Source organism: Staphylococcus sp. HMSC062H10 (assembly GCF_001836945.1).
Lineage (GTDB): Bacteria > Bacillota > Bacilli > Staphylococcales > Staphylococcaceae > Staphylococcus > Staphylococcus aureus.
In genome coordinates this window covers 33,143-90,813 of sequence record NZ_KV830977.1, presented here as the reverse complement: position 1 = coordinate 90,813, position 57,671 = coordinate 33,143, and the positions used below count along the sequence as shown (strand labels likewise).

Annotated in this window: 59 protein-coding genes, 1 pseudogene and 1 riboswitch (1 of these 61 cut by a window edge); of the genes and pseudogenes, 9 read left to right on the top strand and 51 right to left on the bottom strand. The window is 33.6% G+C overall.

What is annotated here, in order from left to right:
* A protein-coding gene (kdpA, locus tag HMPREF2658_RS06900) for a potassium-transporting ATPase subunit KdpA (protein ID WP_000402635.1) crosses the window boundary here: on the bottom strand, positions 1 to 794 show its beginning. 883 nt of this gene lie to the left of the window's left edge; 794 of the gene's 1,677 nt are visible here — the first part of the coding sequence; it begins with the start codon at positions 792 to 794; the stop codon falls past the left edge of the window.
* Between the two features lie 23 nt (positions 795 to 817).
* On the bottom strand, positions 818 to 928 hold the full coding sequence (gene kdpF / locus HMPREF2658_RS06895) for a K(+)-transporting ATPase subunit F (RefSeq protein WP_001789641.1): 111 nt from the start codon (positions 926 to 928) through the stop codon (positions 818 to 820).
* 137 nt (positions 929 to 1,065) lie between these two features.
* On the opposite strand from kdpF, the gene HMPREF2658_RS06890 reads away from it, so the two are divergent.
* Both HMPREF2658_RS06890 and HMPREF2658_RS06885 read left to right on the top strand, forming a co-directional pair.
* The gene (locus HMPREF2658_RS06890) at positions 1,066 to 3,723 is read left to right on the top strand and encodes a sensor histidine kinase (RefSeq protein ID WP_000072293.1); all 2,658 of its coding nucleotides are present in this window, start codon (positions 1,066 to 1,068) and stop codon (positions 3,721 to 3,723) included.
* Positions 3,723 to 4,418 carry a response regulator transcription factor gene (locus HMPREF2658_RS06885; RefSeq protein ID WP_001190845.1) on the top strand — a complete coding sequence of 232 codons (696 nt, stop codon included), beginning with the start codon at positions 3,723 to 3,725 and terminating at the stop codon, positions 4,416 to 4,418. The genes HMPREF2658_RS06890 and HMPREF2658_RS06885 overlap by 1 nt, the downstream gene beginning before the upstream one ends.
* A 355-nt stretch (positions 4,419 to 4,773) precedes the next feature.
* Here the strand turns inward: HMPREF2658_RS06885 and HMPREF2658_RS06880 are convergent, their stop codons facing one another.
* The 3 genes from HMPREF2658_RS06880 to HMPREF2658_RS06870 form a co-directional block, all read right to left on the bottom strand.
* Positions 4,774 to 6,294, bottom strand: a complete 1,521-nt coding sequence (locus HMPREF2658_RS06880) for a degradosome RNA helicase CshA (protein WP_001178935.1) — start codon at positions 6,292 to 6,294, stop codon at positions 4,774 to 4,776.
* Positions 6,295 to 6,810: 516 nt separating this feature from the next.
* On the bottom strand, positions 6,811 to 8,169 hold the full coding sequence (gene murF / locus HMPREF2658_RS06875; protein WP_000611479.1) for a UDP-N-acetylmuramoyl-tripeptide--D-alanyl-D-alanine ligase: 1,359 nt from the start codon (positions 8,167 to 8,169) through the stop codon (positions 6,811 to 6,813).
* A gap of 14 nt (positions 8,170 to 8,183) precedes the next feature.
* A complete protein-coding gene (locus HMPREF2658_RS06870) occupies positions 8,184 to 9,254 on the bottom strand; it encodes a D-alanine--D-alanine ligase (protein WP_000159641.1) in 1,071 nt (356 codons plus the stop codon).
* 317 nt (positions 9,255 to 9,571) lie between these two features.
* Between HMPREF2658_RS06870 and HMPREF2658_RS06865 the strand changes: the two genes are divergently transcribed.
* A complete protein-coding gene (locus HMPREF2658_RS06865; RefSeq protein ID WP_001109939.1) occupies positions 9,572 to 10,774 on the top strand; it encodes an FtsW/RodA/SpoVE family cell cycle protein in 1,203 nt (400 codons plus the stop codon).
* 263 nt (positions 10,775 to 11,037) lie between these two features.
* On the opposite strand, the gene HMPREF2658_RS06860 is transcribed toward HMPREF2658_RS06865, so the two are convergent.
* The 3 genes from HMPREF2658_RS06860 to csoR all read right to left on the bottom strand — a co-directional run bounded on the left by HMPREF2658_RS06860 (position 11,038) and on the right by csoR (position 11,817).
* Positions 11,038 to 11,175 carry an Lmo0850 family protein gene (locus HMPREF2658_RS06860; RefSeq protein ID WP_000828354.1) on the bottom strand — a complete coding sequence of 46 codons (138 nt, stop codon included), beginning with the start codon at positions 11,173 to 11,175 and terminating at the stop codon, positions 11,038 to 11,040.
* 127 nt (positions 11,176 to 11,302) lie between these two features.
* A complete protein-coding gene (locus HMPREF2658_RS06855) occupies positions 11,303 to 11,512 on the bottom strand; it encodes a putative copper chaperone CsoZ (protein ID WP_000581795.1) in 210 nt (69 codons plus the stop codon).
* Between the two features lie 11 nt (positions 11,513 to 11,523).
* Positions 11,524 to 11,817 carry a copper-sensing transcriptional repressor CsoR gene (gene csoR / locus HMPREF2658_RS06850; protein ID WP_000138930.1) on the bottom strand — a complete coding sequence of 98 codons (294 nt, stop codon included), beginning with the start codon at positions 11,815 to 11,817 and terminating at the stop codon, positions 11,524 to 11,526.
* A gap of 165 nt (positions 11,818 to 11,982) precedes the next feature.
* Between csoR and cls the strand changes: the two genes are divergently transcribed.
* The gene (gene cls, locus HMPREF2658_RS06845; protein ID WP_000571562.1) at positions 11,983 to 13,467 is read left to right on the top strand and encodes a cardiolipin synthase; all 1,485 of its coding nucleotides are present in this window, start codon (positions 11,983 to 11,985) and stop codon (positions 13,465 to 13,467) included.
* A 27-nt stretch (positions 13,468 to 13,494) separates the two neighbouring features.
* Complete coding sequence (locus HMPREF2658_RS06840; protein ID WP_001187625.1) at positions 13,495 to 14,142, top strand: HD domain-containing protein; 648 nt, start codon at positions 13,495 to 13,497, stop codon at positions 14,140 to 14,142.
* 549 nt (positions 14,143 to 14,691) lie between these two features.
* Here the strand turns inward: HMPREF2658_RS06840 and yidC are convergent.
* From yidC to HMPREF2658_RS06805, 7 genes are all read right to left on the bottom strand, one after another.
* A complete protein-coding gene (yidC, locus tag HMPREF2658_RS06835) occupies positions 14,692 to 15,564 on the bottom strand; it encodes a membrane protein insertase YidC (protein ID WP_000725802.1) in 873 nt (290 codons plus the stop codon).
* Positions 15,565 to 15,649: 85 nt separating this feature from the next.
* Positions 15,650 to 16,291 carry a thiamine phosphate synthase gene (gene thiE / locus HMPREF2658_RS06830; RefSeq protein WP_000483162.1) on the bottom strand — a complete coding sequence of 214 codons (642 nt, stop codon included), beginning with the start codon at positions 16,289 to 16,291 and terminating at the stop codon, positions 15,650 to 15,652.
* A 1-nt stretch (position 16,292) separates the two neighbouring features.
* Complete coding sequence (gene thiM / locus HMPREF2658_RS06825; RefSeq protein ID WP_001108491.1) at positions 16,293 to 17,084, bottom strand: hydroxyethylthiazole kinase; 792 nt, start codon at positions 17,082 to 17,084, stop codon at positions 16,293 to 16,295.
* Positions 17,068 to 17,898, bottom strand: coding sequence for a bifunctional hydroxymethylpyrimidine kinase/phosphomethylpyrimidine kinase (gene thiD / locus HMPREF2658_RS06820; protein ID WP_000594950.1), 831 nt, complete (start codon positions 17,896 to 17,898; stop codon positions 17,068 to 17,070). Before thiD ends, thiM begins: the two co-directional genes overlap by 17 nt.
* Positions 17,891 to 18,580 (bottom strand): thiaminase II, encoded by a 690-nt coding sequence (gene tenA / locus HMPREF2658_RS06815; RefSeq protein WP_000396063.1) that lies wholly within the window; start codon positions 18,578 to 18,580, stop codon positions 17,891 to 17,893. The genes thiD and tenA overlap by 8 nt, the downstream gene beginning before the upstream one ends.
* Before the next feature lie 78 nt (positions 18,581 to 18,658).
* Positions 18,659 to 18,761: riboswitch (TPP riboswitch) on the bottom strand.
* A 206-nt stretch (positions 18,762 to 18,967) separates the two neighbouring features.
* A complete protein-coding gene (gene sceD / locus HMPREF2658_RS06810; RefSeq protein WP_000752011.1) occupies positions 18,968 to 19,663 on the bottom strand; it encodes a lytic transglycosylase SceD in 696 nt (231 codons plus the stop codon).
* A gap of 388 nt (positions 19,664 to 20,051) precedes the next feature.
* Positions 20,052 to 20,447, bottom strand: a complete 396-nt coding sequence (locus HMPREF2658_RS06805) for a single-stranded DNA-binding protein (protein ID WP_070854279.1) — start codon at positions 20,445 to 20,447, stop codon at positions 20,052 to 20,054.
* A gap of 193 nt (positions 20,448 to 20,640) precedes the next feature.
* Between HMPREF2658_RS06805 and HMPREF2658_RS06800 the strand changes: the two genes are divergently transcribed.
* A complete protein-coding gene (locus tag HMPREF2658_RS06800; protein ID WP_000846751.1) occupies positions 20,641 to 21,081 on the top strand; it encodes a YwpF-like family protein in 441 nt (146 codons plus the stop codon).
* 55 nt (positions 21,082 to 21,136) lie between these two features.
* Here HMPREF2658_RS06800 and fabZ read toward each other — a convergent pair whose 3' ends face one another.
* The 27 genes from fabZ to fdaB form a co-directional block, all read right to left on the bottom strand.
* Positions 21,137 to 21,577 carry a 3-hydroxyacyl-ACP dehydratase FabZ gene (gene fabZ / locus HMPREF2658_RS06795; RefSeq protein WP_000447678.1) on the bottom strand — a complete coding sequence of 147 codons (441 nt, stop codon included), beginning with the start codon at positions 21,575 to 21,577 and terminating at the stop codon, positions 21,137 to 21,139.
* Between the two features lie 33 nt (positions 21,578 to 21,610).
* Entirely contained in the window at positions 21,611 to 22,876 is a 1,266-nt protein-coding gene (gene murA / locus HMPREF2658_RS06790) for a UDP-N-acetylglucosamine 1-carboxyvinyltransferase (RefSeq protein WP_000358005.1), read from the bottom strand.
* 110 nt (positions 22,877 to 22,986) lie between these two features.
* Positions 22,987 to 23,220 (bottom strand): DUF1146 family protein, encoded by a 234-nt coding sequence (locus HMPREF2658_RS06785; protein WP_000384523.1) that lies wholly within the window; start codon positions 23,218 to 23,220, stop codon positions 22,987 to 22,989.
* Positions 23,221 to 23,816: 596 nt separating this feature from the next.
* The gene (locus tag HMPREF2658_RS06775; RefSeq protein ID WP_001094394.1) at positions 23,817 to 24,221 is read right to left on the bottom strand and encodes a F0F1 ATP synthase subunit epsilon; all 405 of its coding nucleotides are present in this window, start codon (positions 24,219 to 24,221) and stop codon (positions 23,817 to 23,819) included.
* A gap of 19 nt (positions 24,222 to 24,240) precedes the next feature.
* The gene (gene atpD / locus HMPREF2658_RS06770; RefSeq protein WP_070854276.1) at positions 24,241 to 25,653 is read right to left on the bottom strand and encodes a F0F1 ATP synthase subunit beta; all 1,413 of its coding nucleotides are present in this window, start codon (positions 25,651 to 25,653) and stop codon (positions 24,241 to 24,243) included.
* A 21-nt stretch (positions 25,654 to 25,674) separates the two neighbouring features.
* Positions 25,675 to 26,541 (bottom strand): ATP synthase F1 subunit gamma, encoded by an 867-nt coding sequence (gene atpG, locus HMPREF2658_RS06765; protein WP_000157603.1) that lies wholly within the window; start codon positions 26,539 to 26,541, stop codon positions 25,675 to 25,677.
* 30 nt (positions 26,542 to 26,571) lie between these two features.
* Positions 26,572 to 28,080, bottom strand: coding sequence for a F0F1 ATP synthase subunit alpha (atpA, locus tag HMPREF2658_RS06760; protein WP_070854273.1), 1,509 nt, complete (start codon positions 28,078 to 28,080; stop codon positions 26,572 to 26,574).
* Positions 28,081 to 28,101: 21 nt separating this feature from the next.
* Positions 28,102 to 28,641, bottom strand: coding sequence for a F0F1 ATP synthase subunit delta (locus HMPREF2658_RS06755; protein WP_000241344.1), 540 nt, complete (start codon positions 28,639 to 28,641; stop codon positions 28,102 to 28,104).
* On the bottom strand, positions 28,641 to 29,162 hold the full coding sequence (locus tag HMPREF2658_RS06750; RefSeq protein WP_000140679.1) for a F0F1 ATP synthase subunit B: 522 nt from the start codon (positions 29,160 to 29,162) through the stop codon (positions 28,641 to 28,643). Before HMPREF2658_RS06750 ends, HMPREF2658_RS06755 begins: the two co-directional genes overlap by 1 nt.
* A 197-nt stretch (positions 29,163 to 29,359) precedes the next feature.
* Entirely contained in the window at positions 29,360 to 29,572 is a 213-nt protein-coding gene (gene atpE, locus HMPREF2658_RS06745; protein ID WP_001048816.1) for a F0F1 ATP synthase subunit C, read from the bottom strand.
* Between the two features lie 42 nt (positions 29,573 to 29,614).
* Positions 29,615 to 30,343: a F0F1 ATP synthase subunit A gene (atpB, locus tag HMPREF2658_RS06740; protein ID WP_000349655.1), complete on the bottom strand. Its 729-nt coding sequence runs from the start codon at positions 30,341 to 30,343 to the stop codon at positions 29,615 to 29,617.
* Between the two features lie 20 nt (positions 30,344 to 30,363).
* The gene (locus HMPREF2658_RS06735) at positions 30,364 to 30,816 is read right to left on the bottom strand and encodes an ATP synthase subunit I (RefSeq protein ID WP_001825751.1); all 453 of its coding nucleotides are present in this window, start codon (positions 30,814 to 30,816) and stop codon (positions 30,364 to 30,366) included.
* Between the two features lie 64 nt (positions 30,817 to 30,880).
* Positions 30,881 to 32,011, bottom strand: coding sequence for a non-hydrolyzing UDP-N-acetylglucosamine 2-epimerase (gene wecB / locus HMPREF2658_RS06730; protein WP_000723406.1), 1,131 nt, complete (start codon positions 32,009 to 32,011; stop codon positions 30,881 to 30,883).
* Between the two features lie 23 nt (positions 32,012 to 32,034).
* Complete coding sequence (upp, locus tag HMPREF2658_RS06725) at positions 32,035 to 32,664, bottom strand: uracil phosphoribosyltransferase (protein WP_000048712.1); 630 nt, start codon at positions 32,662 to 32,664, stop codon at positions 32,035 to 32,037.
* Between the two features lie 27 nt (positions 32,665 to 32,691).
* Complete coding sequence (gene glyA, locus HMPREF2658_RS06720; RefSeq protein ID WP_000120494.1) at positions 32,692 to 33,930, bottom strand: serine hydroxymethyltransferase; 1,239 nt, start codon at positions 33,928 to 33,930, stop codon at positions 32,692 to 32,694.
* A gap of 26 nt (positions 33,931 to 33,956) precedes the next feature.
* Positions 33,957 to 34,481: a TIGR01440 family protein gene (locus tag HMPREF2658_RS06715; protein WP_000654179.1), complete on the bottom strand. Its 525-nt coding sequence runs from the start codon at positions 34,479 to 34,481 to the stop codon at positions 33,957 to 33,959.
* A 106-nt stretch (positions 34,482 to 34,587) separates the two neighbouring features.
* Positions 34,588 to 35,007: a low molecular weight protein arginine phosphatase gene (locus tag HMPREF2658_RS06710; RefSeq protein ID WP_000697337.1), complete on the bottom strand. Its 420-nt coding sequence runs from the start codon at positions 35,005 to 35,007 to the stop codon at positions 34,588 to 34,590.
* Positions 35,004 to 36,050 carry an L-threonylcarbamoyladenylate synthase gene (locus tag HMPREF2658_RS06705; protein ID WP_000379884.1) on the bottom strand — a complete coding sequence of 349 codons (1,047 nt, stop codon included), beginning with the start codon at positions 36,048 to 36,050 and terminating at the stop codon, positions 35,004 to 35,006. Before HMPREF2658_RS06705 ends, HMPREF2658_RS06710 begins: the two co-directional genes overlap by 4 nt.
* A gap of 83 nt (positions 36,051 to 36,133) precedes the next feature.
* Positions 36,134 to 36,970 carry a peptide chain release factor N(5)-glutamine methyltransferase gene (gene prmC, locus HMPREF2658_RS06700; RefSeq protein ID WP_000248725.1) on the bottom strand — a complete coding sequence of 279 codons (837 nt, stop codon included), beginning with the start codon at positions 36,968 to 36,970 and terminating at the stop codon, positions 36,134 to 36,136.
* Positions 36,957 to 38,033 (bottom strand): peptide chain release factor 1, encoded by a 1,077-nt coding sequence (prfA, locus tag HMPREF2658_RS06695; protein ID WP_000460243.1) that lies wholly within the window; start codon positions 38,031 to 38,033, stop codon positions 36,957 to 36,959. Before prfA ends, prmC begins: the two co-directional genes overlap by 14 nt.
* On the bottom strand, positions 38,034 to 38,633 hold the full coding sequence (locus HMPREF2658_RS06690; protein ID WP_000273353.1) for a thymidine kinase: 600 nt from the start codon (positions 38,631 to 38,633) through the stop codon (positions 38,034 to 38,036). It lies immediately after the preceding gene.
* A gap of 345 nt (positions 38,634 to 38,978) precedes the next feature.
* Positions 38,979 to 39,233 (bottom strand): type B 50S ribosomal protein L31, encoded by a 255-nt coding sequence (locus HMPREF2658_RS06685; RefSeq protein WP_000808968.1) that lies wholly within the window; start codon positions 39,231 to 39,233, stop codon positions 38,979 to 38,981.
* Positions 39,234 to 39,350: 117 nt separating this feature from the next.
* Positions 39,351 to 40,667, bottom strand: a complete 1,317-nt coding sequence (rho, locus tag HMPREF2658_RS06680) for a transcription termination factor Rho (RefSeq protein ID WP_001115100.1) — start codon at positions 40,665 to 40,667, stop codon at positions 39,351 to 39,353.
* A gap of 246 nt (positions 40,668 to 40,913) precedes the next feature.
* Positions 40,914 to 42,341, bottom strand: a complete 1,428-nt coding sequence (locus HMPREF2658_RS06675) for an aldehyde dehydrogenase family protein (RefSeq protein ID WP_001206113.1) — start codon at positions 42,339 to 42,341, stop codon at positions 40,914 to 40,916.
* Between the two features lie 239 nt (positions 42,342 to 42,580).
* The gene (locus tag HMPREF2658_RS06670) at positions 42,581 to 42,916 is read right to left on the bottom strand and encodes a winged helix-turn-helix transcriptional regulator (RefSeq protein ID WP_000451438.1); all 336 of its coding nucleotides are present in this window, start codon (positions 42,914 to 42,916) and stop codon (positions 42,581 to 42,583) included.
* 88 nt (positions 42,917 to 43,004) lie between these two features.
* Entirely contained in the window at positions 43,005 to 44,264 is a 1,260-nt protein-coding gene (locus HMPREF2658_RS06665; protein WP_000046599.1) for a UDP-N-acetylglucosamine 1-carboxyvinyltransferase, read from the bottom strand.
* Positions 44,265 to 44,729: 465 nt separating this feature from the next.
* Entirely contained in the window at positions 44,730 to 45,590 is an 861-nt protein-coding gene (gene fdaB / locus HMPREF2658_RS06660) for a class IIb fructose-bisphosphate aldolase FdaB (RefSeq protein ID WP_001131841.1), read from the bottom strand.
* 216 nt (positions 45,591 to 45,806) lie between these two features.
* Here fdaB and HMPREF2658_RS06655 point away from each other — a divergent pair, with 216 nt between their 5' ends.
* A complete protein-coding gene (locus HMPREF2658_RS06655) occupies positions 45,807 to 46,328 on the top strand; it encodes a DUF2529 domain-containing protein (RefSeq protein ID WP_000036003.1) in 522 nt (173 codons plus the stop codon).
* Positions 46,329 to 46,436: 108 nt separating this feature from the next.
* Here the strand turns inward: HMPREF2658_RS06655 and HMPREF2658_RS06650 are convergent, their stop codons facing one another.
* The 3 genes from HMPREF2658_RS06650 to HMPREF2658_RS06640 form a co-directional block, all read right to left on the bottom strand.
* Entirely contained in the window at positions 46,437 to 48,047 is a 1,611-nt protein-coding gene (locus tag HMPREF2658_RS06650) for a CTP synthase (protein ID WP_000159966.1), read from the bottom strand.
* A gap of 335 nt (positions 48,048 to 48,382) precedes the next feature.
* The gene (rpoE, locus tag HMPREF2658_RS06645) at positions 48,383 to 48,913 is read right to left on the bottom strand and encodes a DNA-directed RNA polymerase subunit delta (RefSeq protein ID WP_000701488.1); all 531 of its coding nucleotides are present in this window, start codon (positions 48,911 to 48,913) and stop codon (positions 48,383 to 48,385) included.
* Between the two features lie 111 nt (positions 48,914 to 49,024).
* Positions 49,025 to 49,885: a GNAT family N-acetyltransferase gene (locus HMPREF2658_RS06640; RefSeq protein WP_054194627.1), complete on the bottom strand. Its 861-nt coding sequence runs from the start codon at positions 49,883 to 49,885 to the stop codon at positions 49,025 to 49,027.
* A 424-nt stretch (positions 49,886 to 50,309) separates the two neighbouring features.
* On the opposite strand from HMPREF2658_RS06640, the gene coaW reads away from it, so the two are divergent.
* Positions 50,310 to 51,113 (top strand): type II pantothenate kinase, encoded by an 804-nt coding sequence (gene coaW / locus HMPREF2658_RS06630; RefSeq protein ID WP_000862734.1) that lies wholly within the window; start codon positions 50,310 to 50,312, stop codon positions 51,111 to 51,113.
* Between the two features lie 129 nt (positions 51,114 to 51,242).
* On the opposite strand, the gene HMPREF2658_RS06625 is transcribed toward coaW, so the two are convergent.
* The 3 genes from HMPREF2658_RS06625 to HMPREF2658_RS06615 form a co-directional block, all read right to left on the bottom strand.
* On the bottom strand, positions 51,243 to 51,914 hold the full coding sequence (locus tag HMPREF2658_RS06625) for a DUF2750 domain-containing protein (protein ID WP_000120549.1): 672 nt from the start codon (positions 51,912 to 51,914) through the stop codon (positions 51,243 to 51,245).
* 397 nt (positions 51,915 to 52,311) lie between these two features.
* The gene (locus HMPREF2658_RS06620) at positions 52,312 to 53,505 is read right to left on the bottom strand and encodes an L-aspartate--L-methionine ligase LdmS (RefSeq protein WP_000186239.1); all 1,194 of its coding nucleotides are present in this window, start codon (positions 53,503 to 53,505) and stop codon (positions 52,312 to 52,314) included.
* Positions 53,505 to 54,689 carry a M20 family metallopeptidase gene (locus HMPREF2658_RS06615; protein ID WP_001291503.1) on the bottom strand — a complete coding sequence of 395 codons (1,185 nt, stop codon included), beginning with the start codon at positions 54,687 to 54,689 and terminating at the stop codon, positions 53,505 to 53,507. Before HMPREF2658_RS06615 ends, HMPREF2658_RS06620 begins: the two co-directional genes overlap by 1 nt.
* A 310-nt stretch (positions 54,690 to 54,999) precedes the next feature.
* Between HMPREF2658_RS06615 and HMPREF2658_RS06610 the strand changes: the two genes are divergently transcribed.
* Entirely contained in the window at positions 55,000 to 55,470 is a 471-nt protein-coding gene (locus tag HMPREF2658_RS06610; protein WP_000164421.1) for an S-ribosylhomocysteine lyase, read from the top strand.
* A gap of 151 nt (positions 55,471 to 55,621) precedes the next feature.
* Here the strand turns inward: HMPREF2658_RS06610 and HMPREF2658_RS06605 are convergent, their stop codons facing one another.
* From HMPREF2658_RS06605 to HMPREF2658_RS14595, 3 genes and pseudogenes are all read right to left on the bottom strand, one after another.
* Positions 55,622 to 55,972 (bottom strand): DoxX family protein, encoded by a 351-nt coding sequence (locus HMPREF2658_RS06605; protein ID WP_070854271.1) that lies wholly within the window; start codon positions 55,970 to 55,972, stop codon positions 55,622 to 55,624.
* A 13-nt stretch (positions 55,973 to 55,985) separates the two neighbouring features.
* Positions 55,986 to 57,287 (bottom strand): pyrimidine-nucleoside phosphorylase, encoded by a 1,302-nt coding sequence (locus HMPREF2658_RS06600; protein WP_001242295.1) that lies wholly within the window; start codon positions 57,285 to 57,287, stop codon positions 55,986 to 55,988.
* 283 nt (positions 57,288 to 57,570) lie between these two features.
* Positions 57,571 to 57,671 (bottom strand): annotated as a pseudogene (locus tag HMPREF2658_RS14595) (2-deoxyribose-5-phosphate aldolase); the annotation flags it as partial.

The window sequence follows — 57,671 nt, the reverse complement described above, 5'->3', positions numbered from 1 at the left end:
AAGAACAACATTGACATAGGAAGTAACATCATACTGCCCATTTCTATAAAATTGCTCAAAATATTTGGATTTTCAAAAGGTGTTGCAGAATTTCCTGCTAAAAATCCTCCACCATTCGTACCAAGGTGTTTTATTGATTCAAGTGATGCAATAGGTCCAAATGCAATATGTTGAATATGTCCGCTTAAAGTCCGAATCATTAAATTAGCATGCAACGTTTGTGGTACACCTTGAGTCATCAATAAAATACTAATTAAACATGATAATGGTAAAAGCACTCGGACAATAAACCGAACAATATCTTGATAAAAATTACCAATGATATTAGTCAATCCGGTTAAACGTCTCAACATCGCTATACAAACGGCGTAACCTGATGCACTAGATGTAAACATTAAATATGTCATTACAATCATTTGCGTTAAATATGTCACACCTGATTCACCGTTATAGTGTTGTAAATTACTATTTGTTAAAAAAGATATTGCTGTATTAAACGCTAAATCTATCGATTGGTTTAAATTATGATTTGGGTTTAAAAAAAGCCATTGTTGAACTATTAGCAATACAAATGTTATAACCCCTATAAATCCATTGAATGCCAGAAAATGTTTAACATATGTTTTAGCTGACATGTGTTCTAAGTCTGTGCCGATAATTTTAAAACACATATTTTCAAATCTAGTAAATATTAAATCTACTCTTGACGATTGCACCAATGCTACGCGATATAGATATCCACTAAAAACATACGCAATCATAACCATCATTGTTAGAAACAAAATTATTTCCATGATAACCCTCACTTAATATATTTTTAAAATTTTTCACTACGAATTAAGGCATAAAATAAATACAAAACTAATGCAATAACTACTAATAATAAAACGATGAGCATTGCCATAACCTCCTTACAACACAACAACATCGTAACAACTTGTTTATGAGAGAAATATTAATTTTCAAACTCAGTTATTAAGAAATCATTAAGATGTGTATGCAGAAATAAATTTTATAGCATTTAATTGTGAAGAATATTATGATATTGCTATCGAGGTGAAGGTTATGTCAAACACTGAATCGCTAAACATAGGAAAAAAGCGTGGATCTTTAACAATTTACATCGGTTACAGTCCAGGTGTTGGTAAAACATTTGAGATGCTTTCAAATGCCATTGAACTATTTCAAAGTAACGTTGATATTAAAATAGGATATGTTGAACCGCATCAACGTGATGAAACAAATGCATTAGCTGAACAATTACCTAAAATCGCAACCAATTTTACTAAACATGGTAGTCATCATTTTCAATATTTAGATGTCGACCGCATAATCGAAGAATCGCCGACAATAGTACTTATCGATGAGTTAGCACATACGAACATTTCTAGAGATCGTCATGAGAAACGATATATGGATATTGAAGAAATTTTAAATCATGGTATCGATGTTCATACTACTTTGAACATTCAACATATTGAAAGTTTAAGTAGTCAAATTGAACTGATGACCGGTGTACATGTTAAAGAACGTGTACCCGACTATTTCATAATGAGCGCCGATGTATTAGAAGTCGTAGATATCTCACCTGAACAATTAATTAAACGCTTAAAAGCTGGCAAGGTATATAAAAAGGATAGGCTAGATGTAGCATTTAGTAATTTCTTTACGTATGCCCACCTAAGCGAACTGCGTACATTGACGTTAAGAACAGTTGCCGACTTGATGAGTGATAAAGAAAAAATCCGACACAACCATAAAACGTCACTCAAACCTCATATTGCTGTGGCAATTAGTGGGAGCATTTATAATGAAGCAGTAATTAAAGAGGCATTCCATATTGCTCAAAAAGAACATGCAAAATTCACTGCTATTTATATAGATGTATTCGAAAAAAACAGGCAATATAAAGATAGTCAAAAGCAAGTGCATCAACATCTCATGCTTGCAAAATCATTAGGAGCAAAAGTAAAAGTAGTTTATAGCCAAACCGTTGCATTAGGATTAGACGAATGGTGTAAAAATCAAGATGTAACCAAATTAATTATCGGACAACATATTAGAAATAAGTGGCGAGACTTTTTCAATAAACCTTTAATTGACCATTTAATGTCCTTTGAACATAGCTATAAAATCGAAATCGTTCCAATCAAACAAATACCTGTTGAATTGAAAATGAACAAGTCACCCTATCGTCCTAAAGGCAAACGTTTCGCTATAGATATGTTTAAAATGATTTTGATTCAAATAATTTGTGTAATGATGGGACTGTGGATTTATCAACTTGATAAGCATGAGTCTAGCACGATTATTTTAATGATTTTTCTCATCGGCATCATTTTATTATCCATTTGGACGCGGTCCTACATCATTGGCTTTTTAGCAGCAATTATTAACGTATTTGTTTTTAATTATTTTTTTACGGAACCTAGATATACATTTGAAGTATACCGCTTTGACTATCCTATTACATTTATCGTTAGCATTTTAACAAGTATTTTAACGAGTGCTTTATTAAAACAAATTAAATTCCAATACGCCATTACTAAAAGGCAACTTTATCGTACAGATTTATTATTTCAATTTAATGATTCGATTAAACAAACTTATACAGTTGAAAACTTACTAATAAATGCTGGATACCAAATTAATCAATTATTGCAACAATCAATTACTATATACGTTATCAATCAATCCAAAGTAATTAAAACAATACCATTGCAAAACCATATCAATAATACGACTCAACAGCATGAACAAGCATTAAGCTGGGTAATTAAAAATGAAAGACAAGCTGGTGCAACAACAGATACATTTCCAGGCATTAATAAATGGTTGATACCAATTGGCACATCTCCGATTAAAGGCATTCTAGCCATTGATTACCAAAGTTCTCAAGTGATTAATCCATATGATGCATCAATATTAGAATCAATGTTAAATGAACTTTCTCTCGCCGTTGAAAATGTGATGTTACTTAAACAAACGAGAGAATCCATGTTACAGGCTGAACGTCAACTGACACATTCAAATTTTTTAAGATCAATTTCGCATGACATACGTACACCGTTAACAACAATTATGGGAAATTTAGATATTTTAGTATCACATAGTAAAGATATGTCTATCATAGAAAAGAAACAATTACTTGTGCATAGTTTTCAAGAAAGTCAGTATTTATATCTATTAGTGACAAATATTTTATCATTAACAAAATTACAGTCATCAAATGTTCAGATAAAATTGCAACCTTATCTCGTTAGTGAATTAGTAGAAGAAATCGATATGATTTTAGAACGTCGTCATTTAAAAAAGCGTATAACTGTATCATCCTCAGTTGATTTACAGTTTATACACATTGACAGTAAGTTGATTTTACAAGCTTTATTCAATTTGATTGAAAATGCAGTTAAACACACTTCTACTGACACCAAAATCAATTTATCTATTCGTTATGCTAGCGATGAACAAATCGAATTTGCCGTTACAGACGAAGGACCTGGAATTAGTTTAGAAGAACAACAAAAGATATTCGAGCCTTTTTACACAGGATCAAATAAATATTTTAAAGATAACCAAAAAGAAAGCATGGGACTAGGCTTATATTTAGTACAGACTATCCTACACAAACATCAATCAAACTTACAATATAAACCGAACCAACCACACGGCAGTATATTCTATTTCAATATAGATACAGACTTTAATGAAGGAGACATATAATGCAATCTAAAATATTGATAATTGAAGATGATCACGCAATCACACATTTACTTGATGTTGCATTAACTTTAGATTATTACAATGTAACTACAGCCGAAAATGCCACACAAGCACACTTTAAAATTCAAATTGATAAACCAGATGTCATTTTATTAGATTTAGGTTTACCAGATAAAGATGGATTATGTTTGATTTCAGAAATCAGGCAACATACTGACATTCCTATCATTGTAATAAGTGCAAGACAAGAAGAACAAACAATTATTCAAGCTTTAGATAACGGTGCGAATGACTATATGACTAAGCCTTTTAATGTTGATGAGCTTCGGGCACGAATTCGAGTCATCGAAAGAATCGCTAAGTCACATCAAGAAACTAACATTGTATTTACTAACGGTTTGTTAAGCATCGACTTTGGTTCCAAATCTGTTGTTATTAATAATCAGGAGGTACATTTGACGCCAAATGAATTTAGCTTGTTAGAACTATTGTCAAATCACAAAGGAAAAGTACTCACTTATGAGATGATATTAAAACGAATATATGGCTATGTTAATAAGACTGAAATGCCTAGTTTAAGAGTGCATATGACATCATTAAGACAAAAACTTTCACAATGTCATGAGGACGCAAAAGATATTATTAAAACACATCCACGTATTGGTTATCAAATGTTGCAGTGGAAAGAGAAATAATTAAATAAAAAAGATCGCTGCCATTAAACGAATGATTGGCAGTGATCTTTTTTATATTCAACTTATTATTTATTGCGCACTAGTGTCAGCAAAATGCCCTATTGTTTTTTACAAGCACATGATACCGAAATTACTTTCATAAAATTTATTTATGGTCGATTATTCTTAGTTTTAGTGGTTGTTATATTCTAAATTCATATTTATATTTAAACAGAATGATATAACCGCACACAGCTCTCAATCCAATTAAATATTTAACCTTTAAAACGTTAGTATTTTGATATCTAAAGAGAATCAGTTATTGAAAACAAAAAAGAGCTCAAGACATTACATCTTTAAGCTCTTAATCTATAAATTATTTTTGATGGTCAGCAAATGTGCGACCTTTCATAGGTCTGCTTCCACCGCTGCTCTTCTCTTTACGGTCGAATTTTTTTGTACTTTTCTTCTTATTTGAGTATCCTTTTGAACGTTTACTCTTACCGTCAAATTTAGGATTACCACGCTTACTATTTCTGTTACGAGAACCACTTGGTTTACCGTTACGACCTTTACGAGATAATGGTTTTTCAAAAGTTAATTGAACTTCAACTTCATCGTTCGCTTCTACTAACTCTTGTAAAAGTGCAGCAACTAAATCAACATCGTTATATTCATTTAACAACTCTGTAGAAATGCGTTTCAAGCGTGATTCTGACTCTTTAGACATCCAGTTTTCAACTTTTTCTTTAATATCATCTTCACGTGCTTGAAGTACTTCTTTGCGATGTGGTGGACGTAATGCACTCATCTTTCTACCGTTAGCATCTTCAATTTGTCTAATGTAATCCATCTCGATTGGATTTACAAAAGTAACCGCGATACCTTCTTTACCAGCACGGCCAGTACGACCAATACGGTGTGTGTAGCTTTCAGTGTCTTGAGGAATATCAAAGTTATAAACATGACTTACACCAGAAATATCTAGTCCTCTTGCTGCTACATCAGTAGCGACTAAAATATTAATTTGGTCATTTTTAAATTTCTTTAATACTTCTAAACGTTTCGCTTGTGTGATATCACCATGTAATCCTTCAGCTTTATATCCTTTAGAAATCAAAGCACTTGTTAACTCATCAACACGACGTTTTGTACGTCCAAATACGATTGCTAATTCTGGTTGATGAACATCTAGGAAATTTGTAAATGTATCAAATTTCTCTAATTCTTTAACAATTGTATAGAATTCTTCGATTTGTGGATCAGACATTTCATTATTCATTGTCTTAATGATTTTTGGTGATTTCATAAATTGTTGTACTAAAGCTTGGATTGCTTTAGGCATTGTAGCTGAGAACAACATTGTTTGACGTTGTGCTGCTGGAATTTTATCCATAATAAATCTCATATCATCGATGAATCCCATATTCATCATTTCATCAGCTTCATCTAAAATCAAAGTATGAATTCCGTCCGTTTTTAATGTGCGACGATTTAAATGGTCGATAACACGCCCAGGTGTTCCGACTACGATTTGTGGGCCTTTTTTCAAGGCTTTAATTTGGCGTTCGATAGGCATACCACCGAATACAGTAACAACTTGGACACCTTGTCCACGGCTAAATTCTCTTAATTGTTCAGCTACCTGCATTGCCAATTCTCTTGTAGGTGCTAAAATCAACGATTGAACCCCTTGTTTCCCTACTACTTTCTCAATTAAAGGAATACCGAATGCTCCTGTTTTACCTGTACCGGTTTGAGCTTGCCCAAGGATATCAATTCCTTGTAACGCATAAGGGATACTGTCTTTTTGGATAGGTGTCGGCTCTTTAAATCCCATTGATTCAAGTGACTGAACCGTATTATCCGAAATCCCTAGTTCTTTAAAATTTTGCAAAATAATTCTCCTTTTTACCTGTTTATTTCTCAATATACTTTTGCATATAAGTTCATTAATATTTCATCAACTTCTATATAGTACCACCAAAAAAATTTAATCGCAATAAAGCAATTTGCGAATATTTATTAGAATCACATTAATTGATTGTCATATTTTTGTCAAAAAGCTAGCATTAGATAAGATGTAAGCGTTACGCATCATTCGAATAATCATTATAAAAAATTTTTTATAAAATACGTATATCGTTAACATTCCACAACAAATTTTACTGAAACACATGTGAAATTAGACATTATAATACTACATCTTTTTGTGAAATATTATATAAACATGCAAACTACTTCCTATATAAAGTGTGTATATTGAATTAACCTGGATTTAGTTTCAAATTTATAGATTTAACATAAAAAGAAAAAGGCAATTTTGTATTTACACACAAAACCACCTCTTCTTTGTAATCTTTTAGTATTAATTCAAATCATTTTTATAAGTAAAATGTCGCTCGACTAATCTCTAAGAAATTAAAGCATTTACGACTTCTTCTAACTTCATACCACGTGATCCTTTAACTAATACACGGTCATGCGCTTTTAAATCGCTTGTCAAAACTTCTATCATATCGTCTTTAGAATTGAAGTGTTGTGCTTTTTCGACATGTTGCTGACCCGATTCATAAATATACTTCGCTTCATTACCAAACGTATACAACACATCTATATGCTTTTCTTCTAAATAATTACCTACACTGATATGCATTTCTTTGCTATTTTCACCTAATTCTAAAACATCTCCTAAAATTAGAATGCGACGTCCTGTCAAAGTACTCAGTGTATCAATAGCTGCTCTCATACTTGTAGGACTTGCATTATAGGCATCATTTATCACAGTGATATCATTTTCTAATGTATGTTGTTCCATACGCATACCAGTTAAGCTGACATTTTTTAAATTTTGATAGATTGTGTTATATGTCAAACCTAATTCATGACCAACCGCAATGGCAATTGTCGCATTTTTCATATTATGCTTTCCTAATATTGGAAGATCATAATGTTCTTTATTATTAATCGTAAATGAAATACCTGTAGTATCTCTATCATCAACAGAACAAACTAATGCATTATCAGTAGCAACACCAATACTAATACATTTTGCATTTTCAACTTCATTAACATGCGGTTTCAATAATGGTTCATCGCCATCATATATAAACGTACCATTATCTTTTAGACCTATTGTAATTTCAGATTTAGCTTTAGCAATCCCCTCGCGCGAACCTAAATCTTGCATATGTGACTCACCAATATTAGTTATAACTGCAATATCTGGTTGAGCGAGGTTTGACAGAAATTCAATTTCATGGAATCCTGACATCCCCATCTCCAATATTGATATTTCAGTATCATCATCTAATTCCAAAATAGTTAAAGGTAGACCAATTTCATTATTGTAATTACCTTGCGTTTTCTTAACTTTAAATTCAGTATGCAATACACTTTCAATCATATCTTTAGTCGTTGTTTTACCATTAGACCCTGTGACGGCAATTACTTTAGGGTTTACATGTCTCAAGTAAGCTTGTGCCAATTGCTGTAATGCCGTTAATGTGTCTTCAACCCATATAATAGGCCCGCTTACATTTTCATCTATAGATGTACCTTTTTGATAAAAAGCAGCCCCAGCACCATCTTGTAATGCTTTAGAGACAAAGCGATGACCGTCAACATTTTCACCTTTAAATGGTATAAATAACATATTTTTAGAAATTGATCGTGAATCAATTGTGACTCCATTTATCTCTTGATTTAAAAATTGATCTTCAATTTCACAAGGAATCCATGATTGAATTTGCTTTAATGTAACATTAATCATAATAACAACCTCAGTTAGTCAATTTTGTATTTATTTTTCTGTTTATCCTGGTGACGTTCTTTAGCAAGCTCGATAAGTTTTGTAATCAATTCTGGATAAGATAAGCCCATATTTTCCCATAATTTTGGATACATACTGAAAGCCGTAAATCCAGGCATTGCATTTGTTTCATTAATATATATTTGGTTGTCTTCTGTTACAAAGAAATCAGCACGGACTAAACCAGAACAATCTGTCGCTTTGAATGCCTCTAATGCCATATTTCTAAGCGTTAATTGAACATCTTCGTCTAAGTCAGCTGGAATTTGTAATTGAACCTTACCATCTTTATATTTCGATTTGTAATCGTAAAACGCGACATCTTTTACGACTTCACCTGGCCATGTCGCTTCAGGATAGTCATTTCCTAAAACTGCTACTTCAATTTCACGTGCGTTAACGCCTTGTTCAATAACAAGCTTACGGTCAAATTGGAATGCTTCTTTAATACCTTCTTTAAGTTCCGCTTCATTATTACATTTACTAATACCTACACTTGACCCTAAGTTAGCAGGTTTAACAAAGACTGGGTAATTTAATTTATCATTTACTAATTTTAAAATGTTATGTTCATATTTTTCATATTCAGAACGTAAGAAACTAATATAAGGTAACTGTGGTAACCCTCGATGTTCAAATAATTGTTTCATTACAAGTTTGTCCATAGAACTTGCAGCTGACAATACACCATTTCCTACATATGGTACATCCAATACTTCAAAAAGTCCTTGAATCGTGCCATCTTCACCATTAGGACCATGTAATAATGGGAATACTGCATCGTATGGTTGTCCTGAACTACTTTCTTTCAATAGCTGTGAAATCTCAAGCGCCTCTCCATTTTCTAAATGAAGCTCATCAGTAGATTTAATTTCAGTTGTAATATTATTTTGCTTTCTCCAATCACCATCATTGGTAATATAAATGATATCAACATGATATTTGTCTTTATCTATTGCATTTAATACATTTTGTGCTGTCAGAATCGATACTTCGTGTTCTGCACTTTTCCCTCCAAAAACGATACAAATATTTTCTTTTGTCATTTCGTTTTCCTCCAATGATATATCAGGGTTTGCTACCTTAATATAAATTAATATTGATTTAGTCCAATTGTTAAATGATTTATTCGCATCTTTGAATCTTAATAGTATCACATTTTAATGCTATTTTGCATTTTAAAAACGAGGCGTTATGTGTCTGTATCTATGTTGATTCATTTATAATCAGAACAATATTCCCTTCTATTTTATTCCTAATTCAAATTGAAATCTATAGCTGATATCACTGTGATATTCTAGCTAATTTTTAAAAAGTCATGTAAAATTGATATAAACATTAGTGAGTATAAAAGGAGTTTGCAATGAATTATTCATCTCGTCAACAGCCGGATAAGCATTGGCTTCGCAAAGTAGACTGGGTATTAGTAGCCACTATAGCTGTTTTAGCAATTTTCAGTGTTCTGCTTATTAACTCGGCAATGGGCGGTGGTCAATACAGTGCTAATTTTGGTATCAGACAAATTTTTTATTACATTTTAGGTGCAATTTTTGCAGGTATCATCATGTTTATTTCACCTAAAAAGATTAAACATTATACATATTTATTGTATTTCTTAATCTGTCTATTATTAATAGGCTTGCTCGTTATTCCTGAGTCACCTATTACACCTATTATCAATGGTGCCAAAAGTTGGTACACGTTTGGCCCTATCAGTATTCAGCCATCTGAATTCATGAAAATTATTTTAATTTTAGCATTAGCGCGTGTCGTTTCTAGACATAATCAATTCACATTCAATAAATCATTCCAAAGTGATTTGTTATTATTTTTCAAAATTATTGGTGTCTCGTTAGTACCAAGTATTTTAATATTACTGCAAAATGACCTAGGAACTACATTAGTATTAGCTGCAATTATTGCAGGTGTGATGTTAGTAAGTGGTATAACATGGCGTATCTTAGCACCTATCTTCATTACAGGTATTGTTGGTGCAATGACAGTCATTTTAGGTATTCTATATGCACCCGCATTAATTGAAAATTTATTAGGTGTCCAACTGTATCAAATGGGACGAATCAATTCATGGCTTGACCCCTATACATATAGTAGTGGTGATGGCTATCATTTAACTGAATCACTTAAAGCTATCGGTTCTGGGCAGTTACTAGGTAAAGGATACAATCACGGTGAGGTTTATATACCTGAAAATCATACTGACTTTATCTTTTCAGTGATTGGAGAGGAACTTGGTTTTATCGGTTCTGTCATATTGATCTTAATATTTTTATTTTTAATCTTCCATCTAATAAGATTAGCTGCGAAAATTGAAGATCAATTTAACAAAATCTTTATCGTTGGTTTCGTCACTTTACTTGTGTTCCATATTTTACAAAATATTGGTATGACAATTCAGTTGTTACCAATCACTGGTATTCCATTACCATTTATTAGTTATGGTGGTAGTGCGCTATGGAGTATGATGACTGGAATAGGTATAGTCTTATCAATTTATTATCATGAACCAAAACGTTATGTAGATTTATACCATCCAAAAAGTAATTAATTTAAACTATTTTGAGTTTCAAATATCATAACTTTTCAAGACGACGTTACATAGTCTATTTATGTCGTCGATTTAAAATGTCATATATAGATATTACTCGATAATAACAATCCCTCTTTGAAGTACACATTGTAAAATGTACACTCTAAAGAGGGATTTTGTTATATAGTACTTGCTTTCATTTTAGTAAATCCAGTCAAAAAAACTATCATCGAATAGTCCGACGATAGCTTTAACGGTGTGTGATTCACAATCACAGTCAATTATTTTAATTCGTGACTTACTTTATTAGATGCTGGCAAAGTATTAATAATGTCTAAACGAGATTTAGTTTTTTTAATATTCACACCTAATGATGACAATAGTTTGACTACATTTTGAATCTTTTCAGGACGTTTCATTATTATCACCTCGTTTGGATCGCTTTCTATATTATCTTACCCTATTCGACATACCTTTACTACATCATTTACAAAATTTTTAATTTATTTTCAAAATTAAAATCTATAGCGCACTCTACATTATACCCTAAAATACAATTTTGTATCCTTCATCATAGATTTCTTTTTCAATACTATTCAAATTTGCTGGTGTCTCATACGATACCGTTACTTGACCATCAATTATATTAATATTCACTTGATGAACACCTATCATATTTGAAATGCGTTCTGTCAATTGACTTACTTGTTCTTTTGTTTCAATTCCCGCTGTGTAAATCGTATTTTGATGTATCATCTTAAACTCCTTTAGTCTTTAATCAATTTTTGAAAAGTCACTAATAACTCTTCCATTGCCTCTTCCTGAGCACCTTGATTAACTTTATTCATAATACAACTTTTCATATGTTGTTCTAATAACTTTATCGCAACACTGTTTAATGCCGAACGTGTCGCTCTTATTTGCGTAAGGACATCATCACAATAGACATCTTCTTCAATCATGCGATTAATCGCTTTCACTTGTCCTTCAATTCGATTTAAACGTGATTTAAGATTCGTTTTTATTTGTTCAGAATGATGTGCATTATCTTGTTCAGTCATAGCATTCACTCCTTCATTTACATTCCTTACTATACTATATCCCATAAAACACAACGTCAACACAAAGTGTGTTTTTCAAACTAAATTGTCATGATATTTAAATTGCTTCATGATACAATTAATAAGATATACTACTCGTTTAAGATTTTCGATGGGAGGTTTCAAATGATAGAGTTATTATCCATTGCACTCAAGCATTCTAATATTATTTTAAATTCAATATTTATTGGTGCATTTATTTTAAACTTATTATTCGCCTTTACCATTATTTTCATGGAAAGACGTTCTGCCAATTCTATCTGGGCTTGGTTACTAGTCTTAGTTTTCTTGCCTTTATTCGGCTTCATTTTATACTTACTATTAGGACGACAAATTCAACGTGACCAAATTTTCAAAATTGATAAGGAAGATAAAAAAGGATTAGAGTTAATTGTTGATGAGCAATTAGCCGCTTTAAAAAATGAAAACTTTTCAAATTCCAATTATCAAATTGTAAAATTCAAAGAAATGATTCAAATGTTGTTATATAATAACGCAGCATTTTTAACAACAGACAACGATTTAAAAGTATACACAGACGGCCAAGAAAAATTTGATGACTTAATACAAGACATCCGTAATGCTACTGATTATATTCATTTTCAGTACTACATTATTCAAAATGATGAATTAGGTCGTACCATTTTAAACGAACTTGGTAAAAAAGCGGAACAAGGTGTAGAAGTTAAAATTCTTTATGATGACATGGGTTCTCGTGGACTGCGTAAAAAAGGCTTACGCCCGTTTCGCAATAAAGGTGGACATGCTGAAGCATTTTTCCCATCAAAATTACCTTTAATTAACTTGCGTATGAACAATCGAAACCATCGAAAAATTGTTGTAATAGATGGACAAATTGGATATGTTGGTGGTTTTAATGTTGGTGATGAGTACTTAGGTAAATCAAAAAAATTCGGCTATTGGCGAGATACGCATTTACGAATTGTCGGGGATGCAGTGAATGCATTGCAATTACGATTTATTCTAGATTGGAATTCACAAGCCACACGTGACCACATCTCCTATGATGATCGTTATTTCCCAGATGTAAATTCTGGCGGAACAATTGGCGTTCAAATAGCGTCTAGTGGTCCTGACGAAGAATGGGAACAGATTAAATATGGTTACTTGAAAATGATTTCAACTGCTAAAAAATCGATTTATATTCAATCTCCCTATTTCATACCTGATCAAGCCTTTTTAGATTCTATTAAAATTGCGGCATTAGGCGGTGTTGATGTCAATATCATGATTCCTAATAAACCTGACCATCCGTTTGTTTTTTGGGCTACTTTAAAAAATGCAGCATCCTTATTAGATGCCGGTGTTAAAGTATTTCACTATGACAATGGCTTTTTACACTCAAAAACACTTGTTATAGATGATGAAATTGCAAGTGTTGGAACAGCTAATATGGACCATCGCAGTTTCACATTGAATTTCGAAGTCAACGCCTTTATTTATGACCAACAAATTGCCAAAAAATTAAAACAAGCTTTTATAGATGATTTAGCAGTATCTTCTGAATTAACAAAAGCACGTTATGCTAATCGAAGTCTTTGGATTAAATTTAAAGAAGGTATTTCACAATTATTGTCACCTATCTTATAAAATAGAAATATGGGGAGTGTAACTTTAATGCAACAATCAGACATCATTAGTGCAGCCAAACAATATATGGAATCTATTCATCAAAATGATTTTACAGGCCATGATATTGCGCATGTATATCGTGTCACTGCTTTAGCTAAATCAATCGCTGAAAATGAAGGTGTTAATGATACTTTAGTCATTGAACTCGCATGTTTGCTTCATGATACCGTTGACGAAAAAGTTGTAGATGCTAACATACAATATGTTGAATTGAAGTCATTTTTATCTTCTTTATCACTATCAACCGAAGATCAAGAGCACATTTTATTTATTATTAATAATATGAGCTATCGCAATGGTAAAAACGATCATGTTACTTTATCTTTAGAAGGTCAAATTGTCAGGGATGCAGATCGTCTTGATGCTATAGGCGCTATAGGTGTTGCACGAACATTTCAATTTGCAGGACACTTTGGTGAACCTATGTGGACAGAACAAATGTCACTAGATAAGATTAATGATGATTTAGTTGAACAGTTGCCACCATCTGCAATTAAACATTTCTTTGAAAAATTACTTAAGTTAGAATCTTTAATGCATACAGATACGGCGAAGATGATTGCTAAAGAACGTCACGACTTTATGATGATGTACTTGAAACAGTTTTTTACGGAATGGAATTATCACGACTAGACATTGGATTTGTAGTATGATGATGCCATGAAATAGCATGTTGTTGTGGGAGCTTGATGTTGATGCCATGTTACTTTGATGTGCTGGTGCTACGATGCGACGTTGTGGTGTTATGGTGTTAGAGCCCGGTTTAGTGTTGATGCCATGCCGTTACGATTCTATGATATGTTGTTGGGACGTTGCAATGTGTATTATGCCGTTGTGACGTTATTATTTCACACTGTTACATGTATTAGTGAATTGCTGTGGAAATGTTGCGACATATATTGCTACACTGATGAATCATTGTGTCAAGATGACATTGCAATGAAGAGAGGCTACTCTGTTATTAACCTCTTTTTACATACTGAAATCTCGTTAATATTATTTCAAATAAAAACAGCAGTAGGATGACTTTCACATTTGAAATCATCTTACTGCTGTTTCTATTTATCACACGTTGTATAATGTGACACTAAGTTTCGCTATTGAAGCGAAAAATAATGTGCGCCCTATAAAGTTAAAATTATCTTCAACTTTTAGGGGGCACATTATTTGGACTTGCTAAGGTTATTTCTTTTTCTTTTTAGACACTACTTGTGTGTTTTTGCCTTTTTTATTGCTGCCGCCGTTGTGCTCTCTTTCATACGCTTCAATGAAAGGCTGTACTTCTTTTTTAGCGACTTTTTCATAATAAATGTTCGCAAAGTGTGTTTGAACTACAAGGAACGCCGCACTGACTGACCAGTACAAACCAAGTGCTGATGCCGAGCTTAATGAAATCCAGATAATCATAATTGGTGAAATGACCATCATCATGTAACCCATTTGACGTTGTTCGTCTGGCATCGTTTTACTTGATACATATGCTTGGATAAAGTATAAAACACCGGCAATAATTGTAATCCAAATATCAGGACGTCCTAAATCGAACCATAAGAAGTGTGGATATTTAAACAAACCATCTACAAGTTGGTCTTTAAGTACAAAGTATAATCCCATGATGATTGGCAATTGGATTAGCATTGGTAAACAACCCAACATACTCTTAATCGGGTTCATGTCATACTTTTTATATACTTGCATTAATTCTTGGTTTGCAGCCATTTTTTCTTCTTGTGTACGCGCACGTTTCACTTTTTCTTGAATTTTTTCAACTTCTGGCTTTGCAACTTTCATTTTTTGACGCATCATATGACTATTTTTATAGTTTGACAACATGAATGGTAATAAAATAATACGAATTACCAATACAAGGATAATAATAGCTAAACCATAATTGTCGTTTAATAAGTTATTTCCCAACCAATCCAATACATTTTTCATTGGATCTACGAATGTATTGTAGAAAAACCCACTACGTTTTTCAGGTTTAGAATAGTCACAACCAGCCAAAAAGACCATAATACCTAAAAATAATGGTAGTAACGCTTTTTTCTTCATTTTTCCACCTCTATCATTATATTCACATAGGATTTATTCTATCACATTAATGAGTACGTATGAAACAATAAGTGGAAAAATTTAACTAATTATTAAAAAAATCTTTGAATCGATTAACAGTCTTTTCAATATTTTCACTTTTAGAAATGGCTGAAATGACTGAAATTCCATTGGCACCTGCTTCTACAATCGGCGCCACGTTACTAGTATTTATACCGCCAATAGCTACAATCGGTAGTTGCGGATTCATTTCTTTAAATGTTGCAATCATTTCTGGACCTACTGGTGTATGCGCGTCATGCTTCGACGGCGTAGGATATATTGGTCCAACACCTATATAATCAACATGCGTCAAATCAGATTTTGCATACTCATCTAAATCACTAATACTAAGTCCAATAATTTTATCAGTGAAATATTGTGCTATCTCTTTGACTTTCGCATCATCTTGACCGACATGTATACCATCCGCGTTAATTTCTTTTGCCAAGGATACTTCATCATTAACGATAAAAGGCACATCATATTGATGACAGAGATGCTGTAATTCTTTAGCTAATACAAGTTTATCGTTTCCTTTTAAAGCTGATTCACCCTTTTCTCGAAATTGGAAAAGTGTAATCCCTGCCTTTAATGCTGCTTCTAATACTTCATGAATAGTTCGATGACTCGGAACATCGGAGGTTCCACAAATAAAATACACATTTAGATACGATTGGTTAAACATATTATTCCACCTCTTGAATGCGAATCCGTTGTTGATAGGTTGTTTCATTTAAATGATATAACGTATCAAGCAATAATGGTGAAAACGTACCAGGACCACCACAATTTTCATTTTCAGCAGCTACCTCAGCAGCAATATTAAATACGCTTACCGCTTCAATTAACGCTTCTATGTCAGGTTCTGTTTCTCTAAATAAAAATCCAGCAATAACGCCTCCTAATAAACAACCAGCTCCAGTTACTCGTGCTAATAATGGAGATCCATTAGCTAATACAATGGCTTTATCACCTTGAACAATAACGTCCTCTTCACCTGTGATTACTATTGCAGTTTTAAATATTGCGTAAGCCTTTTTCGCTATTGCAACCGCATCAAGATTAGCATCACTATCTGTACCTTTCATAGTTGCTGTATCATCAATCAACGCTAATATTTCAGATGCATTGCCTTTAATTACTGATACTTTCGTTGATTTCAATAATAATTTACAAAATTGCTTTCGATATGTAGAAGCACCAACAGCTACAGGGTCAAATACAATAGGTAAGCCTGCCTCATTTGCCGTTTGAGCAATCGCAATAATATCTTGTTCATTTTGTGCTGTTAAAGTACCGATATTGATTAATAGCGCTTGTGCAACTTTGTAAAATTCTTCAGCTTCTTCGGGAGCTTCACTCATGGCAGGGCTCGCACCAATACTTAATAAACCATTCGCTGTAAAATTTTTAACTACATCGTTTGTATAACAAATTGTTAATGGGTTTTCAATACGTATTTTATTTAGATAATTCATCGTCTAATCCCTCTTTCTTTAAATATGCAAAATGATTCACTGGACCTCTACCACGGCCGATTTCAGGCGTATATTGTATACTCATTGAAATAAACTTTTTAGCCTTGTATACAGCCTCAAATAATGGTCTACCTTTTGCAAGTTCTGCCGTTATAACTGCTGAAAATGTACACCCTGTTCCATGCGTATGTTTTGTTTTAAATCGTTCATTTTCAAATGTTTGAACAACTTCTTTAGTAAATAAATAATCTTTTGCTATATCAGTATCATTTGAATGACCGCCTTTAATGATGACACCTTTACTACCAATCTCATTAATAAAGATGCGGCCAGCCTGCATAATTTTTTCTTCACTATCAATGGCTAGTCCCGTTATTTCTTCAGCTTCTGGTAAATTCGGTGTTACTACATCAGCTAATGGCAATAACGTATGCTGCAAGTTTTGCTTTGTGTCATTATCCATTAATGAATCACCGCTTTTCGCCAACATAACAGGATCAATTACATACGGAATAGATTCATGTTGCATTAAATAATGACGAATCGTTTCCATAGTATCTGCTGTAGCAATCATCCCCGTTTTAATAGCATGCGGTAAGGTATCATTGAAGACACTATCAAGTTGTTCATCTACCCATTGATGATTTAAATTATGAATATGTTGTACGCCCAATGTATTTTGAGCAACAATACTTGTAACGACGCCCATACCATATACACCACATGAATGAAATGATTTTAAATCAGCCATTACGCCGGCACCACCTGTTGGATCAGTACCTGCAATGGTTAATGCTATTTTAGGTTTAATCATTTACTTTTCCTCCAAATTCCCATTGTTCTAGTGTCATAGCCATATTGAAAAATCGACGCTCATGTATGCAACTTTCTAAAAATACTTGCTTTACTTGTTCCAATTCCTTGTCAGACATTGATTCGGCTAATTTATTCATTAATGCCTCAAATACGTTAATTATGTCATCCATTTCAGTACTATAAAAATCAAACCATTTTGCCGTATCTTTTTCTTTATTAAGCTTATGATCACTTTGAGAGCGCTTAGCTAATTCTGCATAAATATATGGGCAAGGTGCCATTGCAGCAATTGTATAAATAGCATTTTCACGACTATACGCTTGGAAATACATATGTTTTATGTAATGGTCGCCACATGGAGGCCAAACTTTTGTTTTAATGATTTCTTCGTATGATTCACCAACAATTTGCGCTAAAATATCATGCGCAAGTACTTCACCTTCAACCATAAATTCTATTTGCTCTACTAAAAATTTTACGTCATTCATGCTATTCATTTTTGGAATTAACAAAGCATATAAGTTTGTGAATTCTTTTAAATAAGCTGCATCAGCTTGTAAATAATGACGTAATGCATCAGCTTGTATATTGCCTAATAACATTTTTTGAATAAAGTCATCCTCATAAATATCATTAATGATTGGCTTTGCAGCTTGGTACAATTTTTGTGAAAATTCCATTGTAAAAATCCTCCCTAAATAAAAAAACTACTTCCAACATGAAAGTAGTTTGATGGCAATGTTGCTATACTAGCCCCATCACTTCAATAACTACTTTCCTACGTTGGTACTAACCAAATCAGGTCATAAGGGTCTGAACAATTCATCTCAGCCATATCATTAGGCTCCCCTAGTAGTTCCTTAGTATTCAATTGCAAATTAATCTTAGCAAACGGTTTCAACATTTTCAATTATTGTTGCTCAGTTGTATTATTATCTTTAAATAATAATTATATAATGACATATATATTTGCGAAATAAAAAAGACCGGAACATATCGAGAATTCCCCGATATATTCCAATCTAAAAGTTACTTATATAACTATTGGTTAGCTATGCATAAATGGCTTATGCAGTAACCCAATGTCCAGCGCCACCAGTGTTATATAGTTTTACTGCTGCGGCATCTTGAACACTTTCAGGAGCATTTGCTGGTGATACACCTTTATATTTAGCAGGTGCTACTGAATCCCAAGTTGATTGTAAGAATTGATACTTACCAGCTGCACCTGATGTTGGATTTACAGCATGAATATTGCCACCTGATTCACGTTGAGCAATTTGTTTTAGATGATCATTCACATTTACTGATGAACCTTCTGATGCTTTTGATTCAGTTGGTGTTGCAGTAACTTGTGAATTGTTTGATGTTGATGCTTGTGGTTGCTGAGTTTGAGCATTTTGTGGTGCTTCAACTTCTTGTGATTGTACTTGATTAGCTTGATCAGCTGATGGTGCAACATTATTAGTTGCAGGTGCTTGTGCACTCATGTCTGCTCCATTAGCACCTGTTGCATGGTAATTCCAAGCAAAGTATGTACCATCTGATTCAAAGTGATAAGTAAACCCTTCATAGTCAAATGTATAATTATAAGCGCCAGCTTCAATTGGTTTTTGATTTAATGTTTGATCATTTGATTGCGCCATTTGCGCTAAAGATGCTTTATTTAAGTCCGCTTCACTTGCATGGGCTTCGTGACCTGCATTTCCTGCTACGATTCCTAAACCTACTGCTAATGATGATGCGAGTAATGTTTTCTTCATAATCTTAAAATCCTCCTACAAGTAATTTGTTTCTCTAAAAGTTTTACAGAGACTACTGTAACATCTGTAAAATCCGTGCAGGTTACAACAAAATAAAAAAATAGCCATGTTTTTTACACAGTGATTACAACGAAATCCCCCATAATTTCAGATATGATTCTATCGAGAATTGTCATGACAGTATAAATGTTTTTCATTTGCAATTTTTTATGTAATCGTTTTGCAATCTATGTCTATTTTCTATTAGAAAAACTACACAAAAAGACGACCTACACAACAGTACTAGTCATGTAAGTCGTTTTTAAGTGAGTATATTTCAAGTTAATTAGATCTATAAAAAATTTAGGATGGATTAAATGTATATTAAGGATGTTTAGGATAATTGGATTTAAATTTCTAATAAGTCATGATTATCTATATTTTGAGAGTCAATATCTAAAATACTATCTGAGAGAATTTCATTATTTTGGGATTTAGGGGACATAAATTTTATAGTTTCAACATATAATTCAGTGACAAAGTGTGTTTGTCCGTATTTATCATACTTTCTTGATCTCATTTGACCAGTTATACCAACCAATGTACCTTGATTAGTATATTTTTCTATATTAGAAGCTAACTTGCCAAATGCTTTACAGAATAAGTAATCACAGACGATTTCTCTATTTTCATCTTTATAATTTCGGTGCGTTGCAACACAAAACGTTGCAATTTTTCTATCCTCCTTTTCAAATATTTGTGCGTCTTTCGTCAGTCTCCCGACAATTACGATTTTATTTAGCATGTAGTGTGTGATTCACCTCCTATGCCTATATCTTAATTACTAGCTTGAAAATGGTCAAAATGGCAAATTTTATATAATTAATAGCTATAGCATCTCGTTATTTGTTATATTTAAAGAAATTAGTCATGAAATGACCTTAAATCTTCTAAATAATTCAAAAATCATAAATATTAAACTAATGGGATGTGGGAATATGAAAACTTTTAAAGCAGTAAGGTTTCAAATTGTGAATGAACACGGCAGAATTATAGAATATGAATTAGAAGATGGCGTAATAATTAATAAAGAGGAAAGTGGCACGGGTTGGTTGCTTGAAATTGTCATTTCTAATGAGCATTATGAAACATTTAGGGAATATCAAGACAATGAACAGTTATTGGATATTCGTGTCGTAATCACGCGTCCAGCCAATGATCCAGCTTTATTTGAATCTACTGTGAAAAGTATTAAAAATTTTAAAACAACAATGTCTATCGTATTTGAATGTCATATTTACACTTTACGTCAACAGTATGCAGAAAGCTTATTAGAACAACTTATTGATGATGGATTATCTGGTGAAGAATTAAAAAAATCATTTAATCGAATGATGCAGTCTAAACCAAAGTTAAAGGATGAAAAATTAGAAGAGTAAAATAAAAAACATTCAAAGATTATGCCAACGCATTAATCTTTGAATGTTTTTTGTTTTATTTTACATCTTGAATTGCAAATGTAAGTTCACAACTACAAGCAAGTTGACCATCGACAGTAGCTTTAGCATTACCTTTACCGATTGGCCCTTTAATTTTAGTGATTTCTACTTCCAACGTTAAAGTATCACCAGGTACTACTTGACGTTTAAAACGACATTTATCAATACCAGCAAATAAAGCGATTTTACCTTTATTTTCTTCACTATTTAAAATAGCTACCGCACCTGTTTGAGCCAATGCTTCAGTAATTAATACACCTGGCATTACCGCATACTCTGGAAAATGTCCTTGAAAGAATGGTTCGTTGCCTGATACTTGTTTAATTGCTACGCATCTTTGACCTTCTTCATATTCAACAACTTTATCAATTAATAAAAATGGTTGTCTGTGAGGTATAATTTGTTTAATTTGGTTATAATCAAAAATTGTTTCCATGGTTGAAATCCTCCATTATATTAATTTACAGAATTAATCGTTAATACGTTCAATGTCTGCACCTAATTGCTTCAATTTGCCATGTAAGTCAACATATCCTCTATCTAAATGATTCAATTCAGTGACACTTGTTTTACCATCAGCAACTAATCCAGCTAAAATTAAGGCCGCTGCTGCTCTTAAATCAGTCGCTTTAACTTGCGCTCCTTGCAATTGACTTTTGCCTTCAAGTTTTGCACTGCGACCTTCAACATTGATATTCGCGTTCATACGTTTGAACTCTGAAACATGCATAAAACGATTTTCAAATACAGTTTCAGTTACTACTTTATGTCCGTTTGCTGTTAATAATAATGCCATCATTTGCGACTGCATATCCGTTGGGAATCCAGGATGCGGTAATGTTTTGATGTCAACAGGCTGTAAATCTCCTTCAGCTCTTACACGAATCCCATCTTCTTGATAGTCCAATTCAACGCCCATTTCTTCTAATTTATACACTAAACTAGCCATATGTTCTTTGATTGCACCACGTACAAAAATATCGCCACGAGTAATGGCACCAGCGATTAGTAATGTGCCTGCTTCAATTCTATCTGGAATGATAGCATGTTCTACACCATGTAATGATTCTACACCATTGATTGTAATTGTGTCTGTACCAGCACCAGTAATTCTACCGCCCATTTCATTAATGTAGTTTGCTAAATCGACAATTTCAGGTTCTTTAGCTGCATTTTCAATTAAAGTCTTACCCTTAGCTAATGATGCTGCCATAATAATATTTTGTGTTGCTCCTACACTTGGAAAATCTAAATGAATTGATGTACCTTTTAATCCATCTTTAGCATTAGCATAAATATTACCATTTTCAAGATGAATTTCTGCGCCTAAAGCTTCAAAACCTTTAATGTGTTGCTCAATCGGTCTACTTCCAATTGCACAACCACCAGGCAATGCAACAATAGCATGTCCTAGTCTTGCTAAAAGAGGTCCCATAACTAAAATACTTGCACGCATTTTACTAACATATTCATATGGTGCCTCTTCATTTAGAGTCTTTGTTGCATCAACGACAACAGCATTTTCGTCCTTTTTGTATGTAACGTCAGCATTTAAGGTTGTTAATACATTATTTATTGTTTCTACATCACTTAAAGCTGGAACATTAACTAATTTGCTCGGTTTATCAGAAGCTAATAAAGATGCTGTCAATATTGGTAATACAGCATTTTTAGCACCTTCTACTTTAACTTCACCCGTTAATTTATTTCCACCTTTGATTACTATTTTATCCATCGTAAATCCTCCACTTAGAACTCCTATTACTTTACATTTCCCTATTTTAAAATTATTTTAAGTCATTATTTAATTATATCTAGTTTTGATTACAAATCATAGAGTTAGACTTATTTTATTAAATATTTTACCTGCGTCGAGTATTGTAACAAATCTACAATAAAATTGCTTACTGCAGTGCCTAATAAAATAGCAACAAATATCATACACACTTGTAATTGAGTGGCGTATCCTTTTTTAAAAAATTGATCTAATCTAATTGATTGTAAAGCCCAATAGGCAATGCAAATACATACAACATGTAACACTAAATGGATAACTGCATATTGTCCGATATAATCCATTTTATCACCTCATAAGATTACTGTATTACATTGTACATGAAAAATTTAAATAATGATACAAAGTTTAATACCCGTTTTTAGTAATGTTTAAGCTAACTTGCTATATAATTCTTTTTGCATAAATATCATAACTATAAAGTATCTTGGCATGAAAAAATGTAGCTACTTTCAAAAAATGAAATGTCGACTGTAGGTAGTGCTGAAAGGAAATTTTGATTTTAGCAATCTATTAGCGATTGTAAAAAGTAAAACTATTCTTGAGAGTCGGACATAAATCAATGTCTAGACTCTATAGTGTTGTATTTAGTAGTAGTTGACGGGGCCCCAACACAGAGAAATTGGAACACCAATTTCTACAGACAATGCAAGTTGGGGTGGGACGACGAAATAAATTTTGCGAAAATATCATTTCTGTCCCACTCCCATTCCTATTTTTAAATACACATTAGCTGTGTTTAATGATAAAGAACACTACATCATAAATCTTTAATGGTTCTTTATCAATTCCTCCCGCCCTCTCATGTTTTGTATCTTTAAATCAATATAATTCAAAAAAGGGTCGAAGATATGAAATCACATCTTCGACCCTTTATTTACTATTTTAATTCAGCCACACGCAAACGGTTATTTGCTCTCTCTAAAGCTCTTTCGGCTCTATGAATATCAGTATTGTCGTCATCATTTTCCAAGTGAGACTCTGCTCTTGCTTTGGCTAATTTAGCTCTTTCAACATCAATTTCTCTTGCAGTTTCTGCAGTCTGAACAATGATTGAAACTTTATCTTTTCTAACTTCAACAAAGCCATCGCTTACAGCAATATATTCAGTTCCATCGTGAAATTTCACTTTTACAAAGCCTGTTTTTAAAGCAGCTACAGTTGGAATATGTCCACTCATGACACCTATCTCACCAGCTGTTGTTTGCATAACAACGAGTTCAACATTATCACGATTGTAAACAGAACCATTAGGAGTGACAATATCTAGGTTTAATGTATTCATTATCCATTCCTCCTAATTGTTATACTTCAACACCCATATCTTTAGCTTTTGCAATAACATCATCCATGCTACCAACTAAACGGAATGCATCTTCTGGAATATGGTCATATTTACCATCTAAGATATCTTTAAAGTTTGCAACTGTTGTCTTAACAGGTACATAAGAACCTTTTTGACCAGTAAATTGTTCCGCTACGTGGAAGTTTTGAGATAAGAAGAATTGAATTCTACGTGCGCGTTCAACTGTTTGTTTATCTTCATCAGATAATTCGTCCATACCTAAGATAGCAATGATATCTTGTAATTCACGGTATTTTTGAAGTGTTGATTGTACATCACGAGCTACTTCATAATGTTCTTGACCTACAATTGATGGTTCCAATGCTCTTGATGTAGACGCTAATGGATCCACGGCTGGATAAATACCCATTTCAGTTAATTTACGTTCTAAGTTTGTAGTTGCATCTAAATGGGCAAACGCTGTCGCTGGCGCTGGGTCAGTATAGTCATCGGCAGGTACGAATACCGCTTGAATAGAAGTAACTGATCCTTTTGTTGTAGACGTAATACGTTCTTGTAATTGTCCCATTTCAGTAGCAAGTGTTGGTTGGTAACCTACTGCAGAAGGCATACGACCTAATAATGCAGATACCTCAGAACCAGCTTGTGTAAATCTGAAAATGTTATCGATGAATAATAATACGTCTTGACCTTGTTCGTCACGGAAATATTCAGCCATTGTTAAACCAGATAATGCAACACGCATACGTGCACCAGGTGGCTCATTCATTTGTCCGAATACCATGGCTGTTTTCTTAATTACACCACTGTCACTCATTTCGAAGTATAAATCGTTACCTTCACGAGTACGTTCACCTACACCGGCGAATACAGAAATACCACCGTGCTCTTGAGCGATGTTGTTAATTAATTCTTGGATTAATACTGTTTTACCTACACCGGCACCACCGAACAATCCGATTTTACCACCTTTAATATAAGGTGCTAGTAAATCTACTACTTTAATACCTGTTTCTAAAATTTGAACTTCTGTTGAAAGTTCATCGAATGCTGGTGCTTGACGATGGATAGGATCGCGGCGAACAGACTTACTAATTTCTTCTTTAAGGTCAATTGTTTCACCTAGTACATTAAATACACGACCTAATGTTTCGTCACCAACAGGTACACTAATTTCTTTGCCTGTATCTTTTACATCCATGCCTCTTTGAACACCATCAGTTGAATCCATCGCAATTGTACGAACAACGTCGTCACCTAATTGCAGCGCAACTTCTAATGTTAGTTGTATTGTACCTTCTTCTTTAGGCACATCAATAACCAAGGCGTTATTAATTTTAGGAACTTCGTTATGTTCAAATCGAACATCAATTACAGGACCCATAACTTGAGTTACACGGCCAATTCCCATGCTATTTTCCTCCTTTAAATATTATTCAAGCGCTGCGGAACCACCAACAATTTCAGTAATTTGTTGCGTAATTTCTGCTTGTCTCGCTCTGTTATATTCTAATGATAAGTCATCAATAAGTTCAGTTGCATTATCAGTGGCATTTTTCATCGCAGTCATACGTGTTGCATGCTCACTTGCTTTTGCGTCTAATATTGTTCCGTAAATCAAACTCTCAACATATTGAGGCAAGATTACACTTAAGATAGATTCTTTATCTGGCTCAAATTCATAAGAAGACAAATGACCATGTCCCTTACTAGAATCCTCTTGAGATAATGGTAATACTTGTCTAGATGTAGGCTTGTTTTCAAGAACGCTGACATAATGACTATAGTATATATTTAATTCATCAATTTCTTCTTCACTGTATAAGTCTATAGCATGGTTAGCTAGTGCTTGAACAGATTTGAAAGAAGGTTGATCAGGTACGTCTACTTGAGAATACTCAATGTCATAACCTCTATTTTTTAGGAAATCAACACCTTGTTGCCCTAAAACTACAATACTGTATTCGCTACTATCTTGATGTTTCGCTTCAATATCAGTAATCAATTTTTTAAGCACGTTTGCACTATATGCACCTGCTAAACCTTTATCACTCGTGATAACTAAATATCCACTTCTAGTAATTTTACGAGGTCTTAGCATTGGATGGTTTGTATTGCTACTTGCCCCTGCAACTGCAGTAATTGCATCTTGCATTTTATCCATATATGGTGTGAATTGTTTTGTATTTTTTTCAGCTCTACGAAGTTTTGAACTTGATACCATGTTCATCGCTTTCGTAATCTGCTTCATTTTTTTGGTTGATTTTATTCGAGTATCTATTTCTTTAAGAGAAGCCACTATCTCACCACCTTATACTAAACTTGTTTATTATTCAGATTTGCTAAAGCTTTTTTTGAATTCGTTAATTGCTGTGTCAAACTTCTCAGCATCTGGTAAGCCACCAGTTTCTCTGATTTCATTTAACAGTTCAGTAGCATTTGATTCTGCCCAGTGGTTTAACTCGTCTTCAAAACGTGTGATATCTACAACTGGAATATCATCTAAATATCCTTTTGTTAATGCATAAATAATCAACACTTGGTGTTCAACTGGTAATGGTTTGTTTTGATCTTGTTTTAAGACTTCAACAGTACGTTTACCACGTTCTAATTTACTTGCAGTAAATTCATCAAGGTCTGAACCGAATTGTGCAAATGATTCAAGCTCTCTGTATGACGCTAAGTCAAGACGTAACGTACCAGCAACTTTCTTCATTGCTTTAATTTGTGCAGATCCACCAACACGAGATACAGATTGTCCGGCATTAATCGCTGGTCTTACACCTGAGAAGAATAAATCAGATTGTAAGAAGATTTGTCCATCTGTAATTGAAATAACGTTTGTTGGTACATAAGCTGAAATATCACCAGCTTGTGTTTCGATAATTGGTAATGCAGTAATTGAACCGCCACCTAAGTCATCGTTTAATTTTGCTGCTCTTTCTAATAATCTACTATGTAAGTAGAATACGTCACCTGGGTATGCTTCACGACCTGGTGGTCTACGTAATAATAATGATAATTCACGATAAGCTGCTGCTTGTTTTGTTAAATCATCATAAACAATTAAAACATGTTTACCATTAAACATGAATCCTTCACCCATTGTTACACCTGAATATGGTGCAATATATAATAATGGTGAAGGTTCAGAAGCTGATGCTGCTACAACAATAGTGTAGTCTAAAGCGCCTGCTTGTCTTAACTTTTCAACATTTGCTCTTACTGTTGAATCTTTTTGACCAATAGCAACATAGATACAAATCGTACCTTGATCTTTTTGGTTCAAAATTGTGTCAATTGCAATTGTTGTTTTACCTGTTTGACGGTCACCGATGATCAACTCACGTTGACCTCTACCAATTGGTACTAAAGCATCAATTGCTTTGATACCTGTTTGTAATGGCTCATCTACTGATTTACGATCCATTACACCAGTAGCTTTTTTCTCTACTGGACGTGTTTTAGTTGTGTTAATCGGTCCTTGTCCATCAATAGGTTGTCCTAATGGATTAACAACTCTTCCGATTAGTTCTTCACCTACTGGTACTTCCATGATACGACCAGTACGTTTAACTTCGTCACCTTCAGTAATACCTGTGTATGGTCCTAAAATAACCACACCCACGTTTGACTCTTCAAGGTTTTGGGCTAAACCAAGTACGCCGTTATGGAATTCTACTAGCTCACCAGCCATAACGTCATTTAATCCGTGAATTAATGCAATACCATCACCAATTTGTAATACAGTACCTACATCAGTTACGGACATTTCTGACTCATAATTTTCAATTTGTGAGCGAAGTAATGCACTGATTTCTTCAGCTTTTATGGCCATCTATGTCACTCCTCTTTATAATTAATTAACTCTTCTAAATTTTCTTTGTAATTGGACAAGATCATTTCTAACACTACCATCTAATACAGTTGTGCCGACTTTAACTCTAAATCCACCAATTAAATCTGGATTAATTTTAGTATCTACAATTACTTTAGATAACTTTGTTTGTTGAGTTACTAGTTTGACAATCTTATCTAACTCTTCTTGACTCAATTCATATGTTGACTCAATTGTTGCAAAATCTTGATTGTAGTGTCCGTTATATAAGCTTTGGAACGCCTTGAATACGTCAGCTATTAATGAGATATGTCTATTATCTGCTAACACGTACATCATATTTTTAATGTATGGATTAATGTCAGTAAATACACCATTAATCAACTCACGACGTTGTTCTGCTGTTTGAGTTGGATTACTGTCAACCATTTTCAATTGCTCAATTTTATCTTTTACTGCTTCATTTATAACTGTTAATTCTTCATTAATAGTTTCTAAATTATTTGTATCTAATGACACGTCAAATAATGCTTTAGCATACTTGTTAGCTACTTTTACCATTATTTATCGCCTGCCTCTTTTAGATACTTGTCAACCAATGCTTTTTGGTCTTGTTCAGAAATTTCTTTTCTAAGAACTTTAGAAGCAATTAACACTGATAGTTCAGATACTTGATTATTAATATCTGCAATGGCACGTTCTTTTTGGCTATTGATTTCACTTTGTGCTGTTTCAATCATACCGTTTGCACGTACGTTTGCTTCATGAATAATTTGTTCTTGCTGTTGACGTGCTTGAACCTTAGCATCTTCTAAAATCTTTTGAACTTCTTCTTGTGTTTCTTTAAGTTTTTGTTTATTTTCTTCTTCAAGTTTCTGTGCATTTAACTTAGCTTGTTCTGCGTCATCGATATCTCTGTTAATATCTCTTTCACGTTTATCCATTACATCTTTCAATGGACCCCATGCGAACTTTTTAAGTAACGCAAGTAACACGATGAAAGTTAGGACCTGTACAATCACAGTACCCCACTCAACGCCTCCAGCTGCACCAAGAACGAATAAGTTAGCTGTTTCAGTCACGGGTTCATGACACTCCTTTCATTAAAATAATCGCTAGTGTTATATAGAAAAAAACGACGAGGTTAGGACCTACTGAATTTATGCGATAGGCACGGTGCGTTCATATCTCAACTATTTAATAAAGTTCAAAGATATTACTATATATGCATCACGAATTTTGTCCTATGCGCTTTGTCCCGACCTCTTTTATCTGTTAATTATCCAGCAAATGTCATGAATGCAATTACTACACCGATGATAGGTAATGCCTCAACTAAACCTACACCAATGAACATGATACCCATTAATTGACCACGTGCTTCTGGTTGACGTGCTACACCTTCAACTGTTCTTGAAACGATTAAACCGTTACCGATACCTGCTCCTAATGCTGATAAACCAATTGCGATTGCTGCTGCGATTAAATTCATAATTTAATTTCCTCCTGTGATTGTATATAATTATTGAAATTTTTAGTGTTCATCTGCCACTTTATGTGACATATAAACCATCGAAAGCATAATAAAGATATATGCTTGGATTGTTCCTACAAATATTGAAAATGCTTGCCAAACAATTAATCCTGGGATACTAATAATCCAACCCCATGCTGGTTCGTTAAAGAATAAGCCAGCAAGTAATGTTAATAGTATCTCACCTGCAAATATGTTACCGTACAAACGCAGACCAAGCGTTAATGTTGAAGTGAACTCTTCAAAAACATTAATGATTGCCAATGGCCAAAACGGCTGTACATAACCTTTAAGATATTGTTTCGTACCACGCATTTTAATTCCATAAAAGTGAGTTAACAGTATTATCGTTGTAGACAACGTTAAAGTCACTGTTGCATCAGCTGTTGGTGATTTCCACCACAATGTGTGATCTTTCGTTACTATAGAAAACGGAAGACCTAACATATTAGCTATAAAAATGTACAGAATCAGCGTTACTGCTAAGAAGTGGAATTGACCACCTTTTTTCCAAGCCATGTTACCTTCAATGATTCCCCTCACGAAATCAAAAATCCATTCAACGAAATTTTGTTTGCCAGTTGGTCTTTTTTTCAAATTACGCGTACAAATGATAGCAAGTAGAAAAACAAGAAACGCCGTAACAAGTATCATCAATATACTTGATAAATTGAAAACGATATCAAAACCGAATAAATTCCAACTCACGAGCGGGGATTTGTGATCCATAATCTCACCTCTTTCTTAATTTATTTGCTCACCTTTAGTAAAGGACGTATGATAACTACAACATATGAAATCATTAAACCAATAATTATACCGATTATACTTACATGCGATTTATTAAAGTACCAAATCATACAAGCAATAATTGCAACTAAGTATCGCCACATATTTCCAGTTGAAATATGCATAGTGTCTGGTCTTTTAGCTTTGGCTAAGTAGCTCTCAAATATAACAGTATTGATTGCAGAACCAGTAACACCAATGATTAATCCTAAGATAAATGCATGGTGTGTAAAAAGGTATAATCCTCCCAATATTATTAATAAATACAAATAATATTGAATGAACTGTTTAAAAATGTTGTAGAAACGACTCATTTTATATGCCTCCGTGTGACTGATATCAATCATGAAAACCGTTCCACTCATACAAACTAAATGATAATATAGGCGATTTGTGGTGTCAATTCTATTCAAATTGTTGTAAAAAAATAAGCATGTTCAGACACAATTTAGACACATTTAGACAAAAAGTCTTTTTTTATTTGAAATCGCTTGGTTTTTCAGTGATTAAATTCAAATAATACTTAATATGATTAACTATTCTTTCTGAAGCGAATCCATCACCATATGGATTAAGCGCTTCGGACATTTGATGATATAACCTCTCATCATCAATTAATTCTTTTGCAGCTCGATATACGTCTTGTTCATGCGTACCAACAACTTTCAACGTACCAGCATCAACACCTTCAGGGCGTTCTGTAACGCTTCGCAATACTAGGACAGGCTTATTAAAAGATGGTGCCTCTTCCTGTATGCCTCCTGAATCCGTCAAAATAAAATAAGATTTTTTAGCAAAATTATGGAAGTCTATTACATCTAAGGGTTCAATCAATTCAATTCTGTCATGCCCCCCTAAAATCTTATGAGCCACATCTCGGACTTTTGGATTTTTATGCATTGGATATACTAACGCTAAATCGGTGTACTCATCTATCAAGCGTCTAACTGCTTTAAATATATTTTCCATAGGTTGACCTAAATTTTCACGACGGTGTGCTGTCATAAGAATGAACTTTTTGTCATGGTATTTATCCATGATGTTAGATTTATAATTGTCATCAACTGTATATTTCATAGCATCAATCGCTGTATTACCAGTGACAACAACACTTTCTGAATATTTCCCTTCATTTAACAAATGCGATGCAGCATTTTTAGTAGGTGCAAAATGTAAGTCAGCTAATACACCAACTAATTGTCTATTCACCTCTTCCGGAAAAGGTGAATATTTATCATAACTTCTAAGCCCTGCTTCAACGTGTCCAATCGGCACTTGGTTATAAAATGCCGCTAAACCACCTGCAAATGTCGTCATCGTATCACCATGTACAAGTACCATGTCTGGTTTTTCTAATTGAATCACTTGTTCTAATTGAGTGATTGATTTAGAAGTTATCTCAGAAAGTGTCTGTCCTGATTTCATAATATTCAAATCGTATTTTGGTTTGATTTCAAAGGTACTTAATACTGAATCAAGCATTTCTCTATGCTGTGCTGTAACAACAACAATTGGCTCGAGCATTTTTTCTTGTTCCAAAGCTTTAACTAAAGGAGCCATCTTTATGGCTTCGGGTCTTGTTCCAAATATGGTCATAATCTTTTTCATCAAACTACTTATCTCCGATTCTTCTATTTAGTACCAAACAATCTATCTCCAGCGTCACCTAACCCTGGTGTGATATATGCTTTGTCATTTAGCTTTTCATCAAGTGCAGCAATATAAATATCTACATCTGGATGTGCTTCATGCATCTTTTCTACGCCTTCTGGTGCTGCAATTAAACACATGAAGCGAATATTTTTAGCGCCACGTTTCTTCAATGAAGTAATAGCTTCAATTGCTGATGCGCCTGTTGCTAACATAGGATCAACAACAATGATTTGTCTTTCAGTAATATCTTGAGGTAACTTAGCAAAATACTCTACAGCCTTTAATGTTTCGGGATCTCGATACAAACCGATATGTCCAACTCTCGCTGCAGGTACTAAACTTAAAATACCATCAGTCATACCTAAACCAGCTCTTAAAATTGGAACGATAGCTAATTTTTTACCAGCTAATCGTTTAGCCGTCATTTTAGTTACAGGCGTTTCAATATCAACATCCTGAAGCTCTAAGTCTCTAGTTACTTCATATGCCATCAACATACCAACTTCGTCTACAAGTTCTCTAAATTCTTTAGTACCTGTATTTACATCTCTAATATAGCTTAGTTTGTGTTGAATTAATGGATGATCGAAAACGTGTACTTTACTCATAAAAATTACTCCTATCTTTGTGTATGTTTATTGATATAGAGGATATTCAGCTGTTAATTTCGCAACGCGTTCTTTAGCTTGTTGTAATTTTTCTTCATCTTTACTATTTTTCAATGCTAAACTGATGATTTTTGCAACTTCCTCAAAAGCTTTTTCATCAAATCCACGCGTTGTTGCAGCAGGTGTACCTAAACGTATACCACTCGTTACAAATGGTTTTTCTTGATCGAACGGAATGGTATTTTTGTTACATGTGATACCAACTGAATCTAAAGTCTCTTCAGCTTCTTTACCAGTAAGTCCTATAGACCCTTTTACATCAACAGCTACTAAGTGATTATCTGTACCGCCAGAAACAATTCTAAATCCTTCATTAATTAATGCTTCTGCAAGAACTTTTGCGTTTTTAACCACTTGTTGTTGATACGTTTTGAAATTATTTTCTAACGCTTCTCCAAAAGCAACTGCTTTTGCTGCAATAACATGCTCAAGAGGTCCACCTTGAATACCAGGGAAAATTGTTTTATCTATGTCTTTTTTATATTCTTCCTTACATAAAATCATACCACCACGTGGTCCGCGTAATGTTTTGTGTGTTGTAGTTGTTACAAAATCAGCATATTCTACTGGATTTGGATGTAAACCTGCCGCTACTAATCCTGCAATATGTGCCATGTCTACCATTAACTTAGCGTTTACTTCATCTGCGATTTCTTTAAACTTTTTGAAATCAATTGTTCTTGAATATGCTGATGCTCCTGCCACAATAAGCTTAGGCTTATGCTCTAACGCTAATTTACGAACTTCATCATAATTGATTCGTTCTGTGTCTTTATCTACTCCATATTCAACGAAATTGTAGAATTTACCACTAAAATTAACAGGCGCTCCATGTGTCAAGTGACCACCATGACTCAAATTCATACCTAAAACTGTGTCGCCCATTTCTAATGCAACTAAGTAAACAGCCATGTTCGCTTGTGAACCTGAATGTGGTTGAACATTGACATGCTCAGCTCCAAACAATGCTTTAGCACGATCAATTGCGATGCTTTCAGTAACATCTACAAACTCACAGCCACCATAATATCGGCGTCCTGGATAGCCTTCAGCATACTTATTAGTCAATACTGAACCTTGTGCTTCCATAACCGCTTCCGATACAAAATTTTCCGATGCGATTAACTCTATGTTGCTATTTTGTCTCTGAAATTCTCTCTCGATTGCTTCTGCGATAACTTTATCTTGCTTGGTGATATAAGACATAAAATCTCCCCTTCTTTCAAAAAAACTTATTGGTATTTAGCACGTTCGCCACCAATCTTTTTCGGCCTAGATGTGGCAATAGTTACAATTGCCTGTCCTACTTGCTTTACTGAAGTCCTAACAGGTACACATACATGTTTAATATGCATGCCTATTAACGTTTGACCAATATCAATGCCACAAGGAACAGTAATATGTTCGACCACGATCGGATCCTTCATATGCTGAAAAGCGTATGTTGCCAAACTCCCTCCAGCATGTACATCTGGAATGACGGAAACTTCTTCCATTGTTAATGGATTAAACTGAGATTTTTCTATTGTTATCGCTCTGTTGATATGTTCACATCCTTGAAAAGCAAAAGTAACGCCTGTCTCTTTACTCACAACATCTAATGCATTAAAAATAGTTTCTGCAACTTCCATCGAACCGACAGTCCCTATTTTTTCGCCAATAACTTCCGATGTTGAACATCCAATTAAACATATATCTCCTTTATTAAAAAAGGACATATCTTTTAATTCGTCTAATAACATTGTCAAATCTTTCATAAAAGCCCACCCTTCCTAAAAATAAAAAAGGAATATAGCAAAGTGCTACACTCCTCTATTATAACTTATTTAACTGTTAACATATACTAATTATACAGAATTCCTACTAGCAAATAATATCTTTTAATTTTAAAATTAAACTTACAAGTTCTTCATAGGTATGTACATACATTTCTTTTGTTCCGCCGTATGGATCTATAACTTCTCCTGCTTCTTTTACATATTCATGCAATGTGAAAACATGATTTTGCAAACCAAAGTGTGCCTCTATTAATTCTTTGTGCGAATACGACATCGTCAAAATAATATCTGCTTTCAAATCTGCTTCAGTAAATTGTTGCGATAAGGTCGTTTTAGCTAAATGATGTTCTTCAACTAAGTCTTCAACATAATTCGAAACACCTTGATTGTTCACAGCGAATATACCTCTTGATTCAAATTGATGATTTGGCATAACCTCTTTTGCAATACTTTCCGCTAATGGGCTACGACATGTGTTACCTGTACAAACGAATAAAATCTTCATAGTTCACACCCTTTAATAATGTGATTACCTGCAGCTTTTAACATGCGATTCATAATTGCTTCTGTATTATCATTCAACTCAAAGCCGTATATATACGCCGCTGAAATATTTTCATTTTCATCAAGTGAATGTAACACATCATAAAGATTATGACTTGCTTGTTTAACATCATTGTCGTCCTGACATAATTGAATGAATTGCGCTTCACTTGGTATAAACGCCACCTTATTACTCGGCACAATAAAAGCTATAGAAGACCAATCTTTACCGTCATTTCCAATTTTGCTCTCAATATCTGCAATAATTGTAAGTGGTGTATTGGGTGAGTAATGCTTATACTTCATACCTGGTGCAATTGGCTGTTCAGTATCATTATAATCAGCATGGACGATACTATTCGGAAGTATATCTGTAATCATTGCTGCTGTTATAGAACCAGGTCTTGCAATTTTATAAGGAAAAGATGTGCAATCTAAAACCGTACTTTCTAATCCTTCTTCACTTTGTTCAGCTTGTACGATACCATCTATACGTCCATTCAAATCTTGATATACATGATTGAAAGTTGTTGGTGAAGGTCTACCACTTAAATTAGCACTTGGAGCAGCTAGAGGTTCATTTATGATTTGTAATAATTGTCTACCTACAGAATGGCTTGGCATTCTAACAGCAACTGATGATAAACCTCCAGAAACTTTTCGACATAGATAGCCTGGCTTTAACGGCAATATAAACGAAATAGGGCCCGGCCAGAACGCCTGCATTAACTTTTCTACGCGTGGATCCAAAGTATATGTAAAATCTTTTAATTGACCTTTACTGTGTATATGAACAATAAGCGGATTGTCAGATGGACGGCCTTTAGCTTCATATATTTTAGCTACAGCTTCTTCATCTGTCGCATTTGCTGCAAGTCCATAAACTGTTTCAGTTGGTAAACCTATTAAACCACCGTTTAAAACAATGTCTTTTATTTCATTAATTTTAGGATATTGCTGTATATCTTCATTATATTCTCTAACATCCCAAATTTTAGTATCCAACTTAATCACGCCTTTCTTATTTATCATAATACAAAGTAAAAAGCTATGCACTTAACTAATCATAGCAAAGGCATAACTTTTAATTACCATTTAAATGAAACGATTCGATCGTGGCCATTTATATCTTTAATAATGTCGATTTTTTTGTCAGGAAATTTATTTAAAATTATTGATTTAAGTGCCTCACCTTGATTGTAACCAATTTCAAAAACAACTGGGCTGCCTTTTTGCATAACGTGAGGTAAATCTTCAATGATTGATTCATAAATAGCATATCCATGGTTATCTGCAAACAATGCCTGATGTGGTTCGAATCTCGTAACCGTTGGAGACATCGTAACCATATCTTTTTCATCTATATATGGTGGATTAGATATCAAGCCGTTCAACTTGATACCTTCTTTAATTAAGGGCTTTAATGCATCCCCTGTTAAAAATTGTATTTGTGATTGATGCTTCTCAGCATTATTACGAGCCATATTCATTGCTTCAAGTGAAATATCAGTAGCAATAACATTTAAATCCGGCTTTTCACATTTCAAAGTAATTGCAAGTACACCACTACCCGTTCCGATATCTACGATTGTTGCATCATCTTCTAACTGTTGTAAGAAATGCAACATTACTTCTTCAGTTTCAGGTCTTGGTATTAAACAATTGGTATTCACTTCAAACGTTCTACCATAAAACGAAGCAAACCCAACAATATACTGTACAGGTTCTCCTAGAAGCATACGTTGCAATGCTAAATCAAACTTCATAATCATTGCTTTTGGCATGTCGTCATGCATGTGTACGACAAAGTCCGTACGCGTCCATTGAAATACATCTAACATTAACCATTCAGCTCGTGTTTGTTCAAATCCTTTTTGTTGTGCTAAGTGAATTGCTTCATCTAATTTCTCTTTATAATTCACCATTATTAAGTTCTTTCAATTTATCTGTCTGCTCTGATAAAGTCAGTGCATCTATAATTTCTTCTAAATGGCCTTCCATAATTTGCCCTAATTTTTGAAGCGTTAGACCTATACGGTGGTCTGTTACACGGCTTTGTGGATAATTATAAGTTCGAATACGTTCTGAACGATCACCAGTACCGACTGCTGATTTACGTTGTGACGCATACTTTTGTTGTTCTTCTTGAACTTTCATATCGTATAAACGTGCTTTTAACACTTTCATTGCTTTTTCACGGTTTTGAATTTGAGACTTCTCAGAAGATGTTGCAATGACACCAGTTGGTAAATGGGTAATACGTACTGCAGAGTCAGTTGTGTTTACGTGCTGACCACCTGCACCACTTGAACGATACGTGTCGATTTTTAAATCTTCATTTCTAATTTCAATTTCTACATCTTCAACTTCTGGTAAAACTGCTACTGTAGCTGTTGAAGTATGAATACGTCCACCTGATTCTGTTTCAGGCACACGTTGAACGCGGTGCGCACCATTTTCAAATTTCAATTTACTATACGCACCATTACCAGAAACTGAGAAACTAATTTCTTTGTAACCACCATGGTCACTTTCAGACGCTTCTACTATTTCAGTTTTGAATCCTTGTGATTCAGCATACTTTGAATACATACGCATTAAATCACCAGCAAAAATCGCAGCCTCATCACCACCAGCTGCTGCTCTTATTTCCACAATAACGTCTTTGTCGTCATTAGGATCTTTAGGAATCAATAATATTTTAAGCTCTTCTTCAATATTTGGAAGTTCAGCTTTAATACCACTACTTTCCTCTTTTAACATTTCTACTTCTTCTTTATCATCTGTTTCACTTAACATTTCTTCAATATCAGCTAATTCTTCTTTTTTAGCTTTATAGTTACGATAAACATCTACAGTTTTTTGTAAATCAGCTTGCTCTTTAGAATATTTACGTAATTTATCTGAATCATTTACAACATCTGGATCACTTAACAGTTCATTTAACTGTTCGTATCTTTCTTCTACAATATCTAATTGATCAAACACTTATAATTCCTCCTTATTATTATCACTAGGTGCTACGATATGGTGCGCGCGACAACGTGGTTCATAACTTTCATTGGCACCTACTAAGATAATCGGATCATCAATTTTAGCTGGTTTACCATTTATTAATCGTTGCGTTCTACTAGATGAAGAACCACAAACGGCACAAACTGCTTGAAGTTTCGTTACTTGTTCACTGACAGCCATCAATTTAGGCATCGGTTCGAACGGTTCGCCCCTAAAATCCATATCTAATCCAGCAACAATAACACGGTGTCCACCCGATGATAGTTTTTCTACTATATTTACAATTTCATCGTCAAAAAATTGCACTTCGTCTATTCCTATTACATCAACATTAGTTAAGTCGTGCGTCATAATTTCACTTGCTTTAGAAATATTAATCGCTTCAATGGCATTACCATTATGAGAGACCACTTTTTCTTTATGATATCGATCATCAATCGCCGGTTTAAATACAACGACTTTTTGTTTAGCGTATATACCCCTTCTTAGACGTCTTATTAGTTCTTCGGATTTACCGCTAAACATACTACCTGTAATACATTCTATCCAACCGGAATGGTAAGTTTCATACATTGAGAGTTCCACCTTTTTCAAAACATAATCGCTTTATTATATCATATTTCAAATATTCATAAATGTCTTTTTCATAATTATATCGATATTGTACATGAACAATTATTTTATAAATTTGTCATGCATATTTATATACAGCTATTCTAATTTGTTGCTTCTTATTCGTGCGATGTTTCTACTCAATACAAACTTTAATAAAGGCGAATTTTATCATTATGTATTAACAAGATGGTATTGAGTCACTTCTTTGAACACAGTCGTAAGTAAATACCCTTACTACGCTTATAAATAAAAAAGCTGTCTACAATTCCATTATTGGATGCAGACAGCTTAACGATTACTATATTAGTTGTTTGATTTAAGACCAAACTTTTTGTTGAAACGTTCCACACGTCCATCCGCAGCAGCGAATTTTTGACGTCCAGTGTAGAATGGATGTGAATCAGATGAAATATCTAAACGAATAACTGGGTATTCTTTTCCATCTTCCCACTCCATCATTTCTGAAGATGTTTTTGTAGAACCGCTTAAGAATTTGAAGTTTGTAGTAGTATCTAAAAAGATTACTTGGTGATACTCAGGATGAATTCCTTGTTTCATTATTTTCAGCTCCTTTGCCCTGAACCATCTGGAACAGAGTTATTTGTGAGTTTTTACCCAATACTGTGTAATTATAAAGGTAATTAATTCAAAACGCAAGCCCCTATATAATGTTTATTAAATTATAGGTCGACCCGTTTTAGTACTTTCTTCTGCAGACTTTTGTAGCTGCTTGAAGAAATCTTCATTATTCTTAGACTTTTTAAGTTTGCGAATAAATCTTTCAGTAAAGTCTGTTGAGTCAGTGAATAGATTTCTTAATTGCCATAATGTGTCTAATTCAGATTTACTTATCAACAATTCTTCTTTACGCGTTGAACTTCTGCCAATATCAATTGCAGGGAAGATACGACGTTCAGACAATTTACGATCTAAATGTAACTCCATGTTACCTGTTCCTTTAAATTCTTCGTAAATCATATCGTCCATACGTGAACCCGTATCAACTAATGCAGTTGCAAGTATTGTTAAACTTCCACCCGCTTCAATATTTCTCGCTGCACCGAAGAATGCTTTTGGTTTGTGTAAAGATGCAGGATCTAAACCACCTGATAATGTACGACCACTTGGTGGAATAACTAAGTTATAAGCGCGCGCTAATCTCGTTATAGAATCCATTAAAATAATGACATCTTCCCCAATTTCTACTAAACGCTTTGCACGTTCAAGTAATAATTCAGCTACTTTAACATGGTGTTCTGGTGGTTCGTCAAACGTTGAATGAACGACTTCAGCAGCTTCTACTGAGCGTTCTAAATCTGTTACCTCTTCAGGACGCTCGCCAACTAACAAAATAAATAGCTTTGCATCTGGTTTGTTCGTACTGATTGCATTCGCTATCTCTTTTAATAACGATGTTTTACCTGCTTTAGGTGGCGCCACTATTAAACCACGTTGACCTAAACCAATCGGTGTTACTAAATCCATGATGCGCGTTGAATAATTTTGTGTTTCTGTCTCTAATTTAATACGCTCATCTGGATAAAGTGGTGTCAAAGCTTGGAAATGCGGACGTTTCTTCACTTCTTCTGCGTTATGGTCATTGACAAAGTCAACTTGTAATAAGCCATAATATTTTTCGTTATCTTTAGGTTTTCTAACTTTCCCAGTTACTTTATCCCCACGTTTAATTTCAAAACGACGAATTTGGCTAGCAGATATATAAATATCTTTTTCCCCTTTAGAATAGTTCACTGTTCTTAAAAAACCATAACCATCTGGTTGTATATCATCTAAGATACCTTCCATATAATAGTTACCATCTTTTTCCATTTGTGCTTCCATAATAGCTAGAACAAGTTCTTTTTTATTTAATTTACTATAGTTCGTCAACTTAAGAGTTTTAGCTTTTTGAGTGAGTTCCTTGGTAGTATAGTTTTTGTACAATTCGTGGAATGATTCATACTGAGGAGATGTACGTTCTCTTTCAGGCATATAGTTTACACCCATTTCATTATTTTTTAGTTAGTAAGTAATAGATAGGCATGACAATGCATAAATAACTGTGCTAGCACAATCCCATTATGCTAATCCCCAACCTTTTAAATACATGAATAACTATAGCAAATTTTTATTTTAATTACAAAATCTATTTATAAAAATTGCAAAATTAAAACAGTACACAAAACTTAATTAGTCATGTGCACTGTTTTATTGCGATTTTTAATTCAAAAATCAAATTTATTTAAAATAGCCAGCTATAGATTTCACTTCTAAGAACTCTTCAATACCATAATCGCCCCATTCACGACCTAAACCAGATTGTTTATAGCCACCAAATGGTAAGTCTGGCTTTCTACCTGCTTCGTTTATTTCTACTGTACCTGCTTCAATAGAACGAGCTACTTTATGCAATGTTTCTTTGTCCTTACCAATAACATATCCTGCCAAACCATATTTTGTATCATTTGCAATTTGAATCGCTTCATCTAAATCGTTATAAGTGATAACTGACATTACTGGCCCAAAAATTTCTTCTTGTGCTATCGTCATTTGATTATTTACATTAATAAAAATTGTCGGACGTGCAAAGTACCCTTTTTCAAGTCCTTCTGGTTTCCCAGGACCACCATAAAATAATTCAGCACCCTCTTCAATACCTTTATTAATATAATTTTGTACTTGATCAAATTGTTTTTTACTAATGATAGGGCCTACTTGTGTACCATCTTCTCTTGGATTACCGACACGCACTTGGCTAAATTGTTCTTTTAATTCAGCTAAGAATGCATCTTTAATTTTGTTAGGCACTAAAACACGTGTACCAGCTGTACATACTTGACCAGTATTATTAACAACTTTGCCTGTTGTTGCTTTAGCCGCTTCTTTAATATCTACGTCATCTAGGACGATGTATGGTGATTTGCCACCAAGCTCTAATGATACCTTTTTAAAGTCTTTAGCAGCTTTTTCCATAATTTTAGAACCAGTAGGACCTGATCCTGTAAATGACATCATGCGTACTTTAGGATGTTCAGATAAAGGATTCCCAACGCCAGCACCGTCACCATTAACAAGGTTAAATACACCTTTAGGAACACCGACTTTATCAAAAATCTCAGCTAAAATAGCAGCTGCAAATGGTGTTTCTTCAGATGGTTTAAGTACAACTGGACTACCAGCCGCAAATGCTGCTGCTAATTTTAATGATGTTTGGTTTGTAGGGAAGTTCCACGGTGTAATTAAGCCAGATACACCGATTGCTTCTTTAACAACTAAATCATCTCCGCGGCGTTCTTCAAATTTGTAGTTATCCAATGCGTCTCTCGCTGCAATAAAATGATTTAGTCCCATTTGATAATGGACACGCTCAGATAATGATAAAGGAGCACCTAACTCATCCGTAATAGCTTGTACAATATCGTCTTTTCTGTTTTCATATTCTTTTACAATTTTGTCTAATAATTCTTGTCTTTCTTTCACAGATGTATGACGGAACTCTAAATAAACATTGTCTGCCGCCTCGACGGCTTTATCAACATCAGCTTTATTACCTTTAGCAACTTTCCCGATTACTTCTTCGGTTGCTGGATTTATAACTTCTATCGTTTCATTACTATTACTTTCTACCCATTCGCCATTAATGTATTGCTTTGTGTAGTCTCTCATTATTCTTTCACTCCTCAAGAATGATTTATATATTATTTATCCGTAATGCATACGATATAAACATTACATTCCATTATGATACGCTCCCTTTTAATATGTTCAAAATAAAATGCTTTAAAATTTTGCTGCATCTAATTCTGTCTATCTTTTCAAATAAAAATAACTATTCCCACATCATCGCAAATAATGCGAAGATTTAGAAATAGTTATAATCAATGCTATGTTTAAACGTCATGTAATTATTTAGCAGTACGTTGATCTGTTAAATCGACATATGATTGCGCCCATGCTTCAATTGGATGTAAAGCCTCTGCTAACGCTTTACCTTTTTCAGTTAGCACATAAATAATTTGTACTGGACTCGTAGAAATGATTTGCTTCTCAACTAACTCCCATTGTGCAAGCTCTGACAATTTAAGACTTAAAGCACGCGGTGTTATTGTTTTCAAATCTCTTTTCATATCGGAAAAGTGTGCTGAACAGTCATTACATCTTGAGAGATAATTAATGATTAATCCATTCCAACTTCTACCAAGTATTTTAAAAGTTTCTTCGAGATACGGACATACTTCCATCATCTTCACCTCTCATCAATAAATTTAGAATGTAAACGAACACCCTTTTTTAATCAGTATAATTATTATACCACAAAATAAGATAAATCTATACAGTTTCCGTCCAAATATCTGCACCTAAAGCTTTTAAGTGCTCTACAATATCTGTATAACCTCTATAAATATGTTTAACATTGTAAATTGTAGTTACACCCTCAGCAATTAAACCAGCAATAATTAAACAAGCTCCTGCTCTTAAATCGCTAGCATAAACTTCAGCACCATGTAATGTTGATGGTTTTATCGTTGCTGTGCCTTCATCAACTTCAATATTTGCACCCATGCACTTTAATTCTTCAACATGTTTAAAACGCTCCGGATAAATCGTATCAGTTACAAATGAAGGACCATTTGCCATAAATAATAATGGTGTAATAGGCTGTTGCAAATCAGTAGCAAAACCTGGATATACTAGTGTTTTAATATCAACAAATTGATATGGTGCATTATTATTGATGCGAATTCTTTCATCACGCACATCTACATTCACACCTAATTCACTAAACTTAGCAGTTAATGTTTCTACATGTTTCGGAACAATATTATTTAATATAACATTTTCTCCACATGCTGCAGCGATACACATATATGTGCCTGCTTCAATTCTATCAGGTATAACTTGATACTCAGAACCATGTAATTCTTTGACACCATTGATTTTAATTGTTGATGTACCTGCTCCCTTAATATTAGCTCCCATACTAGTTAAGAAGTTAGCAACATCAACTACTTCAGGTTCTTTAGCTGCATTTTCAATAACTGTTTGTCCAGTTGCATAAACTGCAGCTAGCATAATGTTAATTGTTGCACCTACACTTACCATATCTAAGAAAATATGTGCACCTTTTAACTCTTTAGCTTCAATTTTCATTGATGTCGTACTTGATTCATCAATTTCAGCACCTAAAGCTTTAAATCCTTTAATATGTTGATCAATTGGACGTGGCCCAAGTGGACATCCTCCCGGTAAACCAATCACACATTTTTTAAATCTACCTAACATGGCACCCATCATATAGTATGAAGCACGCAATGATTCAACTTTATTATTTGGTAATGCAGCATTTTGTATTTCAGTTGTATCAACTTCTAATTCCGTACCATTTAGTGATGCCTTAATATTTAAATCTTCTAATAAACTCACTAAAGTTTTAACATCAGAGATTTGCGGTAACCCTTCTAATTTCACATGTCCTTGAGCTAATAATGTTGCAGGAATGATAGCTACAGCACTGTTTTTCGCGCCACTGATATTAACTTCCCCATTTAGTGTGCGTCCACCTCTTATTTTTATTACCTCTTGAGCCATATCATTTATCTCCTTTGTCCATTACTTTTTAATTTTTTGCATTATTAGCATTATAAATTAATTTTACTTTATTTGTAAAATACTTTATTTTAATCGTTAAAATCTTGCCTTTACACATACGATTGATTAATAACGCATCATTCACCTTAATTAATATATGATGTTATTACCCGCTTGACCATGGTCTAAAGTCTGATTGTTCGCTCAAATATTGACATTATTTTGACAGCCAATTCAGCTTTAGTGGGATTGCTTTTGTATGTATTTTTTCATCAACTACAGCATTTTCTATATAATTATAGCATAATCATTTTTAATATATTTCATCATTTTTAGCTTCAACTTTTAAAATGCGCTGTATTAGTTCGGGCCTTAACAACATAAAAAAGAAGCAAACACCATTCTGTCTGCCTCTTTTAAAATTAATATCCCTACGTTATTAATAACTTAAAAACTAAATATTAATTATTTAGCGCGGTTTGAAGTACCGAACTCTTTAATTTTACCTTTAACTGTTTCTTTGATAGCTTCACGAGCTGGTCCTAAGTATTTACGAGGATCGTAAACTTCTTTGTCGTTGTTTAATACGTCACGAACCGCTTTTGCTGAAGCGATTTGGTTTTCAGTATTTACGTTAATTTTAGCTGTACCAAATGGAATTGCTTTTTGGATATCTTTAGTTGGGATACCAGTACCACCGTGTAATACTAATGGTAAACCAGTTGATAAACCGATTTCTTCCATTTCTTTGAATCCTAATTTTGGTTCACCTTTGTATGGACCATGAACTGAACCTAATGCTGGTGCTAATGCATCGATACCAGTTTTTTCAACTAGTTCTTGACATTCTTTAGGATCAGCATAAATGATACCGTCTGCTACAACATCATCTTCTTGTCCGCCAACAGTACCTAATTCAGCTTCTACAGAAACACCTTTTTCGTGAGCGTATTCAACAACTTTTTTAGTTGTTGCTACGTTTTCTTCAAATGGGCTGTGTGAAGCATCGATCATTACTGATGTGAATCCAGCATCGATAGCTTCTTTACATTTTTCAAAGCTTGAACCATGGTCTAAATGGATTGCTACAGGAATAGTGATGTTTAAGTCATGCATTAACCCTTCAACCATTTTAACAATTGTGTAGAAACCGCTCATGTAACGAGCAGCACCTTCAGAAACACCTAAAATTACAGGTGCATTTTCTTCTTGTGACGCTTCTAAAATTGCTTGAGTGAATTCTAGGTTATTAATATTGTATTGACCTACCGCATAACCATTTTCTTTTGCATCAATTAACATTTCTTTCATTGAAACTAAAGGCATGAAAGTTCCTCCTTGAGTGCTTACGCACGTATTTTTCAAAGTAATTATATCAAAAAATAGCGTCAATGCATTGAAATACTGCAGATTAAATGTGTATTTTTTGAAAAATGCGATAGTTATACTAAATGCAAACGTATACATTTTTATACAATTTAAGCCGTTGCATAATATGTAGTCATTAATTACAATATTTTATAAGTAGATTGGAGGATAAAGATGTCAAAAATCTTAAACACACAACTAATAGGTATCTTTAATAGGCTAGAAAAACAATCTTTAGAAATTCAAATGGCCGCGCAATGTTTAATTCAAGCAATTGGTGGCGAAGGTTATGTTTATGTAAAAGGTTATGATGATTTACAGTTTTTCGAAAGTTTCATTCTACATAGTGATGAGCGTTTAAAATCTAGCCGGAAACTTGACGCTATTAAAGACTTTAAAGAAATTGACTCAACTGATCGTGTATTATTATTCGCACCATTTTATAATGATCAAGTTGCATTAGATATTCAAAAACTTATCGACTTAGATATCGATGTAGTCTTAATAAGCAACAAGCCTAAAACAGATGATTTTCCTGATCATCTCGTACATTTTATCGATTTATCTACACCAAGACCTATAGTCTATACTGAAGATTACGATAAGATTGTTCAGCCACATGCGATGGCATTTAATTATGTATACTATGACATTTATACACAAATGATTGAAATGACAAGAGACTTAGAATTATAAAAGTCACTATTGTTATTTAATACCTTGTCGCTAACATAATATTAAAATTATACGAAAAACCGGTACTTTCAATGTTTAACAATGAAAGTACCGGTTTTATTAGCAAATTTATTTATTTTGTTGATATTTTAATGAAGCTTCAATAAATGATTTAAAAATCGGGTGCGGACGATTTGGTCTAGATAAGAATTCTGGGTGGAATTGACAAGCAATAAAGAAATCATTTGTCGGAATCTCTACCATTTCTACTAAACGCCCATCTGGACTTGTACCAGAAATCACCATACCATTTGCTTCTAATTGTTCTCTATAGTCATTATTAAATTCATAACGATGACGATGTCTCTCTTCAATTTCCGCTTTACCATAAACATCTTGTGCCAATGTGCCTTCTTTAATAGAACATGGATATAAGCCTAAGCGTAATGTACCACCTAAATCTTCAATATCTTTTTGTTCAGGCAATAGGTCAATAATTGGATATGGCGTTGCTGGATCTAATTCTGCAGAATGTGCACCTTCAAGACCTAATACATTTCTTGAAAATTCAACAGTTGCAAGTTGCATTCCTAAACAAATACCAAAGAATGGTACATTGTTTTCTCTAGCATACTTAATTGCACTAATTTTCCCTTCACTTGCACGGAAACCAAATCCACCTGGTACTAAAATACCGTCGACATCTGCAAGGTATTCGGACGCATTTTCATCTGTAACTTCACTTGAATCAATCCATCTAATATCAATATCTTTAGCAAAAGGATATCCAGCATGTTTTAATGATTCAACTACAGATAAGTATGCATCTTGTAAGCTAACATACTTACCAACTAAACCAATTGTAATTTTACCATCTAAATTATTAACGATATCTAACAACTGTTTCCATTCATCAAGCTGTGTTTCATATTTCGCGTTTAATTGTAAACGTTTAATAACGATATCATCCATATTTTGTTGGCTTAATTGTAATGGAATTTCGTATAAAGAGTCTGCATCACGACATTCAATAACACTTTCTTTATTAATGTCACAGAATAATGCAATTTTATCTTTTAAATCTTGTGTCATTTCATATTCAGTTCTTACAACGATTAAGTCTGGTTGAATGCCTAAGCCTCGTAATTCTTTAACACTATGTTGTGTTGGCTTCGTTTTCATTTCTCCAGCAGCTTTAATATAAGGTAATAGTGTACAGTGAACATACATAACGTTTTCTCTACCTAAATCACTGCGAATTTGGCGAATCGCTTCAATAAACGGTAATGACTCAATATCACCTGTTGTACCGCCAATTTCAGTGATAACAACGTCTGCATTCGTACTTTCTCCTGCAAGTAATAAACGTTCTTTAATTTCATTTGTAATATGCGGAATAACTTGAACTGTTCCGCCTAAGTAATCACCACGACGTTCTTTTTTCAATACGTGTGAATACACTTTACCAGCTGTTACATTTGAAAACTTATTTAAATTAATATCAATAAATCTTTCGTAATGTCCTAAGTCTAGGTCAGTTTCTGCACCATCATCCGTTACGAATACTTCACCATGTTGATAAGGACTCATTGTACCTGGGTCAACATTTAAGTATGGATCGAATTTTTGAATTGTTACATTTAGACCTCTATCTTTTAATAATCTACCTAGAGAAGATGCTGTAATACCCTTCCCTAATGATGAAACTACGCCACCTGTTACAAAAATAAATTTTGTCATGTCTTGACCTCCTAATTATTAAAGGGAATGCTTCCTCATCGTTTGTAAAAATAACGTAAAACATAACATTTGAGTAAGCTCATTCAAGTTGCTTATTTGTCGAATTCGACAAAATTAAATTCTGTTTACTTACCGTTTCCATACTGCTATGTCACTATGTATATCATTTACAACTTTGATTATTGCGTTATCATTTCTTGATTTACTCAATTAAATAAAAAAACGCTCCCTCTCACAAATTTTGTAAGGGGAGCGTATAAATTTTATACACGTGTCCTATTTAAAGGAGCCCGAATAAAATTTTATCATCTTTCAACTAAAAGTCAAACAAAAAATTATGCTTTGAAGTCTTCTTCGTCTTCAAAATCTTCTTCGTCTTCATCTAGTTCATCTTCATCTTCTTCAATGACTATATCCGAATGATTGATTTCTTCTTCAACTTGCTCATCTTCAGGATCATTTAATTCTTCTTGATCATCAGTTTGAGCTGGAATATCGTCATCATCATCCATTTCATCTTCACCCAATAATTTTAAGTTTTGATCTTCTTCATCATCGGCGTCTAAAATATCAAATTTTTGAATTGTTGGTGCAATTTTCTCTTCGATATCATCTACTGAGTACCAGTCACGTAATCCCCATAAGTTTTCGCCAACATTTAAAAAACGTCCATCTGTATTTAAATCTGTGTAAAATTGTACAACACGCGTTTCAATTTCCTCATACTCATAATCACCTAATGCTCTAAATTCATCGATGATATCATATAAGTTCATTGTTTCACCTTTATCATTCAATAATGTATAAGCCATATCAATAAATGATTTTTCATCAACCATTTGTTTTGTATAATCTTGAATTTTCATTGCCCAATACTTCCTTTCGAAGGATATAATCTAAATTTATACGTCTGAATTCATTTATATATAGTAACAAAACTAAATTATAAATGACAATATCATATTTCGCAATCACTGTTAGTAATTTAAATATTTTTCGAAAACGACATAATCATCAGTTTGTTCGATTTCAACGAAATTACTATTTAGACATAATGGTTTAAAATCATTATTCTCTCCAAACAGAATCATCGTTATCACATTAAGGTTGTCATAGTTTTTTCTTAAGTAAGTAGGCAATTGTCGAAGCGCACTTGAACCAATACCATTAAAGCGATATGATTTATCCACTTCAATAGCAGCAATGTTCATGCGTTCACCAATCTGCTCCAATGCAATAAAGCCAACCTTTTGGTCATCAATCATTAAATTAATGATATGTACATTGGTCACTTCTGAACGACTTTCTTCTTCAAGCTTTAATGATGAAACATGTTTAGAATCTAAATCCAAATAGTATAGCCGTTCTTTACCAATAGGCCCTTCTTCTTTAGTCGCGGTATGCATAAATCCAGCACGTTCGTATAGGTTCCAAGCATTGTCATTTTCAGCATCTACTACTAGATATAGATGATTAAAATCAGGAAATACACCTTGAACATATTGTGGCAATGACATCATTATTTTCGTGCCATATCCAAAACCTTGATATTTTTCATTAATCGATAATGAACGAATAAAAACGACATTTTCAGGTGTATCATAACCTTCATGCTGATAGTAACGATGTAATACAAAAAAGCCAACGACGTCATTTTTATCGTTTATTGCTACATTCGCAATCCTATCAGCATCGTTAATTGCATCATCAATAACTTCTTTAGGTAAAGATGAATATATTTGTTGTCTTTCATTCAAGTCAAAATCATTAATTGCTGAACGATATTGTTCATCAAATGCTTTTAAAGTGATACCTTCAAAACAAAGTTCTTTAGCCATATATTTAACCCCTATCTTTTTATATATGAAGCATGAATCCCCGTATTATTTTACCTATTATTTCACTACGATACCATTATTTACTCTAAGTTAAATAAATTACTTATTTATATTTTTGCAAATTTTAAAATTAATGTACTTTTCCTCATTACTTATCATTTTAATCAGAGACTTACAATTACACTGCGTACGAACTACTTTTAATATTGCGTCACTAACTAACAATACTATACAACTTCAAAATTCCTAGAAAATAATATATATATCTTAACGTCCACGTTTGTAATACAAAAATTGCGATACGCTTACAATGTTGAAATACTATGACATCAAATTTGTTAATAATTACTATTATTACTTGTTTTTTAGTCATTTTACTATACTATTATTTAAGGATAGACATTAATAATGAGGTGGGAATCTTATGAAAGTTGGCATTGACGCTGGCGGTACACTAATTAAAATCGTTCAAGAGCAAGATAACCAACGTACTTTTAAAACTGAATTAACTAAAAATATTGATCAAGTTGTGGAATGGTTAAACCAACAGCAAATTGAAAAATTATGCTTAACTGGAGGTAATGCAGGTGTTATTGCTGAAAACATCAACATTCCTGCACAAATTTTTGTAGAGTTTGATGCTGCATCTCGAGGACTAGGCATTTTGTTAAAAGAGCAAGGCCATGACTTAGCAGATTATATTTTTGCAAATGTTGGTACCGGTACGTCACTACATTATTTCGACGGCCAATCACAACGTCGTGTAGGCGGTATCGGTACAGGTGGAGGCATGATTCAAGGACTCGGTTATTTACTAAGTCAAATCACTGATTATAAACAGTTAACTGACATGGCACAATACGGTGATCGTAACACTATCGATTTAAAGGTTAGACATATTTATAAAGATACCGAACCACCCATTCCCGGTGATTTAACAGCAGCTAATTTTGGTCATGTACTACATCATTTAGATGCTGATTTTACACCTAGCAATAAATTAGCAGCCGTTATTGGTGTCGTTGGCGAAGTTGTTACGACAATGGCCATTACTGTTGCACGTGAATTTAAAACTGAAAATATCGTTTATATCGGCTCTTCATTTCATAATAACGCTTTATTACGCAAAGTTGTGGAAGATTATACTGTGTTACGCGGTTGCAAACCGTACTATGTTGAAAACGGCGCATTTTCAGGTGCTATTGGTGCATTATATTTAGAAAAATAGAAAAGACCATTTATATGAGCGTTGTTTTAAATAAACGCTATATAAATGGCCTTTTATTTTATGGTCTACGCGTTTTGGAATACGTATTGTTCCATTTATTATCACTTAATTACTTACAACTCAATTCAATTAAAATGTAAGTTCATTAGACAATTTTTGCGCTGAAACAATTGTACCAACCACGCCAGTTTTTAAATCTATCGCAACGGCTTTATGATCATCTCTAAGTTCATCTAGCCATTCTCCGAAAACAGAACCTTCAATCGTAATTAAATCACACTCTTCAAAATCTTCATCTCGAACTTTTAACGCTCTGTTTTTAATACTCCATACAGGCATAATATGCGGCTTTTTTTCGTCGCTATCATTTTCACTAATGAGAATAAACTGCTTACTTCCTTTTTTAGTTAAGCCGTATACTTCATCATATTTCGCTACATCTTGGACAAATTCTTTGATTCTAATTTTATCTAATTCCGTCATCACTTCTTGTGTAACAGCTACAACGTTTAGTAGATGACCTTCTTCTTCCATTGTTTGATTCATAATAATATGGTCTTGTTCATCAAACAATTCATCTAATTCATAAGTAGCAAAACGATCAACGTCCATTTTTACAACTTTATCAAATGGAATATCACGACTTGTTAAAAATGATACGGCCACACTTTCTTCTGTCCAAACGCCTACATACGCTTCACTTTTATAATTTAGGCGTACTAGTTTTTTATTTTTAGAGGCGAAATAAATACATTCATTTATTAATATATCTCTAAAGAATGGATATGCTTTATAAGACATGCTTGACCCTCACTTTTTAAAATATGTCATACATAAAATAGTAAATGACTCCAACAAGATAGTCAATTAGACATATTATGAATTCAATTTAATGTCATGTTTTTCATTTTAAAAATTCAATAGCATTAAATTTTACGTATACACAAATTCGGTCTATAACACGAAACATATCTAGTTACTAAAAATTTCAAAACGATAACCTTTAATATACCTTTATCAACAAAATGGCAATTCTTATAACATAGTGAAATAAGAGTCGCCATTTAATATTAGTATTACAAAGTATTGCCATATCATAAATTTAATTACTGTTGACTAGAATCGAAAAAACTTGTTACAAGTGCATATTCAGTCAACTAATGTCAACATAACATTGTAGCACCTTATGTTCCGAACTCTAACAACGTTCAAGTTCAGCTAAAAATGCGCGTTCATTCTCCAGTACTGTTTCTTTTGAATCTCCATGCCAAATACAGCCAAACCTTGATTTAACTTTATCTTCACCGTACCAATCACCATCATAATAAGATAACGGGTATAAACAACCTTCTTTGACATATTTCAAAATCGTATTGAAGAAATGTATGTTATCACCTTTTGAATGATAACTATAAAACTTTTGATATCCTGAATTCAACTCGTTAGCAAGTAATAACATGCTCGTTGAACCATTTTGTCTAAAGTTTAAATCAATCGCATAAACGTTATCATCTTCATCGACAAGCAAGTCAAAACCAGCTACACCAAAGAATCCTTGATTCACACCGTTTTCCATAATTTGTCTACCTGCTTCTATAACGTGCTCTGGTACATTAGTAGTATTTTCATTTCCATTATAAAATCCGTACTTATCCGTTAATTGCGTTGCTGCACCAAGATATTGAATGCCTAGCGATTCCGAGTATGCAAACTGAACGCAATAATTCGCTTTTTCTTCAATCTTCTGTTCGATAATAAGCGAATTCGTTTCAGCAGTTGCCTCTTTAATACGCGTTATCGCTTTTTGTAAATCTGCATCATGATAACAAATCATAACGCCATAGCCACCTGCTGTCGGAAGATCATCTCCCGGCTTAATTACAAACGGGAATTCCCAATTCTTAATCTCGTTTTCAAATTGCTCAATTTTTACAACTTTTCTTTTTGGTAAAAACTTCCCATTTGTCCATTCAGGTATTCTTGCTTTATTATTTAAAGCAACAAATAACGTTTTATCTAATGCATAATATTGCTGATTCAAGATTGTTTCATCATGAATATATTGAAAATAAATCTTTTTATTTTCCTTATATGCCAATTGTTTAATCAAGTTTTCGTAAGATTGCTGATTGTTAAATGTATTAATTGAGTTCGGTACATCCTTACCAATAGCTTGAAATAGCTGATGCAATTTGTCTGTCGCACTAGCTTCGTGAACAATAACAGGTAATTGATTTGCTATTAATAACTCCCTACCAGTTAAAAAATTAGATTGATGTTCGTCTGGTTTCAACCATGGATTCGATATATACGAAGGTCTTGACGTATAGACAACATCTTTGTCATATAAATCACTTAACGTTAAGTTCGGCTCATTACCATAATTTGTCATTACTTCCCATTCCCTTTCAAATGCGCATGCTCTTCAATAACGTCTTGATAAACGTCTTGATTTGTAATTAACTCTAACCCCATCAACGCCATTATTTTAGCACCTTTAATTAATGCTTCATCACCATGTACACTCGCAGCTGCTTCTCTAAATCTATGTGTATGTCCTACTAAATTACGTGATCCTATTTTAATATGAGGATGTATTGTTGGCACAACATGACTAACGTTCCCTGTATCCGTAGAGCCATAACCAAAATCATCATCAATAACTGCTTCACCAACTTCTTCAGCATATTTAGCAAATAAATCATCTAATTTCGGCGTTTTAATGAATTCATTCACACCGTTTTGAATTGGACCAAATTCATAATCACAACCAGTCTGTATCGCAGCTCCACGTGCGATTTGATTTACTTTTTCTGTTAATATATCCAATTCTTTACGCGTCATTGCTCTAGTATAAAAACGAGCATGTGTATAGTCAGGAATAATATTAGCAGCTTTACCGCCATCTAAAATCACACCATGCACACGTTGACCTTTTTTAATATGTTGTCGAAGTTGTGCTACACCATTAAAATAACTAATCATAGCATCTAATGCATTTAACGCTTCATCTGCATTTTCAGAGGCATGAGCACTTTTTCCGTAAAATTTAACATCTAAAACATCCACTGCCAAAGTATCAATCGTTTTATAAGTTTCATTTCCCGGATGAATCATTAAGGCAATGTCGATTTGATCAATCACGCCAGCTTTAACATAAGAGGCTTTAGCGCTCCCATTCTCGCCACCTTCTTCAGCTGGACATCCAAGCACAACTACTTTACCACCAATTTGGTCAATCACTTGCTTCAAACCAATTGCACCAAGCACACTTGCAGTTCCAATGATATTATGACCACAAGCATGACCCAATCCTGGCAATGCATCGTATTCTGCTAAAAAACCTATAGCTGGCCCGTCAAGACCCGAATCATATGTCGCTATAAACCCAGTTGCATGCCCAGCAATCTCGGTTTCAATTTCAAAATCATGTTCTTTCAAACGATCTATTAACGTTCGAGACGCAAATATTTCTTCATTACCAAGTTCAGGACGTTCATGAATTCTATGACTGATTTCGATATAACTATATTTATTTGTTTCTATATAATCGAGAATTTGTTGTTTTTCACTCATTTTTTACTATCTCCCTTTTACCCTACACTCATTTTAATCATCCACAATATTTTGTTCTTTCAAAATGAATTATTACTTATTCTATCGGTTTTACCTCATGATGTCATCTAGTTTTTCTTTATTTACAAAATTTTCTAACAACTAAAAGCCTTTCATAAATTTATAAAACAGTTTCAAATTGTAAAACATAAGTCCTATTGTTACAATTTAAGTATTGTTAGAAACGCAACTTACAACAAACTTAAGTTTAATAAAGTAACGAATCATAAGCGGTTTATAGTTTTGAGTAGTTAATAGGAGGAAATTTAAAATGACAAAAATGAATGTTGAAAGTTTCAATTTAGATCATACTAAAGTGGTTGCCCCATTTATTAGATTAGCGGGAACGATGGAAGGATTAAACGGAGATGTCATTCACAAATACGACATTCGTTTCAAACAACCAAACAAAGAACATATGGATATGCCTGGATTGCATTCATTAGAACATTTAATGGCTGAAAATATTAGAAATCATAGTGACAAAGTCGTTGATTTAAGTCCTATGGGTTGCCAAACTGGTTTCTATGTATCATTTATTAATCATGATAATTATGATGATGTACTAAATATTGTTGAAGCAACTTTAAATGATGTGCTAAATGCTACTGAAGTGCCTGCTTGTAATGAAGTACAATGTGGCTGGGCAGCAAGTCATTCATTAGAAGGTGCTAAAACTATCGCTCAAGCATTTCTAGACAAACGAAACGAATGGCATGATGTTTTCGGTACAGGAAAATAAATCTTAGTCAATCAAGTTAATCAGAAAAGCAGTCGAACAATGATGTTACAATCTCCATTGTCCAACTGCTTTTTAATATGCTTCAAAGTCAAAAAATCGAACAAATGAAAAAGTAAAATCTTTAACATTTGTCCGATTTATTTAAGAACCACTATAATTTCTTAATTAGTCCCATTAACACGAACTGCATAGGTAACCTTAAATACAACTGCCAAGTCGGCAATTGTTTATCTCCTAAAGGTAACTTTTTAACTGCCATATAGATATTAGCTGGGAATACAGCTAGCAAGAATAGATTGATTGTATTTTTCAAGCATTGAGATGATCTTTTAATTAAAAGTGCAATTCCAAATAATATCTCAAAGATTCCTGTAACAAGAACCGCTGTTTTTCGAAGCGGCAAACATTTCGGTATGATATTTCTAAATTGTCGTTCTCGTGTAAAATGCAATACACCTATTACACTAAAACCTATTCCTAATAAATATCTTAGTATGTTCAATCAGTTTCAACTCCTACTCTGTAATGATTTTATGAATTAATGTAGGCGATACAACATGATCAGCAATTGTTATACTTGAATCTAATTTTTTAACAACATCGTCTACATCTTGGCGATTACTGTGAATCGTTAATAATGATTCTCCTTCTTCTACTTTATCCCCAATTTTTTTATTTAAAACAATACCAACCGCTAAATCAATATCATCCTCTTTTGTTAAACGTCCCGCTCCTAACATCATCGAAGCGACACCTATATCGTTAGAGACTAACTCAGTCACATAACCTGATTTTTTAGCTTTATATTCGATTTGATATTGAGCTTGTGGCAAACGCTCTGGATGGTCAATAACTGTTTCGTCGCCACCTTGGTTTTTAATAAATGTTTTGAATTTTTCTAATGCTGCACCTGAATCAATTGCCTCAATTAGCAATGCTCTCGCTTCTTCAAGCGTTTCAGCTTTGTTTGCAAGTACAACCATTTGAGAACCTAATGTTAGTACAAGTTCTGTTAAATCTTTCGGACCATGTCCTTTCAACGTATCAATTGCTTCTTGTAACTCAAGCGCATTGCCAATCGCACGACCAAGTGGCTGATTCATATCAGAAATAATCGCCATCGTATTACGTCCCACATTATTACCAATACGTACCATTGCGTGCGCTAATGCTTCAGCATCTTCTAATGTTTTCATAAATGCACCGCTACCAGTTTTTACATCTAATACAATTGCATCTGCACCAGCGGCAATCTTTTTACTCATAATTGAAGAGGCAATTAATGGTATTGAATTGACGGTACCAGTAACATCCCTTAAGGCATATAATTTTTTGTCTGCAGGAGTTAAATTTCCTGATTGTCCTACAACTGCCACTTTATTTTCATTAACCAATTTCACAAATGTTGCTTCATCTATTTCAACATGAAAACCATCAATTGCTTCTAATTTATCAATTGTACCACCTGTATGACCTAATCCACGCCCACTCATTTTTGCAACAGGAACATCTACAGCTGCTACTAATGGGGCTAAAACCAATGTAGTTGTATCTCCTACACCACCTGTTGAGTGCTTATCTACTTTGACACCTTTAATATCACTCAAATCTATCATATCACCAGAATTAACCATAGCCATCGTTAATGCTGCACGCTCATCATCATTCATATCTTGGAAATAAATCGCCATTGCTAAACTTGATGCTTGGTAATCAGGAATATCCCCTTTAACATACCCATCAATAAAGAAATTAATTTCTTCAGTAGTTAATGCATGACCGTCACGTTTTTTCTCAATAATATCTATCATTCTCATTTTTATCATCCTTTTTGTTAGAGCTTAGGACAGAGCATTTATACTTCTAATACTCATTTTAATTACATACACTTGAAAATTATTTTTTGTAAGCTATCAATGTCAAATTCTATATCTTGTTTCAAATGTAAAATAAACTTTCTAAAATAGATTGATTCGTTACGATTTCATTTTCCCATAAATGTATATTCGAATCACAGAAATGTTTGATGATTTAAAGTTCATTTCGACTCGCTTAAATTATGAACACTATGTCCCATGCTCATTATTATTATTTTTTAATTTAGTAATCTGAATCTGCTTCTAAGCCTTGCATAATTTGAACGCCTGCGCTCGCACCAATACGTGTTGCACCTGCTTCAACCATTTTATTGAAATCTTCTA

Excerpts from the sequence above, each read along its gene's own strand:
- kdpF (WP_001789641.1), bottom strand. The coding sequence starts at position 928 with ATGTTGTTGTGTTGTAAGGAGGTTATGGCAATGCTCATCGTTTTATTA.
- HMPREF2658_RS06890 (WP_000072293.1), top strand. The coding sequence starts at position 1,066 with ATGTCAAACACTGAATCGCTAAACATAGGAAAAAAGCGTGGATCTTTA.
- HMPREF2658_RS06885 (WP_001190845.1), top strand. The coding sequence starts at position 3,723 with ATGCAATCTAAAATATTGATAATTGAAGATGATCACGCAATCACACAT.
- murF (WP_000611479.1), bottom strand. The coding sequence starts at position 8,169 with ATGATTAATGTTACATTAAAGCAAATTCAATCATGGATTCCTTGTGAA.
- HMPREF2658_RS06870 (WP_000159641.1), bottom strand. The coding sequence starts at position 9,254 with ATGACAAAAGAAAATATTTGTATCGTTTTTGGAGGGAAAAGTGCAGAA.
- HMPREF2658_RS06865 (WP_001109939.1), top strand. The coding sequence starts at position 9,572 with ATGAATTATTCATCTCGTCAACAGCCGGATAAGCATTGGCTTCGCAAA.
- HMPREF2658_RS06860 (WP_000828354.1), bottom strand. The coding sequence starts at position 11,175 with ATGAAACGTCCTGAAAAGATTCAAAATGTAGTCAAACTATTGTCATCA.
- HMPREF2658_RS06855 (WP_000581795.1), bottom strand. The coding sequence starts at position 11,512 with ATGATACATCAAAATACGATTTACACAGCGGGAATTGAAACAAAAGAA.
- csoR (WP_000138930.1), bottom strand. The coding sequence starts at position 11,817 with ATGACTGAACAAGATAATGCACATCATTCTGAACAAATAAAAACGAAT.
- cls (WP_000571562.1), top strand. The coding sequence starts at position 11,983 with ATGATAGAGTTATTATCCATTGCACTCAAGCATTCTAATATTATTTTA.
- HMPREF2658_RS06840 (WP_001187625.1), top strand. The coding sequence starts at position 13,495 with ATGCAACAATCAGACATCATTAGTGCAGCCAAACAATATATGGAATCT.
- yidC (WP_000725802.1), bottom strand. The coding sequence starts at position 15,564 with ATGAAGAAAAAAGCGTTACTACCATTATTTTTAGGTATTATGGTCTTT.
- thiE (WP_000483162.1), bottom strand. The coding sequence starts at position 16,291 with ATGTTTAACCAATCGTATCTAAATGTGTATTTTATTTGTGGAACCTCC.
- thiM (WP_001108491.1), bottom strand. The coding sequence starts at position 17,084 with ATGAATTATCTAAATAAAATACGTATTGAAAACCCATTAACAATTTGT.
- thiD (WP_000594950.1), bottom strand. The coding sequence starts at position 17,898 with ATGATTAAACCTAAAATAGCATTAACCATTGCAGGTACTGATCCAACA.
- tenA (WP_000396063.1), bottom strand. The coding sequence starts at position 18,580 with ATGGAATTTTCACAAAAATTGTACCAAGCTGCAAAGCCAATCATTAAT.
- sceD (WP_000752011.1), bottom strand. The coding sequence starts at position 19,663 with ATGAAGAAAACATTACTCGCATCATCATTAGCAGTAGGTTTAGGAATC.
- HMPREF2658_RS06805 (WP_070854279.1), bottom strand. The coding sequence starts at position 20,447 with ATGCTAAATAAAATCGTAATTGTCGGGAGACTGACGAAAGACGCACAA.
- HMPREF2658_RS06800 (WP_000846751.1), top strand. The coding sequence starts at position 20,641 with ATGAAAACTTTTAAAGCAGTAAGGTTTCAAATTGTGAATGAACACGGC.
- fabZ (WP_000447678.1), bottom strand. The coding sequence starts at position 21,577 with ATGGAAACAATTTTTGATTATAACCAAATTAAACAAATTATACCTCAC.
- murA (WP_000358005.1), bottom strand. The coding sequence starts at position 22,876 with ATGGATAAAATAGTAATCAAAGGTGGAAATAAATTAACGGGTGAAGTT.
- HMPREF2658_RS06785 (WP_000384523.1), bottom strand. The coding sequence starts at position 23,220 with ATGGATTATATCGGACAATATGCAGTTATCCATTTAGTGTTACATGTT.
- HMPREF2658_RS06775 (WP_001094394.1), bottom strand. The coding sequence starts at position 24,221 with ATGAATACATTAAACCTAGATATTGTCACTCCTAATGGTTCTGTTTAC.
- atpD (WP_070854276.1), bottom strand. The coding sequence starts at position 25,653 with ATGGGAATTGGCCGTGTAACTCAAGTTATGGGTCCTGTAATTGATGTT.
- atpA (WP_070854273.1), bottom strand. The coding sequence starts at position 28,080 with ATGGCCATAAAAGCTGAAGAAATCAGTGCATTACTTCGCTCACAAATT.
- HMPREF2658_RS06755 (WP_000241344.1), bottom strand. The coding sequence starts at position 28,641 with ATGGTAAAAGTAGCTAACAAGTATGCTAAAGCATTATTTGACGTGTCA.
- atpE (WP_001048816.1), bottom strand. The coding sequence starts at position 29,572 with ATGAATTTAATCGCAGCAGCAATCGCAATTGGTTTATCAGCATTAGGA.
- atpB (WP_000349655.1), bottom strand. The coding sequence starts at position 30,343 with ATGGATCACAAATCCCCGCTCGTGAGTTGGAATTTATTCGGTTTTGAT.
- wecB (WP_000723406.1), bottom strand. The coding sequence starts at position 32,011 with ATGAAAAAGATTATGACCATATTTGGAACAAGACCCGAAGCCATAAAG.
- upp (WP_000048712.1), bottom strand. The coding sequence starts at position 32,664 with ATGAGTAAAGTACACGTTTTCGATCATCCATTAATTCAACACAAACTA.
- glyA (WP_000120494.1), bottom strand. The coding sequence starts at position 33,930 with ATGTCTTATATCACCAAGCAAGATAAAGTTATCGCAGAAGCAATCGAG.
- HMPREF2658_RS06715 (WP_000654179.1), bottom strand. The coding sequence starts at position 34,481 with ATGAAAGATTTGACAATGTTATTAGACGAATTAAAAGATATGTCCTTT.
- HMPREF2658_RS06710 (WP_000697337.1), bottom strand. The coding sequence starts at position 35,007 with ATGAAGATTTTATTCGTTTGTACAGGTAACACATGTCGTAGCCCATTA.
- prmC (WP_000248725.1), bottom strand. The coding sequence starts at position 36,970 with ATGGTGAATTATAAAGAGAAATTAGATGAAGCAATTCACTTAGCACAA.
- HMPREF2658_RS06690 (WP_000273353.1), bottom strand. The coding sequence starts at position 38,633 with ATGTATGAAACTTACCATTCCGGTTGGATAGAATGTATTACAGGTAGT.
- HMPREF2658_RS06685 (WP_000808968.1), bottom strand. The coding sequence starts at position 39,233 with ATGAAACAAGGAATTCATCCTGAGTATCACCAAGTAATCTTTTTAGAT.
- rho (WP_001115100.1), bottom strand. The coding sequence starts at position 40,667 with ATGCCTGAAAGAGAACGTACATCTCCTCAGTATGAATCATTCCACGAA.
- HMPREF2658_RS06675 (WP_001206113.1), bottom strand. The coding sequence starts at position 42,341 with ATGAGAGACTACACAAAGCAATACATTAATGGCGAATGGGTAGAAAGT.
- HMPREF2658_RS06670 (WP_000451438.1), bottom strand. The coding sequence starts at position 42,916 with ATGGAAGTATGTCCGTATCTCGAAGAAACTTTTAAAATACTTGGTAGA.
- HMPREF2658_RS06665 (WP_000046599.1), bottom strand. The coding sequence starts at position 44,264 with ATGGCTCAAGAGGTAATAAAAATAAGAGGTGGACGCACACTAAATGGG.
- fdaB (WP_001131841.1), bottom strand. The coding sequence starts at position 45,590 with ATGCCTTTAGTTTCAATGAAAGAAATGTTAATTGATGCAAAAGAAAAT.
- HMPREF2658_RS06655 (WP_000036003.1), top strand. The coding sequence starts at position 45,807 with ATGTCAAAAATCTTAAACACACAACTAATAGGTATCTTTAATAGGCTA.
- HMPREF2658_RS06650 (WP_000159966.1), bottom strand. The coding sequence starts at position 48,047 with ATGACAAAATTTATTTTTGTAACAGGTGGCGTAGTTTCATCATTAGGG.
- rpoE (WP_000701488.1), bottom strand. The coding sequence starts at position 48,913 with ATGAAAATTCAAGATTATACAAAACAAATGGTTGATGAAAAATCATTT.
- HMPREF2658_RS06640 (WP_054194627.1), bottom strand. The coding sequence starts at position 49,885 with ATGGCTAAAGAACTTTGTTTTGAAGGTATCACTTTAAAAGCATTTGAT.
- coaW (WP_000862734.1), top strand. The coding sequence starts at position 50,310 with ATGAAAGTTGGCATTGACGCTGGCGGTACACTAATTAAAATCGTTCAA.
- HMPREF2658_RS06625 (WP_000120549.1), bottom strand. The coding sequence starts at position 51,914 with ATGTCTTATAAAGCATATCCATTCTTTAGAGATATATTAATAAATGAA.
- HMPREF2658_RS06620 (WP_000186239.1), bottom strand. The coding sequence starts at position 53,505 with ATGACAAATTATGGTAATGAGCCGAACTTAACGTTAAGTGATTTATAT.
- HMPREF2658_RS06615 (WP_001291503.1), bottom strand. The coding sequence starts at position 54,689 with ATGAGTGAAAAACAACAAATTCTCGATTATATAGAAACAAATAAATAT.
- HMPREF2658_RS06610 (WP_000164421.1), top strand. The coding sequence starts at position 55,000 with ATGACAAAAATGAATGTTGAAAGTTTCAATTTAGATCATACTAAAGTG.
- HMPREF2658_RS06600 (WP_001242295.1), bottom strand. The coding sequence starts at position 57,287 with ATGAGAATGATAGATATTATTGAGAAAAAACGTGACGGTCATGCATTA.